General features: G+C 42.7%; 54 protein-coding genes (2 of these 54 cut by a window edge). 40 read left to right on the forward strand and 14 right to left on the reverse strand.

Going from position 1 to position 57,671, the window contains the following annotated elements; genetic code table 11:
- The 5 genes from ATB76_RS20105 to ATB76_RS20125 all read left to right on the forward strand — a co-directional run.
- A protein-coding gene (locus tag ATB76_RS20105) for a transporter substrate-binding domain-containing protein (protein WP_061036023.1) crosses the window boundary here: on the forward strand, positions 1 to 688 show its end. It extends 2,963 nt beyond the left edge of the window; 688 of the gene's 3,651 nt are visible here — the last part of the coding sequence; its start codon lies beyond the left edge, outside the window; it ends in the stop codon at positions 686 to 688.
- Positions 681 to 1,835 (forward strand): EAL domain-containing response regulator, encoded by a 1,155-nt coding sequence (locus tag ATB76_RS20110; protein WP_042601570.1) that lies wholly within the window; start codon positions 681 to 683, stop codon positions 1,833 to 1,835. The genes ATB76_RS20105 and ATB76_RS20110 overlap by 8 nt, the downstream gene beginning before the upstream one ends.
- Before the next feature lie 4 nt (positions 1,836 to 1,839).
- The gene (locus ATB76_RS20115) at positions 1,840 to 2,439 is read left to right on the forward strand and encodes a response regulator transcription factor (RefSeq protein WP_038867782.1); all 600 of its coding nucleotides are present in this window, start codon (positions 1,840 to 1,842) and stop codon (positions 2,437 to 2,439) included.
- 10 nt (positions 2,440 to 2,449) lie between these two features.
- Positions 2,450 to 3,829: a GGDEF domain-containing protein gene (locus tag ATB76_RS20120; RefSeq protein ID WP_061036024.1), complete on the forward strand. Its 1,380-nt coding sequence runs from the start codon at positions 2,450 to 2,452 to the stop codon at positions 3,827 to 3,829.
- A 190-nt stretch (positions 3,830 to 4,019) separates the two neighbouring features.
- Entirely contained in the window at positions 4,020 to 4,907 is an 888-nt protein-coding gene (locus tag ATB76_RS20125; RefSeq protein WP_061036025.1) for a LysR family transcriptional regulator, read from the forward strand.
- Here the strand turns inward: ATB76_RS20125 and ATB76_RS20130 are convergent.
- A complete protein-coding gene (locus tag ATB76_RS20130) occupies positions 4,904 to 5,512 on the reverse strand; it encodes a response regulator transcription factor (RefSeq protein WP_038867777.1) in 609 nt (202 codons plus the stop codon). The genes ATB76_RS20125 and ATB76_RS20130 overlap by 4 nt on opposite strands.
- A gap of 365 nt (positions 5,513 to 5,877) precedes the next feature.
- Between ATB76_RS20130 and ATB76_RS20135 the strand changes: the two genes are divergently transcribed.
- The 3 genes from ATB76_RS20135 (at position 5,878) to ATB76_RS20145 (ending at position 9,857) form a co-directional block, all read left to right on the forward strand.
- Positions 5,878 to 7,788, forward strand: a complete 1,911-nt coding sequence (locus tag ATB76_RS20135; RefSeq protein WP_042605950.1) for a methyl-accepting chemotaxis protein — start codon at positions 5,878 to 5,880, stop codon at positions 7,786 to 7,788.
- Positions 7,789 to 7,891: 103 nt separating this feature from the next.
- Complete coding sequence (locus ATB76_RS20140; RefSeq protein ID WP_061036026.1) at positions 7,892 to 8,614, forward strand: nitroreductase family protein; 723 nt, start codon at positions 7,892 to 7,894, stop codon at positions 8,612 to 8,614.
- A gap of 262 nt (positions 8,615 to 8,876) precedes the next feature.
- A complete protein-coding gene (locus ATB76_RS20145; RefSeq protein ID WP_038867771.1) occupies positions 8,877 to 9,857 on the forward strand; it encodes a chemotaxis protein in 981 nt (326 codons plus the stop codon).
- Positions 9,858 to 9,908: 51 nt separating this feature from the next.
- Here ATB76_RS20145 and ATB76_RS20150 read toward each other — a convergent pair whose 3' ends face one another.
- Positions 9,909 to 10,442, reverse strand: a complete 534-nt coding sequence (locus ATB76_RS20150; RefSeq protein ID WP_038878522.1) for a type II secretion system protein — start codon at positions 10,440 to 10,442, stop codon at positions 9,909 to 9,911.
- Between the two features lie 356 nt (positions 10,443 to 10,798).
- Here ATB76_RS20150 and ATB76_RS20155 point away from each other — a divergent pair, with 356 nt between their 5' ends.
- The 5 genes from ATB76_RS20155 (at position 10,799) to ATB76_RS20175 (ending at position 14,404) form a co-directional block, all read left to right on the forward strand.
- Complete coding sequence (locus ATB76_RS20155) at positions 10,799 to 11,521, forward strand: sulfite exporter TauE/SafE family protein (RefSeq protein WP_038867766.1); 723 nt, start codon at positions 10,799 to 10,801, stop codon at positions 11,519 to 11,521.
- 79 nt (positions 11,522 to 11,600) lie between these two features.
- Positions 11,601 to 12,506, forward strand: coding sequence for an EamA family transporter RarD (rarD, locus tag ATB76_RS20160; RefSeq protein WP_038878519.1), 906 nt, complete (start codon positions 11,601 to 11,603; stop codon positions 12,504 to 12,506).
- A gap of 82 nt (positions 12,507 to 12,588) precedes the next feature.
- On the forward strand, positions 12,589 to 12,975 hold the full coding sequence (locus ATB76_RS20165) for an MAPEG family protein (protein WP_038867763.1): 387 nt from the start codon (positions 12,589 to 12,591) through the stop codon (positions 12,973 to 12,975).
- On the forward strand, positions 12,969 to 13,502 hold the full coding sequence (locus ATB76_RS20170) for a hypothetical protein (protein WP_061036027.1): 534 nt from the start codon (positions 12,969 to 12,971) through the stop codon (positions 13,500 to 13,502). The genes ATB76_RS20165 and ATB76_RS20170 overlap by 7 nt, the downstream gene beginning before the upstream one ends.
- A gap of 362 nt (positions 13,503 to 13,864) precedes the next feature.
- Complete coding sequence (locus ATB76_RS20175; RefSeq protein ID WP_038878510.1) at positions 13,865 to 14,404, forward strand: phosphatase PAP2 family protein; 540 nt, start codon at positions 13,865 to 13,867, stop codon at positions 14,402 to 14,404.
- Between the two features lie 79 nt (positions 14,405 to 14,483).
- Here the strand turns inward: ATB76_RS20175 and ATB76_RS20180 are convergent, their stop codons facing one another.
- Positions 14,484 to 15,848, reverse strand: a complete 1,365-nt coding sequence (locus tag ATB76_RS20180) for an endonuclease/exonuclease/phosphatase family protein (RefSeq protein ID WP_038867757.1) — start codon at positions 15,846 to 15,848, stop codon at positions 14,484 to 14,486.
- Positions 15,849 to 16,215: 367 nt separating this feature from the next.
- Here ATB76_RS20180 and ATB76_RS20190 point away from each other — a divergent pair, with 367 nt between their 5' ends.
- The gene (locus tag ATB76_RS20190; RefSeq protein WP_038867756.1) at positions 16,216 to 16,530 is read left to right on the forward strand and encodes a multidrug efflux SMR transporter; all 315 of its coding nucleotides are present in this window, start codon (positions 16,216 to 16,218) and stop codon (positions 16,528 to 16,530) included.
- A gap of 74 nt (positions 16,531 to 16,604) precedes the next feature.
- Here the strand turns inward: ATB76_RS20190 and ATB76_RS20195 are convergent, their stop codons facing one another.
- Positions 16,605 to 17,504 (reverse strand): DMT family transporter, encoded by a 900-nt coding sequence (locus tag ATB76_RS20195; RefSeq protein ID WP_061036028.1) that lies wholly within the window; start codon positions 17,502 to 17,504, stop codon positions 16,605 to 16,607.
- 150 nt (positions 17,505 to 17,654) lie between these two features.
- On the opposite strand from ATB76_RS20195, the gene ATB76_RS20200 reads away from it, so the two are divergent.
- From ATB76_RS20200 to ATB76_RS20215, 4 genes are all read left to right on the forward strand, one after another.
- Positions 17,655 to 18,107 (forward strand): NUDIX domain-containing protein, encoded by a 453-nt coding sequence (locus ATB76_RS20200; protein WP_038878499.1) that lies wholly within the window; start codon positions 17,655 to 17,657, stop codon positions 18,105 to 18,107.
- A gap of 18 nt (positions 18,108 to 18,125) precedes the next feature.
- Positions 18,126 to 18,686: a GNAT family N-acetyltransferase gene (locus ATB76_RS20205; RefSeq protein WP_038878489.1), complete on the forward strand. Its 561-nt coding sequence runs from the start codon at positions 18,126 to 18,128 to the stop codon at positions 18,684 to 18,686.
- Positions 18,687 to 18,751: 65 nt separating this feature from the next.
- Positions 18,752 to 19,162: a GNAT family N-acetyltransferase gene (locus tag ATB76_RS20210; RefSeq protein ID WP_061036029.1), complete on the forward strand. Its 411-nt coding sequence runs from the start codon at positions 18,752 to 18,754 to the stop codon at positions 19,160 to 19,162.
- A gap of 127 nt (positions 19,163 to 19,289) precedes the next feature.
- Positions 19,290 to 20,702 (forward strand): coniferyl aldehyde dehydrogenase, encoded by a 1,413-nt coding sequence (locus ATB76_RS20215; protein WP_061036030.1) that lies wholly within the window; start codon positions 19,290 to 19,292, stop codon positions 20,700 to 20,702.
- 138 nt (positions 20,703 to 20,840) lie between these two features.
- Here ATB76_RS20215 and ATB76_RS20220 read toward each other — a convergent pair whose 3' ends face one another.
- Together ATB76_RS20220 and ATB76_RS20225 are read right to left on the reverse strand one after the other, a co-directional pair.
- A complete protein-coding gene (locus tag ATB76_RS20220; RefSeq protein ID WP_061036031.1) occupies positions 20,841 to 23,558 on the reverse strand; it encodes an SO2930 family diheme c-type cytochrome in 2,718 nt (905 codons plus the stop codon).
- Between the two features lie 45 nt (positions 23,559 to 23,603).
- On the reverse strand, positions 23,604 to 24,890 hold the full coding sequence (locus tag ATB76_RS20225) for an outer membrane protein transport protein (RefSeq protein WP_061036032.1): 1,287 nt from the start codon (positions 24,888 to 24,890) through the stop codon (positions 23,604 to 23,606).
- A 761-nt stretch (positions 24,891 to 25,651) separates the two neighbouring features.
- Here ATB76_RS20225 and ATB76_RS20230 point away from each other — a divergent pair.
- Together ATB76_RS20230 and ATB76_RS20235 are read left to right on the forward strand one after the other, a co-directional pair.
- Positions 25,652 to 26,104, forward strand: coding sequence for an antitoxin Xre/MbcA/ParS toxin-binding domain-containing protein (locus ATB76_RS20230; protein WP_038867740.1), 453 nt, complete (start codon positions 25,652 to 25,654; stop codon positions 26,102 to 26,104).
- Position 26,105: 1 nt separating this feature from the next.
- A complete protein-coding gene (locus ATB76_RS20235) occupies positions 26,106 to 26,576 on the forward strand; it encodes an RES family NAD+ phosphorylase (protein WP_038867737.1) in 471 nt (156 codons plus the stop codon).
- An 83-nt stretch (positions 26,577 to 26,659) separates the two neighbouring features.
- Here the strand turns inward: ATB76_RS20235 and ATB76_RS20240 are convergent, their stop codons facing one another.
- Positions 26,660 to 28,507: an acyltransferase family protein gene (locus ATB76_RS20240; protein WP_061036033.1), complete on the reverse strand. Its 1,848-nt coding sequence runs from the start codon at positions 28,505 to 28,507 to the stop codon at positions 26,660 to 26,662.
- A gap of 60 nt (positions 28,508 to 28,567) precedes the next feature.
- Entirely contained in the window at positions 28,568 to 29,713 is a 1,146-nt protein-coding gene (locus ATB76_RS20245; RefSeq protein WP_061036056.1) for a glycosyltransferase family 4 protein, read from the reverse strand.
- 286 nt (positions 29,714 to 29,999) lie between these two features.
- Between ATB76_RS20245 and ATB76_RS20250 the strand changes: the two genes are divergently transcribed.
- Positions 30,000 to 30,944 carry a glycosyltransferase family A protein gene (locus ATB76_RS20250; protein WP_039976613.1) on the forward strand — a complete coding sequence of 315 codons (945 nt, stop codon included), beginning with the start codon at positions 30,000 to 30,002 and terminating at the stop codon, positions 30,942 to 30,944.
- 119 nt (positions 30,945 to 31,063) lie between these two features.
- Positions 31,064 to 31,339, forward strand: a complete 276-nt coding sequence (locus ATB76_RS20255; protein WP_039976612.1) for a hypothetical protein — start codon at positions 31,064 to 31,066, stop codon at positions 31,337 to 31,339.
- 103 nt (positions 31,340 to 31,442) lie between these two features.
- Here the strand turns inward: ATB76_RS20255 and ATB76_RS20260 are convergent, their stop codons facing one another.
- The gene (locus ATB76_RS20260) at positions 31,443 to 32,543 is read right to left on the reverse strand and encodes an alkene reductase (RefSeq protein WP_061036034.1); all 1,101 of its coding nucleotides are present in this window, start codon (positions 32,541 to 32,543) and stop codon (positions 31,443 to 31,445) included.
- Positions 32,544 to 32,554: 11 nt separating this feature from the next.
- Positions 32,555 to 32,941, reverse strand: a complete 387-nt coding sequence (gene gloA / locus ATB76_RS20265) for a lactoylglutathione lyase (RefSeq protein WP_038878471.1) — start codon at positions 32,939 to 32,941, stop codon at positions 32,555 to 32,557.
- A gap of 291 nt (positions 32,942 to 33,232) precedes the next feature.
- Here gloA and ATB76_RS20270 point away from each other — a divergent pair, with 291 nt between their 5' ends.
- The 3 genes from ATB76_RS20270 (at position 33,233) to ATB76_RS20280 (ending at position 34,774) form a co-directional block, all read left to right on the forward strand.
- Entirely contained in the window at positions 33,233 to 33,721 is a 489-nt protein-coding gene (locus ATB76_RS20270) for a hypothetical protein (protein WP_038867725.1), read from the forward strand.
- Positions 33,722 to 33,731: 10 nt separating this feature from the next.
- Complete coding sequence (locus ATB76_RS20275) at positions 33,732 to 34,121, forward strand: MazG nucleotide pyrophosphohydrolase domain-containing protein (RefSeq protein ID WP_038878465.1); 390 nt, start codon at positions 33,732 to 33,734, stop codon at positions 34,119 to 34,121.
- A gap of 206 nt (positions 34,122 to 34,327) precedes the next feature.
- Complete coding sequence (locus ATB76_RS20280; protein ID WP_042601555.1) at positions 34,328 to 34,774, forward strand: GNAT family N-acetyltransferase; 447 nt, start codon at positions 34,328 to 34,330, stop codon at positions 34,772 to 34,774.
- A gap of 144 nt (positions 34,775 to 34,918) precedes the next feature.
- Here the strand turns inward: ATB76_RS20280 and ATB76_RS20285 are convergent, their stop codons facing one another.
- The 4 genes from ATB76_RS20285 to ATB76_RS20300 form a co-directional block, all read right to left on the reverse strand.
- Complete coding sequence (locus ATB76_RS20285; protein ID WP_038867720.1) at positions 34,919 to 35,107, reverse strand: hypothetical protein; 189 nt, start codon at positions 35,105 to 35,107, stop codon at positions 34,919 to 34,921.
- Positions 35,108 to 35,151: 44 nt separating this feature from the next.
- Complete coding sequence (locus ATB76_RS20290; RefSeq protein WP_038867718.1) at positions 35,152 to 35,487, reverse strand: Hpt domain-containing protein; 336 nt, start codon at positions 35,485 to 35,487, stop codon at positions 35,152 to 35,154.
- A 3-nt stretch (positions 35,488 to 35,490) separates the two neighbouring features.
- Complete coding sequence (locus tag ATB76_RS20295) at positions 35,491 to 37,035, reverse strand: response regulator (RefSeq protein WP_042606093.1); 1,545 nt, start codon at positions 37,033 to 37,035, stop codon at positions 35,491 to 35,493.
- A 121-nt stretch (positions 37,036 to 37,156) separates the two neighbouring features.
- Positions 37,157 to 39,301 (reverse strand): serine/threonine-protein kinase, encoded by a 2,145-nt coding sequence (locus ATB76_RS20300; protein ID WP_061036035.1) that lies wholly within the window; start codon positions 39,299 to 39,301, stop codon positions 37,157 to 37,159.
- A gap of 319 nt (positions 39,302 to 39,620) precedes the next feature.
- Here ATB76_RS20300 and tagH point away from each other — a divergent pair, with 319 nt between their 5' ends.
- The 15 genes in view from tagH to tssG are tightly spaced (at most 58 nt apart) and all read left to right on the forward strand, a layout consistent with a single transcriptional unit that may run on beyond the window.
- Positions 39,621 to 40,796, forward strand: a complete 1,176-nt coding sequence (gene tagH, locus ATB76_RS20305; RefSeq protein WP_061036036.1) for a type VI secretion system-associated FHA domain protein TagH — start codon at positions 39,621 to 39,623, stop codon at positions 40,794 to 40,796.
- Positions 40,797 to 40,805: 9 nt separating this feature from the next.
- The gene (tssJ, locus tag ATB76_RS20310) at positions 40,806 to 41,261 is read left to right on the forward strand and encodes a type VI secretion system lipoprotein TssJ (RefSeq protein ID WP_038867710.1); all 456 of its coding nucleotides are present in this window, start codon (positions 40,806 to 40,808) and stop codon (positions 41,259 to 41,261) included.
- Between the two features lie 16 nt (positions 41,262 to 41,277).
- Positions 41,278 to 42,603, forward strand: coding sequence for a type VI secretion system baseplate subunit TssK (gene tssK / locus ATB76_RS20315; RefSeq protein ID WP_081094946.1), 1,326 nt, complete (start codon positions 41,278 to 41,280; stop codon positions 42,601 to 42,603).
- Between the two features lie 14 nt (positions 42,604 to 42,617).
- Positions 42,618 to 43,907: a type VI secretion system protein TssL, long form gene (gene tssL, locus ATB76_RS20320; RefSeq protein WP_061036037.1), complete on the forward strand. Its 1,290-nt coding sequence runs from the start codon at positions 42,618 to 42,620 to the stop codon at positions 43,905 to 43,907.
- 14 nt (positions 43,908 to 43,921) lie between these two features.
- Positions 43,922 to 47,440 carry a type VI secretion system membrane subunit TssM gene (tssM, locus tag ATB76_RS20325; RefSeq protein WP_061036038.1) on the forward strand — a complete coding sequence of 1,173 codons (3,519 nt, stop codon included), beginning with the start codon at positions 43,922 to 43,924 and terminating at the stop codon, positions 47,438 to 47,440.
- Positions 47,422 to 48,117, forward strand: a complete 696-nt coding sequence (tagF, locus tag ATB76_RS20330) for a type VI secretion system-associated protein TagF (RefSeq protein WP_061036039.1) — start codon at positions 47,422 to 47,424, stop codon at positions 48,115 to 48,117. Before tssM ends, tagF begins: the two co-directional genes overlap by 19 nt.
- Positions 48,118 to 48,125: 8 nt before the next feature.
- Complete coding sequence (locus ATB76_RS20335) at positions 48,126 to 48,920, forward strand: protein phosphatase 2C domain-containing protein (protein WP_061036040.1); 795 nt, start codon at positions 48,126 to 48,128, stop codon at positions 48,918 to 48,920.
- Positions 48,913 to 50,025, forward strand: coding sequence for a type VI secretion system protein TssA (tssA, locus tag ATB76_RS20340; protein WP_038867699.1), 1,113 nt, complete (start codon positions 48,913 to 48,915; stop codon positions 50,023 to 50,025). The genes ATB76_RS20335 and tssA overlap by 8 nt, the downstream gene beginning before the upstream one ends.
- 15 nt (positions 50,026 to 50,040) lie before the next feature.
- Entirely contained in the window at positions 50,041 to 50,571 is a 531-nt protein-coding gene (gene tssB / locus ATB76_RS20345; RefSeq protein ID WP_038867697.1) for a type VI secretion system contractile sheath small subunit, read from the forward strand.
- Complete coding sequence (gene tssC, locus ATB76_RS20350) at positions 50,571 to 52,064, forward strand: type VI secretion system contractile sheath large subunit (protein WP_038867695.1); 1,494 nt, start codon at positions 50,571 to 50,573, stop codon at positions 52,062 to 52,064. Before tssB ends, tssC (ATB76_RS20350) begins: the two co-directional genes overlap by 1 nt.
- 58 nt (positions 52,065 to 52,122) lie before the next feature.
- Positions 52,123 to 53,634 carry a type VI secretion system contractile sheath large subunit gene (gene tssC / locus ATB76_RS20355; protein ID WP_061036041.1) on the forward strand — a complete coding sequence of 504 codons (1,512 nt, stop codon included), beginning with the start codon at positions 52,123 to 52,125 and terminating at the stop codon, positions 53,632 to 53,634.
- Positions 53,635 to 53,643: 9 nt separating this feature from the next.
- Positions 53,644 to 54,441, forward strand: a complete 798-nt coding sequence (locus ATB76_RS20360; protein ID WP_061036042.1) for a type VI secretion system accessory protein TagJ — start codon at positions 53,644 to 53,646, stop codon at positions 54,439 to 54,441.
- 8 nt (positions 54,442 to 54,449) lie between these two features.
- The gene (tssE, locus tag ATB76_RS20365) at positions 54,450 to 54,914 is read left to right on the forward strand and encodes a type VI secretion system baseplate subunit TssE (RefSeq protein ID WP_038867691.1); all 465 of its coding nucleotides are present in this window, start codon (positions 54,450 to 54,452) and stop codon (positions 54,912 to 54,914) included.
- Positions 54,911 to 56,734, forward strand: coding sequence for a type VI secretion system baseplate subunit TssF (tssF, locus tag ATB76_RS20370; RefSeq protein ID WP_061036043.1), 1,824 nt, complete (start codon positions 54,911 to 54,913; stop codon positions 56,732 to 56,734). The genes tssE and tssF overlap by 4 nt, the downstream gene beginning before the upstream one ends.
- A protein-coding gene (tssG, locus tag ATB76_RS20375) for a type VI secretion system baseplate subunit TssG (RefSeq protein WP_061036044.1) crosses the window boundary here: on the forward strand, positions 56,731 to 57,671 show its 5' portion. It continues 25 nt past the right edge of the window; only the first 941 of its 966 coding nucleotides appear in the window; the start codon lies at positions 56,731 to 56,733; the stop codon falls past the right edge of the window. Before tssF ends, tssG begins: the two co-directional genes overlap by 4 nt.

Below are 57,671 nucleotides of genomic sequence, written 5' to 3' on the forward strand. Positions count from 1 at the left end.
GAAGCACGGTACGGTCTTGGTCGCAGAGGACAACCCAATAAACCAAAGTGTCATAACCATGCAGCTACGAGAACTCGGCATAGAACCCGTAATTGTGAGCAATGGTTTTGAAGCATGGCAATACGTAAATCAGGACGAATTCGTTACCTTGGTATTAACCGATTTCCATATGCCGGAGATGGATGGTTTTGAATTGGTGAACAAGCTCAAAGCAAATGAGGAGCTGTCTAAAATCCCAGTTATTGGTGTGACTGCAGAGGATTCCCGTCTGGCAAACGAACGAGCGAAAACTATAGGGATCGACGACATTCTCTTTAAGCCATACGACCTTGAGCAGCTTAAGGTGAAATTGCTGCCTTACTTGAGTGAACAAAAAAACAATCTTTGGCCTGAATGGCTAGAGAAGTTTAGAGCGCAGGATGCAAAAGAGATCGCTAATGTCTTTAAAAGCTCGATGACGCAAGACGTAACTAATTTAAAAGCGGCAGAAAGTAAACAAGAGAAGAAACGAATTATTCACGGTATTAAAGGGGCGTTAGGGGCGATAGGCGTCACTATCTTAGCTGAGTTATGTGTTGAAGCCGAACAGGCAAGTGACGTGGATTTCGATTCGCACGTCACAGGACTTATTGACCGGATAGAACACGAAGTTAACCTCGCAGGACACTGGATTAAAGCTCATGAATAAACCACTGAACACGATGGTGATCGATGACCATCCTCTACAGATTACGTTGTTAAGGCAGATGTTATTACGTAACGGTGTTGATGTTGCTACTTATGATAAGGTCGACGATGCGATAGCACATGCGAAACATAACAATTTAGATGTCATCTTTTGTGATTTACAGATGCCAGAGAAAGATGGCATCGACATGATGGAGATGCTCAATCAGATTGGTTACAAAGGCAAAGTTGTTCTAGTCAGTGCGATGGAGCTGACGATCGTGACAGCCGTGCGTGCGATGTGTGAAAGCTTTAGTTTTGAAGTGCTTGGAAAGCTATTGAAACCTTACGAAGAGCAGCAAGTCATCGATATGCTGACTCGAGTTAACCTAGAACCAGTCAAAAGCACCAAATTTAACCAATGCGTAGACGTTCAAGACCAAGAGTTTTTGTTTGCGCTTGGCGAGGGACGCATCAAAAACTACTACCAACCGCTGGCGGATGCGAACAGTGGTGACATTATTGGATTTGAAGCTCTGGCTCGTTGGTTTCATCCCATCTATGGTGTTTTACCACCACATTGTTTTTTGCCGATTGTTGAACGTTGTCATTTGTCCGCCGAGTTGTTTGATGCCGTGTTTAGTAACGCGTTATACGACATTAAGCATCGTGGACTCACTCAAAAAGTCTCAATCAACGTTGACCACGATAATCTTGAAGATTGCGAGTTCGCAAGCCAGTTCATTCAGCGTTGTTACGAAAACGGCATCAGCCCAGACCAATTTACAATAGAAATTACCGAGCGTGATACTTTTCAGACCAGCGCCGCACTCTACAAAAACTTACTCAAATTCAGAATGAATGGCGTGACGGTGAGTATCGATGATTTTGGTACTGGCTCGTCATCGCTAGAAAAACTCGCTCAATTGCCTTTTAACGAACTGAAAATAGACCGCTCGTTTATACAGGGGTTAGTGAATGACCCGAAAAAGAAAAACATCGTGCTCGCAATATGTGCACTAGCAAAAAGCCTCAACATTAGCGTCGTCGCAGAGGGGGTGGAAGACGAGATTACGCTGCAAGCCATGCGCCAATACACGATCGATGTTTGCCAAGGCTATTACATCGATAAACCAATGCCTTTAGAAGCCATAACAATACTGAATTAAAAGAATGATGAACAAAATAAACTGCCTGATCTTTGATGATCACCCACTTGTCTGTATCGCCATTAAATCGCTTGTTGAAAGCCTAGGTATCGCCAATGAAGTGATGACGGCAACAAGCTCAAAAGACGCTTTAAAAATGCTTAAAGAAGGCGATATCGGGCTGCTTATCTTAGACGTGAACCTTGCTGATTGTGATGGTTACGACTTTTATAAACGTATTAAATCCCATGGTTTTAGCGGAAAAGTGATTTTCTTTTCTGCTGAGACTAGCCATATGTATAGCCAAATGGCATTCCGTTCAGGGGCCGATGGTTATGTCTGTAAATCCGAAAATCACGAGATCTTAAAAGACGCTATAGAGGCGGTTGCGAAAGGGTATTCATTCTTCAAGTTCAAACAAACAGTGGAAGAGCATCGAAATGTCCCAACGTTATCAAGCCGAGAAAGCGCGGTGATGAAGTTACTTCTACAAGGAAAAAGTAACCGAGATATTGCCGATGTTCTGTCGATCAGTGATAAAACCGTCAGTACATACAAGCGCAGAGTCATGGATAAGTTCAACGTGAAGAACATCGTGGAGCTTTCAAAAGTCGTTGATACTTAAAGGGTAAGGGATGAACCTGAAAAATATTTATTTGTCTTTTTTCTTTAGTGCGCTTTTGTTTACCACTTCAATGACCATGATCGGTGCGATGTTGATCTCCCATGAAGTGAAGCAGTTTAAGATTTACACTCAGGGGATATCCAAGACCAAGCAAAAAGTCACCTTACTTGGTCTATTGATGGAATCTGAATTGGCACGTTATGAAGGTTCCACAGCTCATGAGATTAATGAACTGACGGAATTCAGTTTTCAAGATGCGATCTACGCGTTAGAGCCGGGCAGCGAACTGGACTATGTCGAAACGATTGCGCGGAAAGTACTGCACGAGGCTGAAGGGTATTTAGCAAACGTTTATGAACGAATTGATGTCGTGCTTTACTTTCGTTCATATACGGCGAGCAAATTGATTCTCGAGAATCCGATTAAAGAGCTTGAGAACTTGTCTGAACCTTTTGATATTGATTGGTGTAAACAAACGTACTCTTGCGTACTCGCGGCATGGAAGGATCAGCTAACCGATCGCATTCTCATTTCTAAACCTTTTAAAACGACGTATTCGGAGAGTAGGGCATTTAGTGTGATTAGCCCTGTTTACTACCGAGGTGAGATTGTTGGTGAATTTGGAGAGCAAATTTTTCTCGATTCACTCAAGGTCGAAGGGAAAGCCCTAAAAGTGGATATCAACAACGGCAACAAACACATCGTTGTTTACTACCCACATTACCCGTGGTCAGACTTCGCATATACACAAAGTTACGTTGCGGATAACAACAACTTAATCGTTTATCAATTTCCATTCAGTAAAATACTGATTGATTTCGGATTCCTGTTCCTAATCATGTTTGTATCTATTTATGGATACTATTCAAAGGCGCAAGAGTCCAAAGAAAGCAAAATTCAATTAGCCAATGCAATCAGTGATGCAACCAAAGATGAATTGACTGGTTTGTTCAATCGTAAGGTGTTCAAGGAACAAGCGTTCAAGAATAAGATAAAAATGACTCCGTTTACTGTGGTTGCTATTGATGGCGATAGAGTGAAACGCATCAATGATAAATATGGTCATCATGTTGGTGACGAGGTGATCGTGATTATTGCGGATGCGATGAAGAAAGTGTTTAGAGTGTCTGACTACTTGATTCGCACGGGAGGGGATGAGTTTATTGCGATTCTACCAGGATGCAGCGAGAGTAAATCTCTGATGTTGGCCAAAAAGCTGCAAAATGCCGTGACAGAGAACCGTTTAAAAAGCTTAGATATTAATGTAAGTGTCAGTACCGGACTTGCCATGAGCAACGAACACGAGACGTTAAATGATGTGATCATGCGCGCGGATGAGGACCTTTATGAAACAAAACGGCATCGTAGTTACTCTGAAACTGTGTCTTAAACGGGAAAATCAGTGTAAATGACTATATTGTTATTAATTGAAAAGATAAGAGTTTGATAAACTTGACCAAAACGTGACTTTGGTCTTCTATAGTAAAGCAGCTCATTCAAAGGCTGCTTTCTTTGTATTTGGCCGAAACTAATTATAAAAAACACAACTTTAATCTTTGATTCTACTTGGTAACCACACTGTGAATAAAGATCTCGACCTAAATCTCCTCAAAATACTGGTGCTGTTAGAGCGTCATCGTCAACTTAAACCTGTTGCTAAGGCATTGGGTAAAAGTGAAGCCTCGATCAGTAAATACCTCACTCGTTTGCGGACACAATTAGAGGATGAGTTGTTTATCCGTCATGCACATCATTTTGAACCGACAGATTATTTAAAGCGTAAACTTCCTGAAATTACAGGGGCGCTTGATCAACTTGAATCGTGCTTAGTTCGACGTGAGTTTGACCCGCTTTCATACGAAAAGAGCATTACGATTTGTTTGCCTCAATCCGCTCAGTACTCATTTGGACACCTTTTGCTTGGGGATTTGATGTCTTTGTTCCCTAATGCTTACATCACTGTATCAAGCAGTACCGACCACACGATTGAAGATATCTTGGAAGATAAAGTAGACATACAATTGCACTACTTCAACGAAGAGTATCCTAAGTCAATCCATCAGCAATTTATTGGTTATGCGCCAGCTGTTGTTGTTGTTCCGGAAGAGCTCGGTATTAGCGATTTAGAGAAAGCGTGTGATCTTCCTTTCATTTTATTAGAAATGAATGGTTGGAAGGATCGAGAACAAGTGACGAAGCGCGCGTTGGAGAAAAGCGGAATAAACATTAACCGTGTGGCAACGATGGGAAATATCACAAGCTTATTGCAGGCGATTAAACACCAAGGTGCAGCGACAATTTTGCTTGAATACCAAAGACCCATTAACGGTTTCAATTTTATCTCTGTACCAGAGAGCTTTTACCCAGATGGTCGCCCTAAAGTGGTGGTACAGATGAAACAAACTCATCGCTACAATTCAATGCATCAGCTACTGACGGATGCCATCTCGAAGTATGTCAATGTCTAACAGCATAAGCTGCCGCACTCTTCTTGAGGAAGGGTGTTGAGCAGTTCAACAACGGATTCTGCGTGGTACTTTTTCAGAATGCGTGTTTTGTAAGTACTGATGGTTTTCGCACTTAATGACAGTTGCTCAGAAATCTTTTTATTTGAGTAACCTTGCGCTAAATAATGGAAAACCATCGCTTCTCGATTCGATAAAGTGACGTTACCTGAGGACTGGTTGTGCGTCGCTTTAAACATCGAATATCCGCGTGTTACGCTGAGAACCGCATCCATGATGGTTGCTTTCGCCTCATTCTTATTCAAAAATCCGTGTGCACCCATCTCAAAGGCCGCTTTAGATAAACTTGAATAATCACGGGATGAAATAAACAGGATCTTTCCTTGATAGCCAGTTGCAAGAATATTCTTAGCTAAACGCATACCATCTCTATCACCTAGCACAACATCCAGAATAACCAAATCAATTGGTTGGTTACGAATCAACTCCATTACCTCTGCGCTGTCTGTTGATTCAACGACATTCACGGATTTAAATGCGCTTTGAACGAGAGAAGCCAGAGCCTCACTATATAACGGTTGGTCGTCGATAATAAGAACGCTATTCATATTTATGCCTCACCTTATATTTCAATTTACTGGCCGCATCCCTTCAGCAGTCATTTAATGTGGAAGAATTGTAGGAAAAATCTGTGGCGAGCGGGTGAAAATGACAATTTCACTATTTGAAACTTGTCGTCTCAATTGTGAGATGGTGTCGCAGTAAAAATAATGAAATCAATTAGATGCAGGATGAAAGATTCGCAGTGTTGCATTGACGTCCGTCTCTTTCTTTGGGGTCGGAAAAAGCTTACAAAAACTTAAAATCCTATAAAATACAATGACATACCATTTCTTAATGAAAGGTGTTAATTTGCGGTAAAGAAACGTGTTTTTTACTATTTCTTCCTTGCTGTTCTTATGGAGTAGGCGGAATGCTAAATAGGATTAAAAAAATAAAACACAAATTTTACCTGATTTTAAGTACCGTTATTTTGGTGCTTTTTGCGATAACCGCAGTCGGTGTACTTACTACCAACCAAATCAATACAAACTTTATTCACTTTCAATCGATTAATAGCAGTGCATTTGAAGCAACTGAAATCGAAGCGAATCTTCTAACTGCAAGAATTAATGCATTAACCTATCGAACAAACCGAGATCGCCTATTTTTCAATCAAGCAATGGAGGCGTTAAATCTGGCTAAAGACGAGGCGCAAAAGCAAGCATTAAGTTCGGAGGATGATGAACGTAAGTTGCGCTTTGAAAAGGTTTCGTTTCAGCTTGAACAGTATATGGTGCACTTGGGAGAAGTTTCTCAATTAATGGCGAAAAGAAATACCGATGTGAATGCTTTAGTTTCTTATCAAAAAGAGATAGAAAACAAACTCATGCGCCGTTTGAACAAACACACAACTGAGCGAGGTTTGATAGCAGATGCGACTTTGGTGTTTAAGGCGCTTACGCAAGAAGCAACGGAATACTTGTTAACCAACAGCGAGCAAGACTATGAGCAATTTGAAGCGAAGCTGGATCACTGGAAGAGATTCATGATACAGCTTCATTTTGTTGATCAAGACAAACTCAACGAATTAACTGGACACCTTTCAACTGCGTTATCCAGTGTTGCAGAAACCATTCGAGCAAGGAATCAACGTTGGGATGCACTTAAAGATATTGGTTTTGAAATTGCGGACCAAATCAACGCAATAAAATTGGATGCAGTTAATGACCAGAATGTTTTAAAGGAAGAAATTCAACAAACGACAGAACAAGCGACGATGAATGTAGCCTTGGCATTGTTGATTGGTTTACCTGCAGTGACGTTTTTGTGTCTATTTATCTCTAAAGACATCACGAACAATGTCATCTTTGCAAAGCAAGTAGCGGAGAAATTGAGCCGAGGTGAAATTAGTGTAGAGCAGCAGCATGCAAAAGGCAGTGATGAGGTTTCTGAAATGCTTGTTGCGTTACACAACATGGAAGAGCAGCTGTATAAAACCGTTTCTGAAGTTATCTCTTGTAGCGATCTTCTTGCTTCGGCATCAGAGCAACTTTCTGCAGTAAATTCCGAAATCTTGAGCAATGCGCAGTCCCAGCAATTGGAAACTGACCAAGTAGCGACAGCGGTGAATGAAATGACGGTGGCGATTGCAGAGGTAGCACAAAGCGCAAACGGAGCGTCACGGGAAGCAGAAATTGCATCGGAGGTCTCCGACAGAGGGCAGAGTGTAATGAATAGTGCGATGCAACAAGTTGGTGGACTTGCTGAACAGATGGGAAGCATGAGTCAAGAAGTTGGTACGCTTTCTAATGGTACTGCGGAAGTGGCAGACATTACCGAAGTTATCCAAACCATAGCTGAACAAACGAACTTGTTGGCGTTAAACGCTGCGATTGAAGCTGCACGAGCGGGCGATCAAGGTCGGGGCTTTGCTGTTGTTGCTGATGAGGTTCGTCAATTAGCGCAGGAAACACAAAAAGCGGTCGAAAAGATTGGGAATCGTATTACTACGCTGCAACAAAATACCTCTCAAGTGGTTGAATCTATCGATGCAGGCCAGCACATGTTGGAACAAACTGTGCAGCAATCGGCTTCTGCCAATGATGCGTTTTTAAGTATTTCATCAAATATTGATCAAACGAATGCATTGAACACACAGATTGCAGCCGCGACAGAAGAGCAATCTGCGACCGCAGAAATGATCAACCAAAGTGTTGTCTCTGTTCGCGATCAAGTTGACCAGACGGTAAATATGATTCAAGACAGCAACCAAGCCGCCGATGAATTGGCGAAGATGTCGATAAACCTCTCTGATCAGATTCGTTTTTTTAAACTGCAATAAAATAAGAAGGGCAGACGCGATTTTGTGTCTGCCTTTGTATTTGCGCTTGCAGGAGGAAGATGATTACGTAAAGATCCCTTTTTTGTTCTATTTTGAGTCTGTTATGAGCCAACCTTCTTTTGAATCCATTGTTCACTCCCGTCGTTCTGTACGTAAGTACGATGCCAGTGCTGAATTTAACCACAGTGATGTCGCGGATGCCCTTGAGCTGACAACATTAAGCCCAAACAGCAGCAACATGCAGATGTGGGAATTTCATCGTGTTATTTCATCTGAAAAACGCGAACAACTTGCAGAATTTTGTATGGGGCAAAATGCAGCGAAAACGGCAAATGAACTGGTTGTGTTTGTTGCTACGACTCATAACTGGCAAGAGCGCGCCAAGCGCAACGCAGAGACTGTGCGTCAAGCTTTTGAAAACCGTGACGACGCTGCGGCTAAGCGCGCTCTTAAGTATTACGAAAAATTGATTCCAATGGTTTACAACAATGATGCATTTGGCCTTCGTGGCGTTGTACGCAAGTTATACAGTTGGTGGTTGGGGCGCAATAAGCCAATGGTTCGCGAAGTCAGTAAGTCGGATATTCGTGTTTGTTTGCACAAGAGTGTTTCTTTAGCCGCGATGACGTTTATGTATGCGATGCGTGAAAAGGGGTACGACACGTGCCCAATGGAAGGCTTTGATTCAAAACGAGTAAAGCAGCTTCTTGGGTTACGTGGTAGTGGCCAGATCACCATGATCATTAGCTGCGGTGTAAGAAGTGAAGAAGGCGTGTATGGAGAGCGTCATCGCGTTGCCAACGACAGCGTGATTAAATCACATTAATTAACACTAAACTTTTCTGTCGCTATGCCGTTAACAGTAGTGAGTAAACTGCGATATTGAGTCGTTGAATGTGTTTTGTTCAAAAATGAGACAAAATTTCAGCATTTGATAGAGAAGTGTGCAGTTCGCATCCTTTTGATTATTTACAAATTCTGTCTCAACGACTACAAAAGGACTCTTGGATTTTTCGCCTGTGAAGTGATTCTCTGTGGCATTGCATCAAGCCTATTTTTCTTGATGCGTATTTTGGATAATTGGGTTTATGAGTAACGTAACCAGCACCATTTTGACTGAAAGTGGCACCAATGAACTTGAAATCATTGAGTTCCATCTAGAAAAACAAATGCCAGATGGCAGCACAAAAACATGTTTTTACGGCATTAACGTCGCTAAGGTTCGCGAAGTGATTCGCGTCCCAGAGACGACTGATTATCCGAACGCCCAACCGCACATGATTGGTGTCTTTTCTTCTCGTGAAGTGCTTACGCCTCTTGTTGATCTTGCTGGTTGGTTAGGTGTCCCGACACGCCGTGATTTAGAACGTAAGTTTGTTATCGTTACTGACTTTAACAAGATGACTAATGGCTTCTTGATCGACAGTATTTCTCGTATTCATCGTATTTCTTGGAATGATGTTGAATCTCCAAGCCAGTTTCTAGAAGCTGGGGAGCAAGATTGTGTCGTTGCCGTTGTGCGTAAAGATGGCAACTTAATCATGATTCTCGATTTCGAAAAAATCATTGCTGACATCAACCCAGAACTGAGCATGGAAAAATACGATGTGACGGGCGATAAATCGGTTGATTTGAACCAGCGAATGGTTGGCAAACGTAATGCTAAAACTATTATGGTTGTGGATGACTCTGCATTTATTCGTTCTTTGATTCAAGATACCTTGGCTTCTGCGGGTTATAACGTGATCACTTGTAAAGATGGTGGTGAAGCGTATGAAAAGCTAATGAGCTTGATTGAAGTGGCGAAAGAAGAAAACTTACCAGTGCGTGAGTTGCTTGATGCTGTCGTCACTGACGTTGAGATGCCTCGTATGGACGGCATGCACTTAGTGAAACGACTGCGTGATACAGAAGCGTACAACCAAACTCCAATTGTGATGTTCTCTTCTTTGATGAGTGAAGACAACCGCGCGAAGGCATTATCTCTTGGTGCGAATGACACCATCACCAAGCCTGAGATAGGCCGTATGGTGAATATGATGGATAAACACGTGTTTAATTTTGCGTAGTCTATCCGACAGTGAACAAAAAGGCTGCCAATTTGGCAGCCTTTTGTTTTATTAAGGACAAGGAAGAATCTCTAGCGTGTAGCTCTCATTCTCTGATTCTGGCGGTCCATATAAAATGCCACATTGAGTAAGGCTAGCGCGGGGTTCATCTGCTGCAGCAATAACCATTTCACGTGTACTTGAACCCGATGGATGTCGGATAATCTTCCAATCTGAGTCCGAACCATCAATTCCCTGAACTAATAATGGAAGGCTATCATTGTCCGCATCTGGGTAGCCGTAAAGAAATACACAGTACTTCGAGCCATTTAGCTCACAACCATCGAAAGGCAGTGCTTGCATTGGTGTTTTGCCGTGTGTGTTTTTGTTTGAAACATAGGCAAGGTGCTCTTGCCCTGTAGTTGCTAGTTTTGCATACCCGACGCCTAGGCCAGAAGCTATCGCACCTTTCATCCCTTCCAAGCGAGCTTCACGAGCATCGTCTTGAATGTTTAAAAAGCGCGGAGCAGCGGTGACAGCCAAAATACCAAGGATAACGATAACAACAACAAGCTCAATTAAAGTAAAACCTGATTTTCTTTTCATAAATCATCTTTTAATTAGGTTGATACGATAGTCTAATGTTTTTAATTTATATGGTGCTATAGACTATTAATTTCCATAAATGGTGAATTTATATGGTACATCCACTCTAAAATGGAGTGTGATTATAGTTCCGTTTATTTGTGCTGGATAGTGTGGAAATCGTAAATCTAGCGTTGCAAATCTGTATGAATTGTAAAGTCGTAGAAACTGAGACTAAGAAGTTCAAATGTTGACACATTTTGATTGTGTTTTAGTGCGCTTTGATGAATCCTACGCAGGGCGAGAGTGGGGGAATTATTACTATCTGATATTCATTCTGCTTTCTAATCATAAAATCAAATATAAGAATGACATCGATGGAATTCGATTCTACAAACTTGCTTGCTATGGGGCTGATCTTCTTAGGCTCTTACGTTCAAACCGCGATTGGATTTGGCCTTGCTATTGTCGCCGCGCCACTACTCATTCTCTGGGCTCCAGAGTATGTGCCTGCACCTATCTGTTTGGTCGCATTGTTTATCTCGTTAATGAATGCGATGAAGCACAGAAGCAGCGTCGAAATTGGCGGTTTAAAGATGGCACTGATTGGACGTGTTCCCGGATCAATTGCTGGTGGCGTCTTACTGTTTTTCGTTTCGACAGAAGCATTAACTTTATGGATTGGCTTTTTGGTTCTGTTTGCCGTTTCCGTCAGCGTGTTGCCATTTCGTATTGAACCTACGCCAGGTCGTATGACTTTTGCTGGATTCTTTTCTGGTTTATTTGGTACGAGTTCTGCTATTGGTGGACCACCAATGGCGCTTTTATTGCAACATCAAGAAGCAAATCAGTTACGTGGTAACCTGTCAGCGTTTTTTGTGTTCAGTTCTATTATCTCTTTGATTGTTCAGATCCCTGTGGGTTTCTTTAACTTACATCATCTGGTGATTACTTTGCCCTTGCTACCAGCGGCAGCACTTGGTTACTGGTTAGCGGTAAAAACAACGCAGTCTTTACCAAAAGAAAAGATTCGTTTTGGCGCTCTCACACTGTGCTTTGTTAGTGGTATTACTGCGGTGATCCAAGGTCTCTCTTTGTAGTTATCCTAGAAGGTCAAATTCGCTTTACAAAACGCGTTCTCACTATAGAATCGCGTCACTTTTCTTTGTCGAGTTAGTTATGAACAACAGTCGTTACGGCAATTTCATGGCAGCGTTGTCCTTTGTAATCTGGGGATTACTGCCTATTTACTATCGTTTTTTACCTAATGCTTCAATGGATGAACTATTGGCACTGCGCATTATTGGTTCAGTTCCGGTTGGTTTTATTATGGTTTTGGCGATCACCCGCCATTGGCCTAAATGGACGGCAATTTGGCAAGATAAAAAATCACTATGGTATACGTTTGTTGCCAGTAGTTTGATGTGTATATCCTGGGTGGCGTTTACGTGGGCGTTAACGAATAACCGTGTTATTGATGCTAGCTTAGGCTTTTTTATAGGCCCGCTTGTCTCAGTGGCCCTTGGGGTGTTTGTCTTAGGAGATAAGCTTTCAAAAGGGCAGTTTATTGCGATATTACTGGCATCAATTGGTGTTATCTACCAGGTGATTCAATATGGTCAGTTACCTTTAGTTGCGTTGACGATGGGGTTGTTCTTTTCACTCTATGGCTTATTCAAGAAAAAGATCAATTATGATTGGAGTACAACGCTTTTTGTCGAAGCCATTGTGTTAACACCGTTTGCCTTAACGTATTTATTCATTAAACAGTGGAGCTTTGGTCAGCTAGCATCAACGGTTGATGTAACAACATTTATGCTCTATTTGGGGAGTGCTCCGGTTACGCTATTACCGTTAATTTTTTACTCCATTGCTATTCGTATTACTAACTTATCAACGGTTGGTTTAATGCAATACATCGAGCCGAGTTTACAGTTTGTTTTAGCCGTTGTATTTTTTGGAGAAGTATTCGATAGCGTAAAAGCCGTGACATTTGCATTTATTTGGGTAGGGCTGCTATTTACTATCTTTGAAGGGATCGCCAAACTTGCCAAGCGTAAAAAGCTTGCCGACCACTCACTTTAATTGATTCCTTCTTTAGATTCATAGGGCTAGCTTATATTTAATATATAGTTAACCCATAATGAACTCTAAAGAAGGAATTGTCATGATTACCGCTCTCTACGCTTCTGTCCTCACATTACTGCTCATCTGGCTTGCTTTTCAAGTCATCAAACAAAGACGAAGTAACAAAATTGCTTATGCTGACGGGGGCGTTGAAGCGCTTCAAATTGCTCGCAGTGCGCAAAGTAATGCAAGCGAATATATTCCCATCACCCTCATTCTCATGGCATTACTTGAATACAATGGCGCCCCAGTCTGGTGGATACATCTTGCTGGTATCACGTTCGTCATTGGCCGCGTCATTCATGCAAAAGGGATACTTGGAGAAGAGCTGAAAGGTCGTGTTACCGGGATGAAGTTAACCTTCTTGACTATGATTGGTTTAGTTGCACTTAACTTAATCTACTTGCCCTACGATCACTTATGGTAAAAAAATCAACGTATTTACCCCCAGCTTGGCTGCTTGTTCTGGTTGGCTTAGTACTGAACATAGCAGCAATTATCTTAACCAGTGTGGTGTTGGATAAACTTGGAAAAGAGACAAGCCTTCTTGCTGATCAAAAAGCTGATAATCTTTATTCGATTCAACTTGCTTGGAACAGGGTTGAAACGCTAGAGCGAAAACGGGAAGTGCTGTTATTGCATTTACATTTAGCTCAAAGCCAGAGTGTCTCCGAAGAAATGAACAAGGTACTCAGAGCGCATTTGTCTGCTTGGACTGGTGAAAAGGTCAGCCCAATCGAAATCACTCAACTTCCAACTCTGATGGCAGAAATTAATCACGCTCAAGGTAACGATCGAAATAGAATTGATGGCTATTACCTTGAAAACTTGGAGATCAGTAAAGTGATGTCAGAGTTGGAGGAAAACATGGCTTGGTATAAAAGTATTGGCTTGTTTCTTCAAGTGTTTGGTTTAGCGTTAATTTTAGCGAGAGATTTGGCTCGTAACCCCTGAATTTTTCCTTATTGGTTGCTATTTGCGAAAATACGTTCGCATATTGCATTCTCAGTAATGCTCAATGGATTATTATTCATGGTGATTAATTGATATTAGTTGAATATCAATTGGTTAAGTTGTAACTGAAAATTGGCACATCTAATGCTTGAGTTAGAGTGACCCTTTAAGCCGAGGGTCACCTAGCCAACTGACGTTGTTAGTGAACTAGATTGTTCACAAGTATATATAGCCAATCACATCTTTTGTGGTTGGCTTTTTTTTCACAATCAATTCACGGATGAATTGTTACAGTTTCGGGTCGAAGAGTCGCGATAGCTGTGATAGTTTTCGCCCGAGTTGAATCATAATTGGTTGTATTAATGAAGAAAATTGTACGTTTGGTTGGTGTGGCCTCCATAATGGGGTCTCAGTCTGTGTATGCAATGAGTGAAAAAGATTGGGATATTCTGACTGACATTGGTGCGTATGGCCTGGTTGCTACCGCAGCGGCCGTCCCTGCTTACAAAGGGGATTGGGAAGGCTTTTGGCAAGCGGGGTTCAGCATTGGTGCTGCTTCAGGCATCGGTTTGATCGGTAAAACCACTATAGATGCAGAACGTCCGGATAAAAGTGGTAACGACAGTTTCCCATCCAACCATACGGCTAACGCTTTTGCTTCGGCAACAAACCTTTATTTACGTTATGGTTGGGAAGCTGGTTTACCTGCATATGGTGTTGCAGCACTGGTGGGTGTAGGGCGTGTGGAGGCCAAAAAACATTATTGGCGTGATGTTCTTGCTGGTGCAGCTTTAGGTACGTTGAGCGCGTATGTCTTCACTGATGCTTATGATGAAAATGTGCAGCTTGTCCCATGGGTGACGAGTGAAGACGTTGGTGTATCGCTGACTTATCATTGGTAATTTTGTACGAGCACGATCAAAAGAGCCTCGGCATACCCGAGGCTCCTGTATTATGACTTTTCGTTTCTAAGTGCAGTTTTTAGAACTGGGCCTTAATCCAAATCATACGGTGGTCTGAAGAGACATCTTTGCCATTGCCGTACTTACCGATACGGTCGTCGTTAAACAGCTTGCGACCTTCTTCATATGATGCTGCCCAGTAAACACCAGAATCAGCCACATTTAGGTTCGCTGATGGCATCGCATAGTCAACACCAAGACCGAATGTAGACGTAATGCGGTTTGGAATTGGGTGTGTTGAGTTTTTGTCTACCGCGTGCTCGGCTGCACCATAGCTTGTTGGGTAAAGCTCGCCATTCATCACATCTTGGTTTACCAACGGATCATTGTGGAAGTCTTGCATGATTTCACTAAAGCCATCGCCATCCAATGGGTCAAGGTTTTGGTCACCCATCATCACAAACTTCGCACCTTCAGCTAAGCCACCTTTGTTGCCTGCATCATCGTAGAAGTATTCTTTACCTTGTACATAGTGATGCCAGAACTCAACTTCTGCACCGTTTTGAACTTTGTTTTTACCTGGATCGAATACCGGTGGAGTAGGGTGAGACATCAAAAGATGTACAACTTCGTCGCCTTTTTCTGTTGGGATAATAATCGGTGCATCTACGTGGTTTTTAGAGGACAGACGAACAACATCCCACTCTTCTGCTGTGTACCAATCGTCACCACAGGCCATGCCATCAGGGATCGTTTGTGAACCGTCACAGATAGTGATGGTTGGGATTTCTGCCCCTTCCATGTCTTTCCACTTGAACTCTTGGAAAGTTCGTGTGTTTTCTGTGTCAATTTTGTATTTAGACATCAGTGCAAATGCGTATTGACCATGATAGAAACCAAAGCCCCATGCATCGCCAGGAAGTTGGCCTGCAGTGCCATTGTTATCTAGGTCAAGGTCACTGTTTAAGCCTGTGTTGGTTGAGTAAGATTCCGCATAAGGATACTCAATAGGCTCAAGGTTAGCTTCGCCACCGGCGCCTTCAAGGCTTTGTGCGATAGATAGGTAGTTTTTCTGGAAACCTTCCAGTGCGACTTTATCTTCTCCAGTTCCATCATTATTGAATTCCGCCATCATCAGAACATCAGGTCGGTTTTTTTGAATGATGGCTGCGACGTTACGAATTTGAATGACTTTCTCAGCCATTGTTTTATCTTCGTCGGCGATTGTGCCGTCAAGGTAAGCCGTTACCAGCTCAGTTTGCTTTGCTGGTTCAACTTGCATTTCTGCAACGAGGTCTTCAAAAGTACTACGATCAAAAGAGAGGTTATAAGTGGCGATCTTTACTTCTTTAGGTTGAACATCTACGTATTCAGTGTCGTCGTTGCAGCCAGTAAGTAACGCAGCGCCGATTAGGAGAGCTAAAGGGGTTTTGATGTATTTCATTAGTATGCAATACCTTATAATTGGGTTCGCGCAAATACTAAAGTTATCAGTAGCTTTTGTAAGCGATCTTCGTCACACAAACGATTGCGTAGTTGCACTAATGATCAGGTTTTGTGTGATTAATGCAATAAGTGCATCATTTTCAACAGTAGAAGGTTATATACAATCTGTTAAATAACGATGTCTATTTTATTTAATTGGAATGGATTTATAGCGTTAATTGATTGAATGAAGTGGATTTTGTGCGCATACAAACTGAGTTTAGGTGAGAGACGTTTTTCTTTATACTACGCACGTACCAGAAGTGAGGACGACCTCACCGCTCTCATCACTATCGGGGACGGCCCCATTTGTTAGGGATCTCTCAATGGCTTGGGCAATTCTTTTTCTTGCGGGTCTATGCGAAGTCGCATGGGCTGTTGGGCTTAAATATTCTGAAGGCTTCAGCAAACTTGGCGCATCAGTATTCACCATCGGTTTTATGGCGTTAAGCTTTTGGTTGCTTGGTATTGCGCTTAGAACGTTACCACTTGGTGTTGCTTATGGTGTTTGGGTGGGCATTGGTGCGATAGGAACGGCGATTGCCAGTATCTATTTATTTAATGAGCCAGCGACATTGGTCAAGCTCATAAGCTTACTGTTGATTGTTGCTGGTATTGCAGGCTTAAAGTTTGCGGCTTAAGTTCTCAATCATTGATAAGTAAAAGCCAGAGTCAGACTCTGGCTTTTCGCATTTTAAAGCAGGTTCTTGCCTTGTTAGCGTTTCATAAATGGCAACGTTAAGTGTTGTCCAAATACGTTGATAAGCGCGCCCGTAACAATCAGTGCTCCTCCTAAGTAAGTCCAAGCGGACGGTAACTCACCAAAGAACACGATCCCCAGCAGTACTGAGAATATGATTTGGACATAAGAGTAGGCGGAGGCTTTACCGGCTTCCTGAGTTTGCATGGCTTTGGTTAAACCAAGTTGGCCAATTTGGGTAAATACACCAACGAGAACGAGCATCAAGGTCAAGTGCAAATCCGGCATCACGAACTGATCTCCGATGAGCAGGATAGATGCTGGAAGTGCAACCAATGGAAAATAGAAAATAATAACGGAGCTGTCTTCTGTCTGACTGAGTTTCCGAACAATCACGTACGCAATCGAACTACCAAATGCACCTAATATCGCGATCATAACACTAAACATCGGAAGGGCATGTTCAGCATTAGGGCCCGTTTCCGAACTGACCATGACATAGACACCCAATAAACACAGCACAATACAAATTAGAGTCGAAAACTGAATGCGCTCCTTAAGGAAGAAGACCGCGAGCAGTGCAGTAAATACAGGATGAATGTACTGAAAAATGGTCGCTTCTGCTAAGGGTAGCGTAGTAACGGAATAGTACACACACATGAGCGCCATCGTGCCAACCGCGCCTCGCGCAAACAACAAGGGTTTGTTATTGCCCCAAACTGATATGCCTTTGCGTTTTACATCTAGGTAACTGATCACGAGTGAAACTAAAGCCCTCGCTGCGACAATTTCAAATACAGGTATGCCATGTAAGCTGACATGCTTAACAGTGGCTGACATGAGAGCGAAACCAAAGGCAGAGAGCACCATAAAGCGCACACCAATGGGAATCATCGAATTGATTGAATTAGGCATCTTACGGCTCGTTTATTGAGGGAGATCGCACTTTAGCATACTAGACTGACAAAAAGATCAGCACCTTGTGATTAAGGCTCCGGATCTTATTGAAGCAAGGTAGACTGTCTCGTTCAGATATAGAAACAATAAATACATAAGGAGAAAGGGATGATTCCTATTCAAGCAACGCATGTATCTGGTGTTGTGATTTCCGAATTCGACGGCATCAAGAAAATGTTGTTATTAGAGCGAGTCAAAGGTGGTTATTGGTGTCATGTAGCTGGTGGGATCGAAGAAGAGGAAACTGGTTGGCAAACGATCGTTCGAGAGCTCAAGGAAGAAACACAAATTGAAGACGTCGAGCTTCACAGTGCGGATTTTCTTGAGCAGTTTTATGAAGCCCACAAGAACCGAATCATGGTCATCCCTTGCTTTGTTATGTTTTGTAAACCCAACCAAGAAGTGGTATTGAACCACGAACATACCGATTATCGTTGGTGTTCGTTAGAAGAGGCAAAACAACTTGCTCCTTTTGCTAACCAGCATCAACTCTATGATCATGTGTGGCAAAATTATGTAGATAAAGCACCAACACCATTTACTCTTATTAAACAGAGCTAGATTCAAACAGGAATAACGATGTACGAAGGGTATGAAACGAGCCAACCGCTGCAGATTTCTGAACGTATTACGATAGAGCCATTAATGACCAAGCACGCCAATACGTTACTTGAAGTTGTCAATAAAAGCCGCGACAGCCTGTCTCGTTATCTGCCATGGACAGAGTTCGTAAAGAATCGACGCGAAGCCGTGCGTTATATTTCTCAACGTATCAACAGTCGTGTAAGCGAAGCACACTGGTTTGCGCTTTTACTGGATAATCAATTTGTCGGCGTTCTCGGTATTAAAGGTGTGAACGAAGAGACACGCGTAACCGAGGTGGGGTATTGGCTTGCAGAAAGTGGGCGTGGTCATCGTGTCGTCAATCAAGTGCTCTCTGTCATCATTCCGTTAGTGAAGGGAAGAGGGCACGCGAGCTTGATTCAGTTTCACTGTATGGAAGATAACATCGCGAGTATTAAAGTAGCGGAACGAGCGGGAGCCTCTTTGAAAGAATACGTTGATCATGATTTTGAAACGTTGGATCCGTCTCAACGATTAGGCATTTATGAACTGAAACTAGCTGAAATTAATGCTTGATAAACATAGCCTAAAAGTAAATGTGGCGATATAAAAGAAAGAACAAATAGCAAAGGAATAGAGCGATGGAAATAAGCATTCGTCCCATTACTTGGCAAGAAGCAATGCCTATTCGCCATAAGGTATTGTGGCCCCAGAAGGCTATCGAGCATTGCATAGTAGAGGGTGATGAAGACGCTGAACACTTTGGGGCGTTTGTGAATGATGTTTTGGTTGGGATTGCCTCAATCTATCTTGATGACAACAAAGCAAGACTGCGCAAATTTGCGGTGTTACCGGAGTTTCAAAGATTAAGCATTGGCTCTTCCCTGATTCGATATATTTTAGCGAATTTACAGTTGTCACCCGTTGAATATTTTTGGTGTGATTCGAGGGAATCTGCTCTGGTTTTCTATGGAAAGTTTGGGATGCAAGTTGAGGGTGAACGCTTCTACAAATCTGAAATTCCTTACTACAAAATGAAGCTTGCGCTTTAAGCAAAATAATCTGAGTTTGAACTCTAACTTCCTTATTGCGTTAATAGTCAGAATGTTGCCCTTGTGTTAACGTTGAACTGTACATAAGTGCGACATTGCCCGTTATCGGGTGCACAAGGAGATAAACATGAACGCGATCGTCGACGTCGAAGTGGGTCAATTACTACAGCAGAAGTTGGATAAAGTCAGAGCGGCGTATAACGCAGAACCATTCCCGGGCTTAGACGCCAGAAAGCAAAAGCTTAATCTTCTCAAGCAGACTATCTTGGATAACCAACAAGATTTAGTTGAAGCGTTGAGTGAAGATTTTGGCTACCGCTCTGAGTTTGATACGGCAATGACAGATGTACTACCGACCGTTGCTCAAATCAACTACACCCTAAAGCGCCTCAACAAATGGTGTAAACCAAGCCGTCGTCATGCTGGTTTATTGCTTGCTCCCTCAAAAATTACGGTGGAGTACCAACCTGTTGGTGTTGTTGGCATTATTTCTCCTTGGAATTTCCCGGTCATTCTTAGCTTGTCCCCTTTGGTAACGGCTCTTGCAGCCGGAAACCGAGTCATGATTAAGCTGAGTGAATTTACGCCACTGACAAATAAAGTGATCACTGAGATATGTCGAGCATTGCCCGATGATGTCATTGTTGTCGAAGGGGAAGCAGAGGTTGCTCAAGCATTCAGCAAGTTACCGTTTGATCACTTGCTGTTTACTGGATCAACTAATGTTGGTCGTGCAGTGGCTCGTGCCGCCGCAGAGAACTTAACACCAATTACATTGGAGCTTGGCGGAAAGTCTCCGGTTATCGTGGCGGAAGACGCGAACTTAAATAAAGCGGTCGATGCTATTTTGTTCGGTAAGTGTATTAATGCGGGGCAAATTTGTGTTGCTCCAGATTATGCTTTTGTACCGGAGGGAAGAGTCAATGAGTTTGTTGCGCTCTTCTTGCAACGTTTTGATGCGCTTTACTTAAAAGGTCAAAACGAGCAAGGCTTTACTCATATCATCAACCAACGCCAGTACGACCGTTTAAAGGCTGTGTTGGAAGATGCTAAAGCCAAGGGGGCAGAAGTACATACCGTGCCCGAGACGAGTTCAGAAGGGCGACAATTATACCCGCACCTAGTCACCAATGTTTCAGAAGAGATGACTATTATGCAGGAGGAGATTTTTGGTCCCCTTATGCCAATTAAGCCTTACCGTGATATGCAAGATGTCATCAGCTATATCAACCAGAATCAACGCCCACTTGCGCTCTACATCATGTCGGATGACAAACGCACGATTGAACATATTACCCGTAATACCCACAGTGGTGGTGTCGGGGTGAATGACACCATCTTGCACGTTGGCGCAGAAGACGCGCCATTTGGTGGTATTGGTGAATCTGGTATCGGTCACTACCATGGCGAGGAAGGCTTTAGAACTTTTAGTCATGCCAAAACGATCTTAACTACGCCAACTTGGCTTCCTCGTGTCGCTATGCTGATGGAGCGACGCGCTACGGCAATCAAAGCACTACAAAAGTTCTTTATGCGTTAACGTTGTTGATGTTTGAACGCTTAGGAATAAGAAAACCGCCCAGTGAGGCGGTTTTTGTTTGGGGTTAGAATATACAGTCGTGCAGCTTAAACTATGTAACTTAATGGCTACCTAAACATTCGGTAGCCATTGATAGTTCTACTCTACACAGCTCCAGCCTGTTGTATCAATCGAGTTAATCCAATCGGCAATCAACTGAACTCCTTCATCATGGACAACGTGTCTACCTAGCTCTGGCATCATGTTTCCGTTGTCGACATTGATACGGTAGTGCAATACGGAGTTTTCTGGATCGCCCGGCACAATTACATATGGCGATGGGCCTTTATGGAAGGTGATGCCGCGAGCACAAATGCCCATCTCACCAATACCTTCACGCCAGTATTCAAACTTGAATGGGTTGCTTGCAGCTTTACCTTCGGTACGGTGGCAGTGTGCACAGTTCACATCTAAGTATGCTTTGGCATAATCCAGTAGTTCTGTATTCGTCAGGTTACTTGCACCAGTCTCCGTATTAAAAACAGGGGTCTTAGGTAAGTTCTCAGGTGTATCTGGCAAGGCTTCTGTGAATAGTCCTAATGTCTCCCAATGTACTAACTGGTTAACTGGGGAGCTATCAGAAACGTCCTGTACGCTGTTGAGGTTACGAGCCTTCGGACCAATTGGAGAGAACCCCTTAGGTTGCGTATTGCCAGTGGGGTCGGACACGTCGGCTTCAACCTTGTGACATAGGGTACACTCGTTTCGGCTTGGCACTTCATAAGTGAAATTAAGCGTTTCACCGTTATGCTCCACACTTCGTTCAAACGGAACTGAGACTGCAGTCAGGTAAGCATCTGTTTTGTCTTCATTCCATACGTAAGGTAGGGCAATCCAACCACTGTCACGACGAATCAACAGGCGAGTCTCGATCATCTCCTCGTTTTCACCACGCGCATTATTGGTGCTTGAAGGAAGAGCAAAGGTTTTGATCAATACTGTGCCAACTGGGAAGTCGAATACCTCTTGCTCACGATAGCTTGCGGAGACTTCGTTTGGCATCACAACAAAACGGTATTTGCGTGCATAGTCGGTAAAGAGCTCAACGTTCATCTCATACAGCGTACCTTTGGCTGATGCAGCCAAGTTCAGGTTTTGCGTTGGATCTTTGGCATCTTCAAACAGATTGTATTGAGAAAGACTCACACAGTTTTCACCGTAGGTCGCGCTTTCTCGCGTAATGGCATCCCAGTTTATGCCAGACACATTTTCTACAGTACAACTCGCGTTGCCTACGATACCGTTTGGTGTATCTGGATTATCAGGGTCAGTAGCCCCGTCTTCTGTTTGATTGTAACCATAAATAACACCATTAATCGTGACGGTATTGATGTCTAATGGCGTTTTAGAATCACAGCCAGCGGTTAGTAGCGTCGATTGCTCATTCTCGTACAAGAAATCGGCATTCGCTGGATCTTCGGCGTAGCGAGCAATGGCAGTAGGGTCCATATTATCAACCAATACACCTACGCTCGCTCCATTGTTGACTAAGCAATTACTTTCTGCGTCATTAAACTCCGTGAGGTAGTTCCAGTTTGTTGTTCCTGTCATGCCGTTTAAAGCATCGCGTAAAGGGGCAAACATTTGGGAGCGAATTAGTGATTCACCCGCGCCATCGTAGAACAACGCAGGGAAGGCTTGATGATTTAAGGTATAAGCTAAAATCATATCTTCAATGAGTGAGCCGTTAGGGTTTGCGCCTGTATTAGTAATGGTGTTGTCGTGGAAATACATATTGGTCGGAACCGGATTCCAACCCTGCATTACCGCATTACCCTCGGATGTGCCATTCAGCGGACTGTAGGCATTAGGGTCACCATTGACCAATAGATAGCTGGTCATGGCCAGCGCCATCGAATCATGGTTGGAGATGGTATTATTATAAAACTCACTGCTACGGCCAGATAGGATCACAACGCCAGTACCTGGCGGGACAATACCAACTACGCCACATCCACCAAGTCCGCTTTGACAAGTGGTATCAACGTAGTTCTCTAGATTGTTGTCACGAATCACGTTATCGAAGATACGAACATCATCAATTAAACGACCGATCGTAGTTGCTCCCGGTAAGTCAAATAGCAAGACACCGCCCGTATTGCCTAAAGCGAGGTTGTCATAGACATCAACGTTCGAACTATTTTCAATTTCGATACCTGCGATGTTCTTTTCCGCTACGTTGTCACGTATTACTGCACCAATGGTTTGACCCACATAGATACCAGCATCGGCACTACCGTAACTCCAAGTGTCTTCAATCAATACGTTTTGGGATTTTACTGGGTAGATACCATAAGTACCACGTAGGTTACCATCTTCATCACGGGCACGTGGCACTTCGAGCCAGACCGCGGCAACATCGCGAATAATGATACCTTCAACACCATCGGCTTTTATGCCATTTTTTGACGCTTCTGATACTTGCAAATCAGAGACAGTGATATTAGAACCGCCACTGATTGCGATGCCGTCTTTACCATCAACATTACTAAAGTCGAGGTAAGTTTGATCAATACCTGCACCGCGTAAAATGAGGTTGTTTTTTGAATCGACCGTTAACTGGTTATTCATTTTAAAACAGCCAGCAGGTAAGGTCACAACACTGTTGTCCTCGGCCAGTTCAACAAGGTTTTCAATCGCAGTGACTTCTGCTGCGCTTGCCCATTCTTGTCCATTTCCACACAACTCAGGTGTGCCGTATTCAGACAGTTCATACCCGCTTGAGGATTGCGGTTCGTCATAATCATCACTGTTACAACCAATTAAAAGCGTGGAGCTTATTAGCGTAGCGACAACCGTTTTGTTTATTCCATGCATGATTTGCTTCCCTGTAATTAGTTTTATTGACTCAGTCAGGAATAATTAGAAAGAGTGGTTGTATTGGATGCCGTAGATGTAGGCATCGCCCTCTGAACGATAGGCAATATCAACACCCGGCAGAGCGTGTGGTTCAAGTGGCTCGGTAAACGTGACTTCTTCAGCATCGATAAAGGTAAAGCCAAAGTCGATTCGGCTGTTTTGATTGAAAGCGTAGGTTGCACCAAAGCTATAATTGATTCGGTCGGAATCTGGTAAGCTGATGCTCTTATCGTTCACGTTAGGTGTCTCGTCGTAGGCAATACCTGCGCGAAGAGTGAAAGAAGGGTTGAGCTGATAAGTTGCCCCTAACGCATACTTGAAGGCGTTTTCAAAGTTCTCATCTTTTTGCAGAACTTCTTGTCCATCGACGGTTGCGCGAATTTCCTCAAATACATTCCAACCCGTCATCATCACACTGTAGTGAATAGCAAGTGGCTCTGTAATCTGATGGAAACCAGAGAACTCAGTGATGCTTGGTAAATTTAAGGTTAAGTCACCAGTCACTGTTTGACCTGGCATCGAAATCGAGCTTGGAATATCTGAGTAATAATCACCTTCAAAATCTACATCAACTTTGGAGCGGTAACTTAAGCCAAAGCGATGTTTTTCGTTTATCTCCCACAGCGCGCCTAAATTAAAGCCATAACCCCAACCATCACCATCAAGTGATTTCGCGACGTCGCTGCGAGTAAAATTAGCGCCGGTATCGGCATTGATGGCATCAGCAAGGATTCCAAGGGTGCGAGTAAGCTTGGCTTTACCATAGACAAGGCTTGCTCCAGCACCAACACTGAATTCATCGTTGATGCGGTAGGCGATAGTTGGATTAAAATTGACGGTTTCCAAACTGGTTTCTCCGCCAATTGGGCCCGCTAGATAATCATCAGGATATTCAGTGGCAAGGCCAAAGTCGGTAAATATACCAAGTCCCCAAGACCATGAATCGTTGATAGGGGCGGCAATATAAAACGATGGAACGATCACATTATCAACAACGTCATTGTTGGTTAGCTGATTATTAAAAGCGTCTGACGCACCATTACCGGTGACTCGAACCTCTGGCATGATGTAAGCGGCGCCGATAGAAAGCTCGTATGAGTCAAACATCGTAATCGCAGCAGGGTTGTGGGCGACAACTGATGCGCCATCGGCAATGGCTGCCTCTCCTGCATTGGCTCGTCCTAGACCCGCAGCAGAATGCTCAGATAACTGAAACCCCGCAGCGTATAACTTAGGGGAGCTGAGCGCTATCGCTATAGCAAGCGCGAGTTTTGCATTCCTTGTATTCATATCACTCTGAAACTCCATGTGTTTTTAGGATGCGTTTTAAATAAAAGTGCTTATGTACCCATAAATAGGGTGAGTAGGTTATTCACGAAACACTCATCTCAAGCATAAAAAACAATTAACATACTTGTAACATTGAATTTCAAGATCTGTTATTTCCATCTCATATAACTAGCGGGTTATGAATGTGCTTATAACTATCTGTAAATGTTATAGTTAAGTTCAATTTGTATCGTAGAGAAGCTTCACGAAAGCACTTGATTGCGTTTGATGTCCACGTTAAAAATGTGGCTTAAGTATCAGCAAATAGCGGGTTGTAACAAATTGTTTTTTAGTACGATTGTTTTAAACGGTTGTTTAATTGATATTTAAGGCTTAAAAGTCGAATTTGCGGAAATGATGTAATTTATCACTGAATCGGATGCTAAACTTTATGAACGATTAGAGCTTTTACTTAAGGAATAGAAAGCAATATGGTGCTGAATTCTTAGGTGCGCTTTCGGGTGTTCCTACTAAATCACACTTTGTTTCTGCGATCTCTTTGCCGAAGAGAAAGAAAAAGGGTGGTTGCTTGTCGATGTATCGATTGAGCAAAGGGCGCACGATCTTGCCCACTGTAGAGTTGAACGGGATGGAAAAGTGATCGAGATACAGCGTAATTCAAATCTATACGAGTAAGCCTACTTTGAACGCATTTTATACGATTGCTAAGTTGGCTCATTTGGACCATAATAATAAGACCATTTGGTCTGTAGGAGCTCAAGATGGCAACAGCAACATTAAAAAGCTTTAAACCTAAGCTGCCATCTAAGGCAAATTTTTGGTTTATGCTGGGCATCGAAGATGCCGAAACCGGTCGTACAGATGCGGTTCATAAAGGTTTTGAGCCAAAGGTTTATCGGAATATCGTTGAGCGCGTAAAGCTCTCTCAAAGCGAATTTCAGCACGTGACGCTTATCCCTGTCAGCACAATCAAACGACGTTTAAAAAATGAAGAACGTTTTAATACGCAAGAGAGCGACGCAATCTACCGTTTAGCAATGCTGCTCAAACTTGCAACGGAGTTGTTTGATGATGAAGAGCGCGCTTTGGGCTGGATGCGAGAAAACGTCTATGGTTTAGGAGGAAAACGCCCACTCGACATGGTCTCTACCACGGTCGATTTCGAGATAGTTAAAGACTTGATAGGGCGATTAGAGCACGGGGTATTCTCGTAGTATGAAGCTCTATCGACTGACGCAAAAGAAGTTTTCCGAATCTCCATTTAGTCCGATTGGCGCAAAGCTTTACGGAGGGCGATGGAACTCAAAAGGAACCGAGGCCCTTTATTTTTCGGAGTCTGAGTCACTTTGTTCTTTAGAAGTATTTGTCCATGTTAATAACGATCCTGCTATTACGAGACTTTATGACTTGTATCGTATCGAGATGCCCGAATATCTGATTGCTGCTTTGGATGAAGAAGACTTGCCGGTAGCTTGGCGATCTATACCCGCCAGTGAATCCACTCAGTACATTGGTGACCAATTTCTAAATGATCCGCATCCAGAGTTCGCGGCATTACAAGTACCCTCGACCATTTCTCCCCGCGATAACAACTATGTTGTGAATCCAAACCATCCCAAGATGAAAGAGATCATCAGGAAAGCAGAAAAGCTCGAATTTGCTTTTGATCCACGAATATTTAAATAAGATGCTCAACGCTTAATAGGGTAAACGTTGAGCTTTCGTTTTTTATTGGTCTTTACCCCGAATTTGAGTGAGCGGCGTATGCGTTAGTTTTTGGCGGCCAGCTGTTGACCATCGCTCGTGTCGTTTTGGTAGCTGCTTAATACCACTTCAGCTCCTTTATAGGACAAATGACTTGCGTCGGTATACATCGCGTTATTAGCGTCGATCTTCATGACACAATTGCCTCTCTGGCATATGTAATCAGTTAGGTCGACAAACTCAACGTGTTCGAACTGCTCAAAGTACTGAGCAAGAATCGCAATATTCTTCGGATGGGTTTGTTTTGGGGCAAAGTCGCACTCTGTGCCTTTTTCACCTCCGAATAAGCGGATTTTCCATAAGCACTCGCCAATAGCAAAAGGCGCAGAAGGTGTTGGCCCAAATACCACTATCTCTTTGTCTTCCAATCCCTTCAATAATTGCGTTAGCGAAGCTTGATAGTTTTTACTGGAAAGCTCTTTTCCGAAGTTAGAGGAAATGACGACCTGTCGAATAGAAGGCGTGTTTTGAATGGTTTTGACCGCGTTGGTGAAGAAATCGTGACAAGATTGCCCACTAACGCCAGGAATCACGTCGATATAGCCAATCGCACAAGAATCTTGAGTAAGTTGGACCACTCCTGCTGGCGTTTCACGTGCTAGTTGTTGAACAAATACCATACTATGACTATTTCCTAAAACCGCGACTGTCGGCTGCGATGAAGAAGAGCAGGCGTCGTTTACATTTGTATTACCGTTGCACGCTAATCCGTAGCCATTATTGACACGCATGGCCTCAAAAAATGCATTTCGGTCAGGGAACCCACCGCTTGTATGCCCAATAAAGCCAAATGTAAGCAGGGGCATCGTCACCAATACAAGTGAAGCGGTGAGTGTTTTCATGCCGATTTTTCTTCTGCTGCGAAATGGTTTCTCGACAAATCGCCAAGTCATGTACGACATTATTGATAGCATGCCGACATAAAGAAGGAAGCTGAATTCTTGTCCGGCCGTTAGTACATAACGATAAAATACCAACAGTGGGATATGCCATAGATATAGGCTGTAACTGATTAAACCGATAAAGACGATCCATTTTAAGCTAAGTACCTTACCGCACGTATTTTGGTTAGCTGAAAACAGAATGATCAGCGATGTACCAATGACAGGAATTATTAACATAAGGCCCGCACCATCTTTGGACTTATCGAATAACAAGGCTGAAGCCATGACTAAAACCACACCGATGACTGCGAGCGTATTGTTTGGTGTTACGTTGGTTTTTCTCATGATGAGGGCAATCATTGATCCTGCGGCCAGTTCCCATGCTCGCGAAAAAATCATATAGAACGCGAAATCGGGGTCGCCACTCGCATACCAAATCGTCATTAAACTCAATAAAAAGACACCAATAAAGAAGGCAAGGTACGATATGATTTTATTTCGGGCGAGCAACATCAATAGTAATGGAATGACGATGTAATATTGCTCTTCAACGCCTAGACTCCAAGTGTGGAAGAGTGGGTTGGCCTGCTCCTCTAAACCAAAGTAATTGTGACCCTTCAAATAAAGTAAAACATTAGAAGCGGACAAAATGGATGAAACAGAAAATTCACTGACTTCTTTGTGCGCTTGAGGGAGAAATAACCACCAAGACAATACATAACTCACTGCGATAACCAGTAACAACAGCGGTAAGATACGGCGGATACGTCGCTCATAAAAATCGGCAAGGCTGAATTGATTTTTGTCTAAATCATTGATGACTATGGTAGTAATGAGATAACCACTGATCACGAAAAAAACATCAACACCAACAAAACCACCAGCAAAAGCTTCGATGTCTGCGTGGAATAAGATAACGAGTATGACCGCTAATGCTCTCAATCCATCTATTTCTGCTCGGTAAGTCATGATCTTCTCCATTTATGTAGCCAACGTTTGTTGTTCATCCTTGGGTGGGATGACTTGATCTTAATTAGGTTGTTCTATCCATTGGGATAGCCTTTGAGCTTGTCGATAAGCATTAAAGTATTTGAGGACTCGTTGTCGTCCGCGTTTGCCCATTTCTTTACGCTTCTCCAGAGATAGCTCCGCAAACTCATTAATGCACTGAGTGATGTCGTCAACACTGTGTTGTTTTACAAAAAATCCAGTCTCATCGGTGACGATTTCTTTGCATCCCATGACGTTTGAGGTGATCACTGGTGTGCCAACTGCCATTGCCTCTTTGAGTACAAGAGGCCCGGTATCGACGCAGCCAGTACGCGAGTAGCAAAACGGAGCCACGAGACAATCGTATTTTGGTAAATTGTCCTTTACCCAGCTGTGTGGTTTTGCGCCCAAAAAGGAGACGTAATGAGTCAAACCAAGTTCACTAGTCATCGAAACGAACTCTTTTTTCATAGGGCCCGTGCCGATGACATCAAGATGGACATTGAGCTTATTGGCGATAGGGACCAGCGCCTCAAGTAAATATTGCAGACCTTTTTGCTCAACGAATCGCCCTAAAAAAACCAATCGTAATTGTTCTGAGTCTGTCTTTTTTTCGGGGGTGAATTGCTCAGGTTTTACACCACAGTGGAGCAATTTTACGTTTCCGTTGGTCATATTTTGAAAGTCGTTATACATGTCATCGCAAACAGCGACTGCGAAGTCGCTGGCGTTGATCTTCTCTTTTACATCAAACGGAGACTCATAAACGTCATGCCCGTGAGCAACAAAAGAACAAGAAATATTGAGCAGTTTAGCGGCGACAATGGCATGTGCTGCTGTGTGCTGACAAAAGTGAGCGTGAACGTGACCAATGCCTTGCTCAGCGAGTTGGAATGCTAATTTAAGCCCTGTACCCATTAACGACTTCTTCGGAATACCAGATTGTTTGAATGCAAAGTGACATGCTTTGAACAGCCCCTGAACGCGAAGGTGCTGTAGGCCCTCTGTCTTAATATTCTTACCAATTTCGATAACATCGTAAGTAAAAAAAGATTCGCAAGGTTCGATTTCAAACGTAAAAACTGTCACGTCGTGGCCACATGCCTGAATAGCGTCCACTTCAGTTTGAATGAAGGTTTCACTCAAAACTGGGTAGCTAGGTGTAATAAACGCGATTTTTTTCATTTTATGGCTCGCTTCTTTTCGTTCACGGTCGAGAAGGGAATTGCAAAAAACAAACCAAACAATCATCGACATAAAATCAATAAATTAGGGATAAATTTCTATTTTGAGAATAAAAATGACGGTGAAGTTTAAGGCGTTCTCAATTTGAAGTCTTTAATTGAGAAAAACCGTTCATGCTTGGGTATAACCGTTCTTTTATGAGGATTTAATCCGAAGTTAGAATGGTCTAGATATTGCTACTTTTAATCGGTCAGAATTGTTCTGACAGGTGAAGAGGCATCATGGCATGGATAAAGTCAGTGTGATTATTCCAACCTATCAATGTTTGGAATATCTCCCCAAAGCGCTTGGAAGCGTGTTCAATCAAACGCACCGTAATTTTGAGGTTATCGTGATTAATGACGGCGGTGACCTTCGAACTCAGCGTTACCTTGAGTCGCTGCTTGATCACAGGCTTAGGTTCCTTAACACCGATGGGGTTGGCGTGGCTGAGGCGAGAAACTTGGGAGTAAAAGAAGCATCGGGTGAGTACATTGCCTTTCTCGACGCTGATGATTTTTGGCTACCTAACAAGTTAAAAATGCAGGTCGCCTTACATCAAAGCAATCCTGAGTTAGCTCTGAGTTTTAGTAACTATGTTCATGTCTCGGAGCGTTATGAACCCTTTAGTGATTGTTTTGGGTTTTGGAACCAACTCCAAGACGAGACTGATGACGTACTACTGCTTAGCAAACCATTGGATATGATCATTGCCAATAATATTATCGGTACGTCCACCGTTATGTTGGATGCAAAGATGGTGGAGGCATTTCCTCTGTTCAAAGCAGAACTGCCTTACGCGGAGGACTGGGAGTTGTGGCTAAGAATTTGTGAAAAATACCAAGTGGGAGTGGTGAATTCAATTCAAGCTGGCTATCTGGTTCGCCAAGGTTCCATCACGAATACCAAAAATCGTAAATTACAGCAACTGGCTTGTGTGAATGGCATTCTAGAAACGTATCGAGAAAGTGCGTCATTCTATGATATTTCTCCTTTAGCCTTTAAAAAAGCGAACGCTAGAATCTTAGAAGGATATGCCGATTATTATCGAGAAGCTAAGTCTTACTCTAAGGCGATAGCACTTAATGTGCGCTCCTTGATTCAAGACCCTCAGTCTCGACGTTTGCGACGCATAATGGCGGATGGGCGAGAATTGGTACTATCGAATGTAAAGTCTACCCCTCAGCAATAATACAGCCTATTAAGCAGCAGAGATAAGGGTAGACACTGTATGAAATCAAAGATTGAAATTGAAAAGCGCACTACACTCAGTGTTCAGTTATTAGCAAAAGATTTAGAATTAATAAGTCAATGAGTGAAAGCGATATTCAGGCAAAAATTGCTAGCTTTACCTGTATAGAAGAAGCGCTAGAGTACTTTGATATTGGTTTTGATAGTCGCTTCATAGACAAACACCGTATCGAACTTGTAAAGCGGTCTAATGGTTATTTAATTATGAGCAAGCCGGACGATTGGTTTTCTGCCCGTCGTGCGTTTAAAAATGCTTACTGCAAAGTACAGCGCAGTTTATTAGATAAAACGACACGCTCAGCATGTCGTGGTTGTACGACATGCCAAAGAAGATAAACAATGTGGCAGTCTTAGCTTCTTTTTCGACGTCACGCTGATCCGACTTACAAAAGAACCCCGTCTAAAGAGCGGGGTTCTTTTATTTTTATGAACGGAAACGCTAACTTGCTTGATATTCTGGGTAGTCAAGTAAGCCTTTCTCGGCACCACCAAACAAGGTTGCAGAATCGTGTGCAGCTAACGGGTAGTCGTATTTAATTCGGTTCGGTAAGTCAGGGTTTGCGATGAATGGACGGCCGAACCCCACCATATCTGCAAGACCACTTTTTAGTGCTGCTGCCGCTTTTTCAGTGTTGTAACGACCAGCGTAAATAATGGTGCCTTTGTAAGCTTCACGAACTGCAGTTTTAAATTCAGCAGGTGTATCTGGCGCGTCGTCCCAGTCTACTTCTGCAATGTGGATGTACACAACGTTAAGCGCATTAAGTAAGGCAGCGGCAGCGGTGTACGTTTGTACAGGGGTTTTATCTACCGTACCGTTGAGTGAAGTAAATGGAGCAAGTCGAACGCCCACACGTTCAGCGCCGATAGCTTGTATCATCGCTTCGACAACGTCACCAAGGAAACGAAGACGATTTTCAATGGAACCACCATATTCGTCTGTGCGGTTATTGGCTTCTGAATCGATGAACTGGTTAACAAGGTAACCATTAGCAGCGTGCAGTTCTATGCCATCAAAACCTGCTTCAATCGCATTAAGCGCAGCTTGACGATATTCTTCTACAACGGCTTTGATATCTGCTTTGGTCATTTCACGTGGCTCGACAACATCTACAAAACCTGGTTCGTCGCTACCATTGTCGATGAATACTTTCACATTTTCTGCTTTCAATGCGGAAGAAGAAATTGGTTGTTCACCACCGATGTTGTCAGGGTGGGTTACGCGACCAACGTGCCAAAGTTGGGCAAAGATAGCGCCGCCTTTTGCGTGAACGGCATTCGTTACTTTTTTCCAACCAGCAATTTGTTCTTGGCTATAAATACCAGGAGTCCAAGCGTAACCTTGACCCATTGGTGAGATTTGAGTGCCTTCCGCGACAATCAAACCAGCAGATGCGCGCTGAGCGTAATACTCTGCCATGATCTCATTTGCAGCATTACCCGGTTGACTAGCACGTGAACGCGTCATTGGCGGCATAACGATGCGGTTTTGAAGTGTTAGAGCACCAAGTTGAACAGGTTGGAACAGTACATCTTTCATAATAAGCCTCGTTATTTGCTCGTTTGAATCAATTCGATTTGGTAACCATCTGGATCTTTGATGAAAGCGATATGCGTTTCGCCGCCTTTCATCGGACCTGGCTCACGTGTGATATTGCCGCCAAGTGCTTTGATTTTGTCGCATGCCGAATAGATATCTTCACAACCTAAAGCCATATGACCAAACGCGTTTCCGAGATCATAGCTGTCTGTATCCCAGTTATAAGTCAGTTCGATCGTTGCACCGTCTGGTTGGTTTGCGTTACCCACAAAAACTAATGTGTAACGGTATTCAGTGTTCTCGAAGCGGTTCAGTTCAGCCATACCAAGCACTTTGGTATAGAACTCAATGGATTTATCAAGATCAGCAACACGGATCATAGTGTGAAGAAATTTCATATATAGCCTTCTTTTGTTTTCGCTTGGCGCTTAACTTTTCTGTTCTTGCTAAGTACCTAATGGCGACGTTATGAGCCTAAATATATAAGGTTTCCTTTGAAACATAAAATTATCATTTATTATTGTTTTTATAATTTATTGTTATTGAACTGCTTTTTAACGTAAATGATTTATTGATTGCATTTTATCTATGTATTTAACTGATAGGTTTGGCTTTTCTTTTCAAATCAGATTACTTAGAGTGCTAATAGCTTCATACAGACGTATTGGGAATAGATTTTAGGAGGGAAAATGAATCAATCCGTGTTAAAGGCCATGACGTGGCTAAAAGGGATATTAGATTCTAACCAGATTACTTATCAAATCGTCGGCGGTTTTGCTGCCCATTTGCACGGTGGATCACGACCTATTGCGGATATCGATCTGTACATCCAGAAACAAGATTCTGAAAAATTGCTTCCCCATATTGCGCCTTATATCAGTAAGCCACTTAAGCACTATCAGGAAGAAGGCTGGGATCTTGAGTACTTACAGCTTATTTATGGCCAACAAAAAATTGAAATCGGCCTTAGCCCAGGAACGCGAATATTTAGCTCAAAAAACAAAGAGTGGGCGACGCTGGAAATTGACTACGCAGCAAATGTTATTTGTGATTTTAATGGAATGAAGCTTTCAGTGATCGATATTACAAGGTTAATCGATTACAAGCGTGTTCTCTCAAGAGAAGTGGATCTCATCGACATTCGAGAGCTTGAACGAATTCAACAGCAAGCTCAATAGGGGAGAGATAATGGACAAATTTACCGCCTTGTTTGAGATTGCTCAGCGTAAGTCAAACTACGATGAAAACAATACTTGGTATCAGGGCTCCGTCACTTACTTCGAAGCGATATACTCGGAGTTGGAAGAAGTGAGAGATGAGGAAGTCAAAGGGAGAACATGCTTTTTAGAGGACGAACTGGGAGACGTGTTGTGGAATTATCTTAATCTTCTGATGGCCTTAGAAAAAGAACAGGGCATTGACGCTCGGTCTGTGATTGAACGCGCCGTTGAAAAATACCAAGCACGTGTGACTGCCATTGAAAATGGGAAGAGTTGGGCAGAAGTAAAGGCTGAACAAAAGTCAAAATTGAAGAATGAATTCGACTCGAAACGAGGCAACAACAATGAAACTGACTAAATACTTATTTTACTGCTAAAAGCGCTTAGTCAAGAATTCAAAAGTACAAAAACTATGGTGTCCCTTTTGAACAACTGGATGATCTTTACATCAAATCATAAAAGGTGAACCACCGGGAATGGGTTATTTGGATTGGTTAGGCTACATGTAAGAAATATCCAAGTTGCTCAAATATCACACTAGTAAAGGATCAGGGAAGGTGTTTGATGGAGGTATCTCTACGCGAGATAACAAAGGAAAACTATGAGTCCGTCAGTGAACTCGATGTTACTAAAGAGCAAGAGTCTTATGTCGCTTGTAACATGTGGTCGCTGGTGGAATCATTCTATAATGATACGCACGTAACTCGTGCCATTTACCAAGATGAACAAGTTGTCGGCTTTTTTATGTGGGTTCGGGAAACAAAAGAAAAAATCTCTATTTGGCGTTTTATGATTGATGCCAAATATCAAGCGAAAGGCATAGGGCGTATAGCTCTTCATAAGGCGCTAGAGGAAATCAAACAGACTGAAAGCCTCCGTCAGATTGAAATTTGTTACAACCCAAACAACCCCATAGCAAAAACGTTTTACTCTCAGTTTGGTTTTATGGAAGTTGGTATGGACGAAGATGGCGAAGATATGTTCGCTATTATCAGCCTTGAACCAATATGACAAGGCATGTGAAAAGGGCAAGCATCGTAGTTGGTGCTTGCCCTTTAGCGTTTTACTCTGTCGATAGTTTAGCGATGAAAATCAGACTCTCATTCATTGGTCTGTTGATGTGCAAATCTTACTATCTCACTAACTTAATCGCATTTATTTAGTATTTGTCGTTGGCATAGGAGCAAGTAGCGCTTCCAGTTCCTCAGGAGTGAGTAGATCTTTCTTTTGTAAAATATCACTCTGTTCCAAAGATAACCGTGTCTTACTTATCAAGTATTTTTTTTGAGTTGGTGTGAGATCCTTTAAGGAGTCAATCAAATCTTTGAAGTGGTTTGTGTTCATAGCCTAGCTTTTCCCCGTTGACGTTTTATAATTTTCTAATGGTCTTAGTCCATATTGACTAAATAATCGTTAATTTGTTTATTAATGGTGACAAGCTCTTTATTAATTATAGCGATATCTGCGTTATCGGGAGCGATATTGTCACGTGTGTGTTCTTCAACTTTACCAAGAGCGGAGACTGCCGCTTCTTCTCCAAAGCTTGAAAGTATGCCTTTCAAACTATGAGAAAGAAGGAATAGTTCCGACCAGTTTTGTTCTGCATTGAGTTTATTAATTCTGTCTAAACCATCTTCGTAGTCTTCCATGTAGGTTGAGAAAACAGCAAAGATAATATCGACATCGTTATCCATGTAGGTGTTAAGTACTTCGAAGTTAATCATCTCTCATCTCCACTGTGGTATGTGTAAGTTAAAAGGCAAAGGTAATTGAGTTGAGTAGGAGCCGGAAAGGTAATCCTTCAACCAGTTCGACCAGTTTGGGGGGAGTGGTCGTTGCGATAGAAATTCGATACTTTCATCCAAGATGATATTAGGTGCTGATATGTTGTTGTCGGAAAGGTCTTTTAGTCTCAGCTCAGTTGAAAAGGGATACTTTTGTCGAAACTTTGGTTCTTTCGAATTGTGCTGGGGGTGGCCTTTTAAAGGAATGCCAGACTTAGCCGCCACCAAGGTAAGTAAGCTCTGCTTTATTGCAAATTCACCAAAAAAGTCCATCAATGGTATCGCTTGCTTTAACAGCAATAAGGGGGTTTTACTTGGCACAGAGTAGTAATAGCTCAGAGATTGCATCAATTTTTTGTGCGCGTGTTCTGGTCGTGATTCCAGCAAAAGTAACTTACATTGCATCATTTGTTTGAATGCGGCGAGATCAATCTGCTGGTTTCGATTCAATTGCTTTTCGGCCAGCAAGCAAAAATCATTAAGTTTCAAAAGAACACGTTTCTTCTCATTCGGCGAGCGGAGTGTTTTAAAGTGCTCGCTGATGATGTCGACATAGGCGTTCATCGCTGATAGCCATTGTGAATCTGTAGAAGAAACATTTGAAGCGTACATATAACCTACATCGTACAGCCGATCAATTTGGCCTAGTTTGGCAAGGATTCTCGATACGGTTACTAATCTGATACTACTACTTGGTGTGAGCTCAAAAGCGCGATTAGCCAATATAGACGCATTATTTTGTTGGCCGAGACTTTCATAAAGGCCCACGAGGTTATCTATGGCACGCAAGCAAAGTGGGTTTCGTGTGACATAATCAGCAAGGATAGTGACTGCTTCACGAATATTTCCTTTCTTATGCTGTACGAAAGCTTCTGCACAGATACGACTCGCGTGTTCCTTTTCTGTACAAAAAGGTAGAAAGTTTTCGAGTACATCAAATTGCTTCGTTTCTATGAGTGTATCGATAAGTAAAGACTCCACGCACACGCTTTGTGTATGCTTTTTATGCAGTAGAGCGATATCTGCGAGGGTAGGTCTTTCAATCTTACTTAGTTGATTTCCCACGTCTGCCAGTTGATGTTGTTCTTGCAGCGCTGCTAGCATTTTGTTCTTTAACGCTTTGGTTTGCAGTGGCTTGGTGAGTAAGTGACGAACTCGGCCAGACAAAGCCGTCAAAACAGTCTCTTGAGTAGCGTCGCCAGATATCATCAATACCGCTGTCGTCTCTGAAATGAGTTTTGCGCGGCTCATTAAATTGATCAGATCTAAGCCAGTCAGTTTCGTCGATAGGTGGTAATCCATCACAATGAAAGAATAGAAGCGAGTTTTGACCGCGGCGAGTGCTTCTTGTGCGCTGTTTACACAAGTGATGTTGGCGATTTTTGCGCCAAGCGCAACAAGTTGATGCCTGATCAACGTCGATGAGGTTGAGCAGTCATCTATCACCAAAATACCAATGTTCTCGACTTCAATCTTCCCTGCGGTCAAACTTATTCCTATTTTACAGATTAGTACACTCTAAAATAAAATTAGTCATCGGATTGCATAAAGGCAAGCTGTTTCTAAGATTAAAAAGGGGCAACATGCCCCCCATCAACATTTGCGTGAATTAACTCTGCACAGAGTCCGTTTCTATTCTTCTTAGCAGCTCGTTCGCTTTTTTCATCGCTCTTCTTGCACTTGTCGACTTCCGTTTGTTCAAGAGGATGTCTGAGAATTGCAGGTACTTATCCGCCGTTTGAAATCTTAAGTCGTTAATATCTTGAAATCCCGTCGGAAAGTTTTCAGAAAATAGGTCAATATCTTTAACCAATTTGTCGAGATTGACGGTTGTTCTCGCTTGCTTCAAACGGTAGTAGAGCCCTTCAAATTCTTCTTGATAGAGTAAGCGAGCAGCATCGGCCGGGAATGGCAATGGATTTTGACTGTCTTTTGCTGTCTCAAAGAGTTTCATTTCTAAAACTGCATCTTTCATCGCATTACTGATTGCGATGTTTTGGCGGTGCTCATCAGAATCGGCAAAAAAGGTATTTCCAACTTTGATTAAAGTAACAAGTGCGGCTGCATCTCTTAGCTGTAACGCTTCATTTAAGTGCTGGCCAAAGACCTCGCTTGCAAGTGAACTTGGTACAAACGGGTACTCTTGATGAATTTGATGTAATTCTTGTTTGAGGTCATAAATTGACTTGGAGCCTTCAATTTGGGTGTAGCTTGATTTCTCTAACTGGCTGTTAATTTGCCTCGCGATAGAAAGTAACGTTGAATGCTTACTCGATTGAATATCCAGTGCAAGCACTTCAATTTTATGGGAGTCAGGATAGTAGACTTTAGCTTGTTGAAGAATTTCCTCAATCTGGTCGTAATTGGGATAAGTACTAACATCAGAGTTAAGTACATCATCAATCTTTGATTCGTAAGCACCAAGTAGGTAGGGCTTATACAGCCTTAAAAAGCCCGCTTTGATCACCGGATGCAGATCATGTTGTGAATCGATAAGAGATTTCGTGTTTTCTGGCGCGGTATCGAGTAGTGCTTGTGCTGAACTAATATGCTTTGTTTGCTGGTTTAATGCAGCCTCAAGTTGAGTGAGCTGGTCTTGTTGATCTTGATATACCAATCCTAAAAGCGTTGCGACGACAAGCGATGCTGCGACACTCGTGTAAACTGGCCATCTCGTTTTGTTTATGTGCTGTTTAAGGAGTTCTGCACTAAGGTCCGCTGGTGCGAGTCCTTTATTTAGCACTTTCGAGAATAAAGACCATTTCGTGAGCGGGAAATGAGCGGGCTTAGTGACGCGAACATTTTTCTTTAGTGCTTCGTCAACCGGTGTGCGTGCGTAAGGGTGTTTACAACTCAATAATTCATAGGTAATGCAACAAAGAGCAAAAATATCATCTCTAAACTGAGGATCGTTTCCTGAGAGAATATCAAGTGAAGCGTAGTTTGGCGTAAACCCCAGAGTATCACTTTCTTGGGTTTTACGTTTAGCGGCATATTGGTCGTGCTTTAACTGTTGAGTTTTGGATACACCAAAGTCTAGAAGTTTAACTTTTCCTTCTGAGGTAAGAATGATATTCGCAGGCTTAAGATCGGCATGAACCACGCCTAGAGAGTGGGCATACGCGAGAGCATCCAGAGTCTCATTTAAAATAGACAGCGCGGCCTTAAATTTAAGACCATCAGGGCGAGAGCGCTGAATCAGAGTTTCTAAAGTTTCACCATCCACATACTCCATGACGAGAAAATACACGTCGCCATCAACGCCAAAGTCGTAAACACGAATTATGTTAGGATGGCTGAGTTTTTGAGTTTGCTGTGCTTCTCGAATCAACATTCGTGCGGTTTCAGGTTGGGAAGAGAACTCCTCCTGAAGAATTTTTAATGCGACGTAAGGTTTATCAGTCCCTGATGACTCAAGGATTTTATCTTTTGCCAAGTAAACATCGCACAACCCGCCGTGCCCAATAAGCGATTCAATTTCGTAGCGACTCTTGATGGTTTCACCAACTAAAGACTGCGACGTTGAAGGTTCTCTTTGATTACATGAAGTATTGTCTATTTTATTATCTAGAGAATAAGTGTTCTGATTTTGAGACATTTTTGTATTTGTCTCATTATTGAATTGGGCGGAGCCTTCATAATTTGAGTCAACAATCTTATCAACTGTATTTTCTCTTTTTTGAGTCTTTACAATTTTTGTTTTATCACCGCTCGTATCTTTATTTATAGAATTGTTTTTACTTTGGTCTTCCATCACAGAGGCTCCGTATAAATGATGGTGAAAATATATAGTCTAATAACTCATGAAAAATGATGACTTTTTGATTTCTCGGTCAAGCTAACATCGGTTTTTTGACGCGTGTAAATTGAAGTGTCAAAAATTTGAACCTCGTTGTATATTTTGTTCTGAGTAAAAATACCTGATTGCTTTGCTAGAAAATTAATTCATTATTCCGTTCTTGAAATATAAATATTATTTTATGGGTCGATAATAACTTAATTGTTAATAAATAAACGATCTAAACATAAAGAATGAAACACAAATATTAAGCAGTCCCTTTGGCGAGGTTTACATGACGTTGGTTTTAACCATAACGAGTTTTCATAAGTTCACTCCTGAGATAGAAGGCGAGTTCATCTTTGACGCAAGCGGCGAACACGAAAAAATTTCCTTTGGCCGCTCTGAACAATGTGACTGGACACTCCCCGATCCAGAAAGAGTCATTTCAGGTAAGCATGGTGAAATTATCAAGTTTGGTGTCAAGTATTTGATCAAAGACTTATCGACCAACGGCACATTCGTGAACAACTCAGTCAGTCCAATCGGACAGGGCAATGAAATCGCTCTAGCTCATGATGATGTGGTGACCCTCGGCGATTATCAAATTCAGGTTAGCGTTCAGGAGAAGTGTTTAGAACAGGTGCCAGTTCAAAGTGTTGAATCAAATGAATCCTTTAATGAAGGCGCTAGCAGTAATTTCAATCATAGTGACTTTGGCATAAGCGCTTCTGAACTCTTAGAGGACTGTGTTTCTAATGAGTATCAGTTAGATATTGGCTTAATGGATGACTTTATTGAGCCCTCGATTCCTCCTCAGCAAGAACAAGATATATCACGTCTCGTCACAGAAGAACCGAACAGAACTCCCCAAAAACTGAGTGCCGGTAATGAGGCTGACGCGTTCATTCGCGGATTAGGTATTAGTCCGAATATGGTACCTGACGAGCAGAGAGAGATGTGGTTTCAGCAGCTAGGAGAGTCTTTTTCTTTAATGCTTACAGGATTAATGGAGACTTTACACAATCGAGCTGAATTCAAACAGACTAATCGCTTAAATCATACCGCATTTAGAAAATCTGAGAATAATCCACTCAAATTCTCGGCCAATTTAGAAGACGCTATGCATAATCTTTATAACCGGAAAACAGCGAGTTTTATGCCGCCTGATTCGGCAATAAAAGAGGCATTTAAGGATATTGAAAACCATGAACAAGCATTAATGCAAGGTGTGAATGGGACGGTAATAAGTGTTATGTCATTAGTTGATCCATCTTTAATATATTCTGAGTCACTTTCTAATGATAGTTTGTTTAATAAAGTGATTCCGACAAGAAAGTATTATAAAAGTTGGAAAAGGTTCGAGGTTATTTATAACCAACTAACCAACGATGTTGTTAATAAAGAGAATCTTTTTTATTTAGATGACTTTGCCAAGCATTATGAAAACGCTCTAAGACGTGATAGTTAAGGTCTAATTATGAAATTAGTTAAAAGAATAGTATTACTGATATTAACAGTGACTCTCATTGGGTGTTCAGCGGCAAACTTAGTGGTCGACCCTTATGCAGATTTAGAAATAACGGCGAGCCATAATATCAATCCAGATTCCAATGGCAGACCGTCACCAGTTGTTATATATATTTTCGAACTTACCTCACCAACGGTGTTTGAAAGTCAGGACTTTTTCTCAATATACGAAAGCTATGACAAAGTTCTGGGCCCCGATTTAGTCAACAAATTTGAGATATCCCTAACGCCAGGTCAAAAGGAGGTTTACCAAGCCAGTATGTCTCCCCAGACAGAGTATCTCGGCTTAGTGGCTGCGTTTCGAGACATCGAAAACTCGAATTGGAGGCAAGTGATCGAAGTTGAAAAGACAGGTTACAACACCTATCAAATCCACTTAGAAGACCTGTCTTTGTTCGTGAAATAATCTTGGTGACTATTCAATGACACACTTTTCCCATACCGCTTGGTGTGAGGGGATGTTTTTGCGTCCTCAACATTTCCAGCAAAGTGAACGAGCAACCGCTCACGAATACAAGGGGCTAGTTCACTTACAACACGCATACAATTGGGGCGTATCATCGAGCCTAATCAATCCGACCGCTTTAAAAGAAGGGGTTATTGAGATAGAAAAGATCGATGCGATCCTGCCAGACATGACTCTCGTTCAATGGAAAAAAGGTGATGCGAGCATAACGCCGTTATTCGTAAAAAAAGGCACCCATCAAACGTTGGTCAAAATCGTTGTTCCGGCATTTAGCTTAAAACAACGATTGGTCTCTGATAAAAGTGAGGAATTGGTTTCACGTTATCTTCTAAAAGATTTGGATGTTGTAGATGTTTTAACTGGGGAAGATGAAGAGTGCATTCAAGTAACCGCGATTAATTTAGAGCTAGCAGCAAGTAATGAGAAACAGTCTGGCTTTATTGAATTGCCGATTTTCAAAATCAAAGAAGTATCCGATGAAGGGGCAGTCATTCTTGATGAAGAATACATCCCACCACACATAAATATTCTGAATAGTGCTGTTATAACCACATGTTTACGTAACGTACTTGCAATGACAAAGATCCGTGCAGACGTTGTGTCTCAGCGTTTGGTTCAGGGTAAGGCGGCTTCCGCTTCTGCGGTCGATTTTATTATGCTGCAGATGTTGAACCGCTATGAAGTTGTTTTACGTCACTTTTCCGAACTAGAACAGGTACATCCTTTAGATTTAGTAGCACTACTGCATGGTTATATCGGTGAGTTATCGACGTTTTCGAGTAAGAACAAACGTGTTCCGGAACTAAAAAAATACGATCACTTCGATCTTTCCAGTGTGTTTCATGAGATTAATCAGATACTCAGCCAGTACTTAAGTGTCGTTTTAGACCAAACGGCGAATAAGTTACCACTTGAAATACGTCAATATGGCATCCAAGTGACACCTCTGCCAGATAAACGCTTACTGGAGTCTTGCCAGTTTGTACTCGCGGTTAAGGCTGATACAACCACCGATGAAATACGACGCTTAGTGCCCGCTCAGCTTAAGTTAGGGCCTGCAGAGCAAATACGCGATCTCATTAACAATCAAATCAACGGTATCAGTGTTGCGCCTTTGAGTGTTGTTCCAAGACAAATACCTTATCAAACGGGCTATGTGTACTTCGAGGTTGTGAAAAAGGGACCGTTTTGGATGAGGCTGCGAGAAAGTGGCGGCATCGCGCTACAACTTTCTGGTCACTTCCCGAATGCTGACATTGAACTTTGGAGCATTAGCCAATAAAAGGCTTCGTCATTATGGAACAAACGATAATCAAACCTACACCGGGTGGGCGACCAAATTTAAAACAACCAGACGTAAAGCCAGTAGATAGCACGGTTGTGATCTCTAAAAGCCCTGAGATCGTTAATAACGACTCAGTCGTTGCTTTTGGACTCAACCCCATTTTGGCTGAAGCCAACGGTATCTTATCAATGGTAGGGCAAATTCGATCAACGGCCTCACATTCGGATGTGTTGTTTCTAAAGGAAACACTCGCACAGAAACTGAGAGACTACGAAAACCGATTGCGCCAACACAACGTTGAATTAGAAACCATTGATACAGCACGGTACTGTTTATGTTGCTCAATTGATGAGGCGGTATTGAATACCCATTGGGGAAGCCAATCTACATGGAGTCATGATTCTTTACTGAGTTCATTTTATTCGAGCAGTCAGGGTGGAGAAGCCTTTTTCAAACATCTTGATAATGCAGTGTCTCAGCCAGAGTCGCAGCTCGATTTGTTAGAGTTGATGTATGTTTGCTTGTCGCTTGGTTTTGTCGGGCAATACCGTTTAGAGAAAAATGGCTTAGAAGATCATCGACGTCTTAGAAAGCAAATCATGAGCATTCTTAAGTCCTATGGGCGTGGTACTGCAAAAGAAATGAGTGCCAATATTGATAAGCGCACGCTTACAGGTTCCCAAATGTCAGAACGAGCACCATTGTGGGTTGTATGCTCGGTTACCTCGGCAATTTTGGTGTGCGTTTTTATGTACCTTAGCTATGACTTGAATAGTGCTTCCAATCGAACGTTTTCGAATTTGGTTAATTTGATCCAGCCGGACAGGCAAGTCGCGTCAGCGGAGCTTGAATCGAAGGTTCAACCTGTGGCGGATCGTATCTCTATGTATCTTGCGACGGAAATGAATAAAGGATTGGTTACGGTAGAAGCGTTACCCGATCGCGTAAGAATATCGTTGAAAGCGCAAGACTTATTTGAGTCAGGAAGTGCAGATGTTGTTGCTTACATACAACCCGTTGTTTCCAAAATAGCACGTACTCTTGAAGCGACAGAAGGCAAAATTCTTGTTACCGGCCATACGGATGATAACCCTATCTTCACCAGTAAATATCCTTCTAATTGGCATCTATCTTTGGCAAGAGCCACTGCCATGTCAGACCAGTTGATTGCAAATAGTGGGCTGGAAGGAAGAGTGCTACCTGAAGGGTTAGGTGATGCGAGACCTTTGGTGGAAAACACCAGTTCTGACAATAGAGCGTTGAACCGTCGTATCGAAATTGACTTGATTGTCGCAAACTAGGAAAAGTGAGAGATATGAGTATCCGAGAAGTAGGTAGAGTCTTCACTCAGCGCTGGTTTATCGGCCTTATTGGCGTTGCGGCGTGTTCCATTTTTATTTGGGCGGTCGGTCCTTTAATTATTGTCGCTGGCTATGAGCCACTAAAGACAGATTTCCAACGCTTAGTCACAATTCTTACCTTGGTGTTTGTTTGGGGAGTATTCAACCTGACCAAGCAGCATAAACAGAAAGTGAAAGAGGATGAAAGTATCCAGACTTTGCTTGAACTTGATAGTCAATCAGACAAAGAAGCTGCCACCGAAGTTGATTTAATGCGTGATCGTATAGAGCAAGCGATCAAGATTGTCACTAAAACCCATAAAGGTAAACGTAGCCTATATGACTTACCGTGGTATGTACTAATCGGTCCTCCGGGTACTGGAAAAACCACGATTTTGAAGCAGTCTGGGCTGGAATTCCCGTTAGCTAACTCTACAGGGTCAGATTCGGTCGCGGGTGTGGGGGGAACACGACATTGTGATTGGTGGTTTGCGAACAAAGCCGTATTGATTGATACCGCTGGTCGTTACACTACTCAAGATAGCCAAGAGAAAGTGGACTCAAAAGCATGGCATGGCTTTCTGGGGTTATTGAAAAAATACCGTACACAAAGACCAATCAACGGCGCAATTGTCACGGTCAGTTTGGCAAGTGTCATGTCTCAAACTCGTACTGAACGAAGTCTTCATGCCAGAGCCATTAAATCTCGTTTACAAGAGCTTAAAAACCAACTTGGTATGCAATTCCCAATTTATGTCTTGTTGACGAAAATGGATCTCGTTGCTGGCTTTAATGAGTATTTCTCGGATTTGAGTAAAGAAGAGCGTGACGATTTGTTTGGTTTTATGTTCCCTCAAGAATGCGATGATGAACGCGGAGTGATTTCTCTGTTTAACCGAGAGTTCCATCATCTGCTGGAACGTCTAGATGCACGGATGTTACGCATTCTCGAAACAGAAGACGATCTCGATAAGCGAGCGCTAATATTTGAGTTTCCGAAACAGTTACGAGTATTACAGGCCAACTTAGACGAATTTCTAGCCGAGATCTTTTCACAAAACACCTTTGAGGAGCCCGCCTTAATTCGAGGTGTTTTCATGGTTAGCTCGGTTCAAGAGGGGGCGCCTATGAATCGATTGATGAGTGAATCTACAAATGGGCTGGGATTGGGCAATTTGCCATTAACCTCACACAGTACCGGCTCACATAGTTTTTTTGTTAAGAGTCTATTTGACCGTGTGATTTTCAAAGAACAATTGTTAGGGACGGTGAATCGTCATTACCAAAGAAAGTCCGGTTGGCTCCATAAAGGGGTATACATCGGCTGTACGATTACGCTCGTGGGAGCCACTGTTGCTTGGGCCACAAGTTATCAATGGAATAAAGAACTTATTAAAGAGACTAATCGTCAGACTGGTCATGTTAACGCCATGATTGGAGCCGACAGTCTGGATTTCGAATCAGATATTATCAGTGCTGTGGAAACGCTAGATCGTATTATGACATTACCTCTTGGAAAGCAGAGCCAGTACGGAGAGAGCGACACCATTAAAAAATTTGGTCTTTATCAGGGGGACAAAGTTTCTCAAGCCGCGAATAGCGCTTACATTGCAGCCTTGGCCCAACATTTTTCCCCAATGGTTACTCGCAGCTTAGTCAATGAGATGGAGAGCAACCAGGCACATCGACAATATCTCTATGAAACTCTAAAAACCTACCTAATGTTGTTTAACCCTGATAAATATCAGCAAGAAGAAGTGCTAGCGTGGTTTCGTTTTTATTTTGAACGCCAATATCCAGGAGTGCTTAATGAGGCGTTAAGAGGGCGCCTTATGGTTCATACACAACATCTGCTGGAGAGTAATGAACGCGGTCTTGTTTTTCAAGATGATGTTGTTGCTAGTGCAAGGGACATATTAACTGAGATGTCATTGCCAGAACGTGCATACCAAAGAATGAAAATTCAGTTTTCAAAGAGCCATGTACCGTCATTTCGTTTAACTGATGTCCTCGGTCCGAAGGGACTGGAGCAATTCGAGCGTGTCAGCGGAAAACCTTTGTCTCAGGGTATTTCAGGCTTTTATACCTACAACGGCTTTCATAGTATTTTTCAAATTCAAATCAACCGAACGGTGAAAGGGTTGATGGAAGAAAATTGGGTCTATGGTGATGACTTACAAGCTCACGAGATAGATCATGCGAGCGCTATTGAAGGTGTACAAAACAGGTATTACCAAGATTATGTCAATGAATGGAAGGATTTGATTCAAGACATTCAATTAAAGCAAGCGCCCAACTTAGAGTTTGCCTCTGAACAAGCAAGAGTCTTAGCTGGCGTAGAAAGGCCTATTGAATCTTTATTGCGTGCGATTCAGAAGGAAGTTGGACTGACGAAGGTTGTATTGTCTGACAATCAAAAAGCCGCTTCTGAGGTCGCTGGTAAAGTAGCAAAAGTTAAGTTCTCTAATACCGCAGATAAGCTAGATATGTATTTACCTGAAGAAAACACCTTTAATGTCGCTTTACCGGGTAAACAAGTAGAACAGCATTTTACAGCTGTGCTCCGTTTGGGTGAGCAGGATTATGCTGATATTCAGCAGGCCATGATTAATTTAAGGTCGTACTTGTCAGATTTATCGAGCTCTGGAAACAATCAAAAAATAGCGTACAAGAGCATTTTGGATGGCACAGTAACACAGGATGTGGCGTCGTCATTTGAACGAGCACAAGAGTTATTGCCTAAACCGTTTAATCAATGGCTAGGAGAATTGTCTCAGGAATCGGTTAAGTTTGCAGAAAGCGGATCTAAGGATCACCTTAATCAATTGTGGTTAACGCAAGTCATTAAACCTTATCGTAGTTCAATCGCTGGTCGTTATCCATTTGTTCCAAATGCGGAAAAAGAAGTGAGGTTAAAAGACTTTAAGCGTTTCTTTGGGTATGGCGGGACACTGGACTCATTCTTCAACGAGTATTTAGAACCTTTCGTTGATACTTCCTCAAGACGTTGGACATTTGAGAAAGAGATTGGCGTTCGACAGGAAACATTGGTGGTATTTCAACGGGCTAAGCGAATCAGGCAAACGTTTTTTGAATCCGATAATTCATTACGTGTCGATTTTGGAATGAAGCCAGTCTATCTCGACCAGCATATTACGCGTTTTGTGCTGGAGTTAGGAACTCAAGATCTCGTCTATAAACACGGGCCAGCAAGAGCGAAAGCGCTAAGTTGGCCAGCAGGTCAAGATCAAACTCGAATCGTGTTTACACCTCCTGAATCCAATCGCGAAATTGCGCATACCTATGAAGGTGAATGGGGAATCTTTAAGCTTTTAGATCAGTCGCTTAAAGCAAGGCCTGAATCAAGAAAAGACAATATCGTGATGATTGACCTAAAAGGGAACAAGGTACAGTTAGAGCTTATCCCGACAAGTGCTATTAATCCGTTTTGGTCGAATGAGATGGAGAGATTCCGATGTCCGCAAACCTTATAAGTCCAAGCTGGGGTTATGTTGGCAAAATGCCAGTGAAAGGTGATTTTGTTAAGCATGGATTGCCACAATCTTTTACCAATCGTTGGCATGATTGGCAGCAAGCGATTATTGCGGTCAGTCGAGAGCAGCTTGGTGAACAGTGGGACGAGTGTTTTCTTACGTCACCAGTGTGGAACTTTGCTCTAGATGTCAGCTATATGGAAGAGGCGACTTACATCGGTAGCATGATACCAAGTGTTGACGCTTCTGGACGCTACTTCTTTTTTACTGTTGCTCGCGCGGTAAAAGGAGATGCGACACAGTATTGGTCAAATAATGGTTGGGGGAAAGATAGTCAAGATCTAGCACTCGCTGTTCTTGACGACGCTTTCGTTTTTGATGCATGGACACAAAATTTGAATCAGCCCAGCGACACGCTTTCTAAAATTGACATTGAAGTCTCACCGATATCCGAAATGTATCGAAGTGAGCTCTCAACGGTGTTTTCCCAAAACGAAGCTTTGACATCAACTGCATTACTTAGTGCGTTAATAAAACAGCAAAACAAAGCGCCTTGTTTTTGGTGGACAGAAGGATCGTCCAAGGTTGAACCGTGTATGTTTGTAAGTTCAGGGCTCCCTTCTATAGGGCAGTTCTCGGCAATGTTAGACGGCCAATGGCACAAGTGGAATTGGTAGGAATGATAATGAATTGGAACTATTTTACCTTTGCCAAAACACATCCTGGAAAGGTAAGGCCGCACAACGAAGATGCTTTGCTTGATATGTCTGATCATGGTGTTTGGGTCGTCGCTGACGGGATGGGTGGACACAGTGCTGGCGATATCGCAAGTCAGATGTTGGTCGATCGTATCGCGCGTTATGTAAAAGATTCAGGCTCGTTTGGAATCGATGAACTAAGACATGTGGTCCAGCAAGCAAACCGAGAAATTTACCATTATGCACGAGCCCAGTTAGAAGGGAAAACAATGGGAACCACACTCGTTTTGCTGTTAGTGCAAGACGGTTATTACCATTGTTTATGGGTTGGTGATAGTCGTATTTATCAATTAAGAGCGAGTACTTTCTCACAAAGAACACGTGATCACAGCCAAGTGATGGATTTGGTTGAGCAGGGGCTACTCGCATTTGAAGACGCAGAGTCTCATCCGCTTGCAAATGTGATAACTCGTGCGGTGGGAGTAGATGAAGAAGTGACCATAGATCAAATCTCTGGACAGCTCGCGGACGGTGACCAGTTCCTGTTATGTAGTGACGGCTTATCTAAAGAACTGACCAACGAAGAAATGCACAAAACCTTGTATGCAGATTCTGTCAATCAAGCTGGATTAGCCCTCATGCATTCAGCCTTAGTCCGTGGTGCGAGTGACAATGTCACGTGTACGTTGGTGAAAGTGTGTAAAGCAGAGAATGAAATTGAATTGCCACGACACGAAGACGCGACGATTCCAGTCTTCTTAAGAGGAAGGTCGCATGAGTGATATGTTTGATTGGTACGATGTAGCTCTTGAGCCTATCTCTGAGGAAAATCCAACTGGTATCGATCCTCGCGAAGATGTCTCCCCCCAGTCGGCTTACTATCGTTTAAAAGATCATAGAATGGCGGCACGTAATGCAGAGCGAAATGCCATCATCGAAGAGGAAAGCATCCTTACTCATACCAACTTATGGCGTGTATTTGTTGATGAGGTTCCTGACATTCTCGCTTCACAATCTAAAGACTTGGAATTCGTAGCTTGGCTTATTGAAGCGTTAACTCGAATTCATGGCTTTCGTGGATTAGGCCTTGGATACCAATTGGCAACGACTTACATCGAAAAGTACTGGGATCAATTGTACCCAATGCCGGATGAAGATGGCATGGAAACCCGAACTTCCTCGATCATCGGACTAAATGGCATTGATAATGAAGGTACATTGATTTTTCCAATTGCCTCGGTGCCGCTAACAGATGTGGGTATAGAACAAGCATATGCATTCTGGGAGTACCAACAAGCTGTTGAGCTAGAACGGTTAGATGAAGACAAGCGTCGTTCAAAAGTTGACCAGGGTGCAGTGGAGATGTCGAAAATTGCAGAAACCGTAAAAGCCACGTCGGATGAATTTTACCAGCAACTGATTGGTGATTTGGAATTTGCAATGATTGCTTTCAGTCAGTTCAGCGAAAAACTTGATGAAGCGGTTGGTGACGTCACCCCAAGTTCTTACATATCAAAAAAATTAGATTCAATACACTCGGCACTTAAGCATTTGTTAGGCAGCCGATTTAAGACGCCTAAAGTAGTTGCAGAACTAAATGAATATGACGGTGAAATCGAAGTGCAAGAACAGTCGTCACCTCTCCAACCACAAGCACTACTAACAACTAATATGCAGTCTCGTGAGCAAGCCATTGAACAATTGCAACAGGTCGCTGACTTCTTTAGAGAGAGTGAGCCACATTCACCAGTTTCTTACTCCATCGAACAGATTATTCGTTGGTGTGGAATGCCTCTGCCTGAATTACTGGCGGAATTGATATCCGACGGGGATGCAAAGAAAAGCTATTTCCGTTTAGTTGGCATAGCAGAACAAAATGAAAATTAAGAAAGGGAGAACGGTATGACGAGTATCCACTCGAAACTGTCACGAGTGAGGAAGCCTCGTGTTCACATTACTTATGATGTTGAAACCGAAGGGACAACGCTAAAAAAAGAGCTTCCTTTTGTTGTCGGTGTAATGGGTGATTTTGCAGGCCAAAATACAGAAGCCTTGAAACCACTTAAAGACCGTCGTTTTATTCAGATCGATCGTGACAACTTTGATGATGTACTTAAAAAGATGAGCCCATCAGTAAAGTTTAAAGTCGCGAACAAATTAGCAAACGATGATTCTCAATTCGAGGTCGATTTAAGTTTCAAATCGATGCAAGATTTTGAACCTGCGGCGATTGTGAATCAAGTGGATCCGTTGCGTCAGTTAATGGAAACGCGCAACAAACTCCGTGATTTAATGACGAAAGTCGACCGTTCTGAGGAGCTAGAAAACATTCTAGAGGATGTTCTGAACAACACTGAGAACCTTACTAAACTAGCGGGTGAACTCAAACTTAGTGAGCCTGCTCCTTCAGATAATCCAGAAGGAGCTCAGTAATGACTACACAAGTTGAAAAGCAACTAGATCCAACAGTTAGCCAGCAAGCGTCTTCATTTTTGGAACAAGCGATCGGAGCGACGAAGCAGACAGAATCCTCTCGAGCGCAAGAGCTGATAAAAACGCTGGCAGAAGAAGCGATGAAAGGCACTGTAACTTGGAATAAGAACTTAACAGTGACATTCCGTGAAGCCATTAATTTGCTAGACCAGCAAATCTCAGAGCAATTGTCTGAAGTTATGCATCACCCTGAGTTACAAAAACTAGAGGGCTCTTGGCGTGGTCTCAATTACTTAGTGATGAACTCTGATACGAGCTCTACCTTAAAGGTTCGTATGATCAGTATTACTAAGAAAGAGCTTCATAAAGACTTGAGTAAAGCGGTAGAGTTCGACCAAAGCCAAATCTTTAAGAAGGTCTATGAGTCTGAGTTCGGTAGTGCCGGCGGTGAACCATACGGCGCTTTGATTGGTGACTATGAATTTACTAACCATCCAGAAGACATTGAATCACTTCGTTTAATGTCGAATGTGGCCGCTTCAGGTTTCTCTCCATTCTTGTCCGCAGCTTCACCAGCTTTGTTTGGTTTTGATGAGTGGACAGAGCTTTCGAAGCCACGTGATTTAGATAAAGTTTTTGAATCTCTTGAATACGCACAATGGCGTTCATTCCGAGAGAGTGCGGACTCACGCTTTGTAAGCTTAACCATGCCCAAAGTATTAGCTCGTTTACCTTATGGTCAAGCGACTTCTCCGGTGGAAGAGTTTGGTTTCGAGGAGTTTGAAGTCGACTCAGTTTCAGGTATCGCGACTAATGCTGAGCATAATGATTACTGTTGGATGAATTCTTCTTACGTGTTGGGGGCAAAGCTTACAGACGCGTTTTCTAAATATGGTTTCTGTACTGCCATTCGTGGTGCTGAAGGGGGAGGTCGAGTGGATAACTTACCGACACACTTCTTCATGAGTGATGATGGCGATCCTGATATGAAATGCCCAACTGAAATTGGCATTACAGACCGACGTGAAGCGGAACTAGGTAAACTTGGTTTCCTACCATTGTGTCACTACAAAAACACCAATTATGCGGTGTTCTTCGGTGCTCAAACTTGCCAAAAAGCAGCCAACCATGATTCGCCGGATGCCACTGCTAATGCGGCTATTTCGGCTCGCCTACCTTATATGATGGCAACTTCCCGTTTCGCGCATTATTTGAAAGTCATGGCCCGTGACAAAATTGGCAGCTTCATGGAGGCTGAGGACGTGGAATCGTGGCTAAACCGCTGGATCCTAAGTTACGTCAATGCTTCTGAGGGCGGTGGTCAAGAGATCAGAGCAAAATATCCGTTGGCAGATGCTCGTGTTCAAGTCAAAGAGATTCCGGGTGCACCAGGTTCATACAATGCTGTGGCTTGGTTGAAACCTTGGCTACAAATGGAAGAGCTCACCACATCACTTCGCTTGGTGGCAAAAATCCCGCAATCGGGTGGTTAAGCACGTTGTGGTTGGCTGTCTTGGCCAACCACACTTTCTAGCGGAATAGGCTTGATACATGCGCAAACATACGTCATTAAATTTCTTAGACCCAAGTGAATTGAAGCACGAGTTTAGTCCCCTTGGGTGTGCGGAACTTGATAGCCATTGGATGAATAAATTTATCGACTCAATGGATTCACTACATTCGGCAAAAGTATGGTTGGAAGGTACTAAAAGTCCAAACATTGAGAGTTTTCGACATAGTCTGATGAGTGCTATAGACGAGATTGATGAGCTACTCGAAAAACAACTCAATGAGATAATCCATCATTGTGCTTTCCAGAAGTTAGAGCGCAGTTGGATCGGCCTTCGCTATTTATGTGCTCAGGTCGATGGGCAATCATCAGAAGAAGTTAAGGTAAAGCTCCTTTCAGTAACATGGGACGAAATCAGTAAAGACGCATTAAAAGCGATCGAATTTGATCAGTCTGCATTGTTTAAACTTCTGTATCAAAACGAATATGGAGCACCAGGTGGAGAGCCTTTTGGGTTAGTCATTGGTGATTACGAGCTTCGTCACGACCCTGTTACTAACCATTTTGATCGTGATTTATCTGTATTGAGTAAGGTATCTCAATCAGCGGCTGCAGCATTTAGCCCTTTTATATTGTCAGCGACACCGGGTGTTTTTGGGGTGAATCGTTTTTCTGAGCTTTCAGCGATTGGTGATATTTCGACTCAATTTGAACAAGTGGAATATGGGAAGTGGCGAAGGCTACGAGAATCAGAAGAGTCGAAATTTATCGGCATCACTGCACCAAATGTCTTGTTTCGCCAGCCGCATGGCAGCGATGGAACACGAGCGGAAAGTTTTCAGTTTGAAGAGAGAATTGACGACTCAGAAACACAACTTTTATGGGGAAGCGCAGCATATAGCTTCGGTGCCATTGCAATAAGAACGTATCAGGAACACGGTTGGTTTACTCACATGAGAGGAATAAAAAAAGGCGACTATACTCAAGGCCTTGTCCTCGCTCCAACGCGTAGTCAGATTCAGTTTAATGTGAAAAATTCACGTGATAGAAGCCCTTTAAACGTAAAGCTTTCTGAGTCACGAGAGCAGGTTTTAGCAGATAACGGTTTCATGTCACTTACCCCTGTACCGGAAACAGACATGATTGGGATGACATCGAATGTTTCTCTACATGAACCACCGCGATACCAAGAAGCGCACATCAGCGTAAACGCGAAATTATCATCGATGTTGCAGTATACCCTCTGTGTATCTCGAATTGCTCATTACATCAAAGTGATGGGACGGGACAAGATTGGTAGTTACCAAGATTCGTCTGCAATACAACGAGATTTTCAGCATTGGTTACACCAATACACGACTGCTTCTGATGAGGCGTCCGATGAGCTTAGGGCTAAGTACCCCCTGAACGAGGCAAGTATCGCGGTGAAAGAAAAGCGTGATGCGCCGGGGCATTATTATTCGGTGATTCATTTACGTCCTCATTTTCAACTCGATCAAATGGTATCGGCGATCAAATTAATAACGGAGTTATCACCAGAAAAGGTGGTGTAAGGAATCAAAATGACACAATGGAAAAGCGCGTTAGCAGAAGGCAATTTAACAGAAGCACTAGAAGTACTCATTGAGAATATAAAAGTTTCTCCTAAAGATGCAACTCTTCGGAGTTCTTTCATCGAGCTTCTTTGTATTGACGGTAATTTTGAACGGGCGGACGAACAGTTGATGCAAGCGATTAAACTGTTCCCAGAATATCTTTCTGGAGCCAGTCAACTACGTCACCTCGTTAAAGCAGCTCAAGCCCGTAAGGATTTTTTTCATGGAGCAGCAACGGCTCAGTTTGTCAGTGACCATGAAGGGCTGAATAGGTTATTGATTGAATTCAACTTAGCACTAAAAAATAATGACCAACGTAATGCCTACAACTTAGCGTCTGAGATAGAACAACAACGCGTCAAAAAATCATTTAGTCAGGGCGGTAATATTTATGATGACGTTCGAGACATAGATGATCAATTGGGTGGATACATAGAGCTCTTTTCGACTGCAGGCAATTACTTCCTTGTGCCTATCGCCAATGTGAAACAGCTTGAACTAAAAACACCATCTTCACTATTAGAGACGATTTGGCGTCCCGTTGAATTCGATATAGAAGGTCTAGGTGAAGGCGAGGGTCATACGCCTTTGACTTACATTGGTTCTCAAACCGATGCCCAAAAACTAGGTAGAGAAACGGATTGGCAACAAGTTGCAGAGCAAGAGTTATTCGTTGGGTTGGGTCAAAAGTGCTGGTTAGTGGGTGAAACTGCACTTCCTCTCTTTGATTTGAAATTACTTGAAGAAACCGTATTAACAGCTTAGAGGTCGCGATGGCTTTAGAGGCGTCATTACTGGACAAACTAATCGACTCAGATCCGAATGTTCGTGAAGAGAAAGACTTTCCAGCAAGTTCTCAGTCCTTACTTAATAACTTATTAAGGGATGTTGAAGCCATGCTGAATAGTCGAATTGGTTGGCGTGAACTTCCTGATGATCTTTTAGAAGTTCGAGACTCCATTTTAAACTACGGTCTGCCAGACTTTTCTTCAATGCCATACAGCAGCCAAGAAGGGCAAAATCAGCTTTGTGAAATTGTCTGCGATGCAATAAAGGAGTTTGAACCGCGTCTAGAGTCTCCTTTGGTGAGTATTTTAGGTGAGAAAAGCGCCACAGATCGAACGCTGAGGTTAAAAATCACCGCAACCTGCCTAATTGGAAGCAATACCCACGAAGTCACATTTAACTCAGAAGTTGAACCGGTGAGCCTTGGTATGAAATTGAGTAGAACAAAATGAGTGAAGAGTTCCTAAAGTACTACAATCGAGAGTTGGCTTACTTACGCCATAAAGGACAGGAGTTCGGTGAGCAGTACCCTAAGATCGCATCTCGTTTGAGAATAAGTGAAGAACAAGTCGAGGATCCTCATGTAGAGCGACTTCTTGAGGGGTGCGCATTTTTAACTGCGAGAATTCGCCAAAGTTTAGACAACAGCTACCCTCAATTCACAGAATCACTGCTGGGGCAACTCTACCCAGATTTTCACGCGCCAATTCCTTCCATGTCGATTGTGAAAATGACGTGCTCGGAATCCACCAATGCCTATTTTGATGTTGTCTCTGGTGAACGTGTTGTCATCGGCGCTCCAAGATTTAAAGAATGTGAATTTAGAACATGCTATGAAACGCGAATGTACCCATTACGCGTAAATGATTGCTCATTTGAAAATGCGCCTGTGAAACCTATGGGGTCTCGATGGGAGCAAGTGGCAAACTCGATGCTTAACGTTCAACTTCATGCCAATGATAGTGAAAGTGCAATTAACCTGATGGGCATCGACACCTTGAGGTTTTACCTCAATGGCCAACCTCAACTTACACAGAAGTTGTATCAAATGTTATTCCAAAATCTTGTTGGATTGTCGGTATCCGTTCAAGGGAAAGAAGTCGCATCGTATACGAAAAGGCATCTGAAATCTGTGGGGTTCTCGGATTCGGATAAAGTTGTGCCCTATGGCAAAAGAAGCTTCTCAGCGTCAAGAATGTTGGTTGAATACTTACACTTCCCAGAAAAATTTATGTTCTTTGACCTGATTGATTTAGAACTCAATAAACTTGATTTAGGCGAATCGATAAGCCTCTATTTTTTCTTTGACTCCACAGACGACTGGTTACCGAAACAAGTCGACAACGAAAGCCTAATGCTCGGCTGTACTCCAGTCATTAACCTCTTTCAAAGTACCATGGAACCTAAACGTTTACTGCCATCTGAGTACGATTACCATTTGTCGCCTCAATACCAAGAAGCAGAGAGTAATGAAGTTGTTTCGATTACCAATGTGACGTTGAGAAACTGGAATAAGACTTATGAAAATTTGCCTTGCTATTATGCCGGTGAACATACGCACTACATGGGTAATAGTGACATTTATTGGTTAATGAGGCGAGAGGACAAAAACTGGGCTGGTGGATACGACGAACCCGGGCGAGAAACGTATCTGTCTTTTGTGGATAAAAAACATCAACTCTTTAGCCCAGAGAGCCGTGAAAATTGGCTTATGTACGTACAAGCGGAGTGTTGCAATCGGAACCTGCCGCAAAAACTTCCGTTTGGTGGTGGTTTACCAGAAGTATCATTACCTGACGTTAACGATAACTTTGAGTCAGTACGTTGTTTGGTGTCTTTATCTGAAACAGTGAGGCCTGAAATGGATGAAAGTACGCGGTGGCAACTGACCAAGCTACTCACACTGAATCATTTCACACAAGACGATGGACTGGCAGTGCTCAAACAGACCCTGAACCTATATGCTTTTTCTGGTACGGCAGAAACAAAGGCTCTGATTGATGCGCTTGTGAAACTCGAGTTTGAAAAAGTGGCCGGGAGAGTGAGCGAGCAAGGGAAAATGGGGTTTGCCCATGGTGTTAAATTGATTCTAACTGTATCAGACCAAATCCTCCTTAAAGAGCAAATATTCTTTTTAGGCTGTGTGTTATCAGTCTATCTCTCTCAGTACGCTGAAGTGAATATTTTTACTCAACTAGAAGTTAAGTTGAAGTCGACAGGTAAACGCTTTTATCAATGGCCATCGCTTACCGGCGATAAGGTTCTGCTATGAAGACTGAAGACTTTTATCGTCAATTGAAACAGCGTTCGTTGTTTGAAGCGTTACACTTGATTGAACAAGAAGTACTTCGAGTTGAGGCACAGTTAGGTTCCGATGCGCTACCTAGAGACGAAAAGATATCGATTAAGGTCAATCCTGCGTTAGGTTATGAGAATTCTCAGTTGTGTGCTGTGAAAGCGATCAGCCAGAGCAAATTAAGGTTAGAGACAAACTTAATCGGATTAACGGGTGAGCAAGGTGTTTTGCCACAGCATTACAGCGAACTTGCATTGAATCGTCAAAAAGAAGGAGACAACGCAATGGTCGATTTCTATGACATTTTTAATCATCGGTTACTGTCTCTTTACTACCGTAGTTGGCAACTGACTCAACTTACTTCACAGGTTACTGCTCATTCGGTAGGACGACGATCGCCTCTTTGTAGCATGTTAGAGTCGGTGACAGGGCAAACCCAGCATCTTGCTAATCATTTTGCAGGGGTGTTTGCTTCATCGAATCGTAGTAAAAGTGCACTTAAAGGAATGCTCGAAAGCCTCTCAGGATGTGATGTCCGCTTACATGAATTTCAGGGGCAATGGTTGCACCTCACGGGAGAAGACCAAACTCGACTGGTTTCTCAAAGCATGCCGGAAGGTCAATTCGCTCAATTAGGCAGTGGTGCTTCAGTAGGATCTAAAGCTTGGAACATCAATGCGGGCGTGACAATTGAATTCTTCCCAAACACGACGAAACAAGTGAAGCAACTCTTACCTAATACATCTTGTGTGCATACGATGAAATCTATAACACATGATTTTCTTGGTAAGCATAAGCGCGTTAAATGGAAGTTAACGACTCAACATAAATACCTTCCTCAGGTTTGTATCTCAAAACAAGTCGGTCAATTGGGCATTGGTTCTGTATTGACGAAGCATAAGCGTACAAAAGA

Origin of the sequence: Vibrio sp. MOR3 (genome assembly GCF_001557775.1) — a bacterium.
GTDB classification, from domain to species: domain Bacteria; phylum Pseudomonadota; class Gammaproteobacteria; order Enterobacterales; family Vibrionaceae; genus Vibrio; species Vibrio jasicida.

Coding starts and splice junctions, on each gene's coding strand:
- ATB76_RS20110 (WP_042601570.1), top strand. CDS start 681: ATGAATAAACCACTGAACACGATGGTGATCGATGACCATCCTCTACAG.
- ATB76_RS20115 (WP_038867782.1), top strand. CDS start 1,840: ATGATGAACAAAATAAACTGCCTGATCTTTGATGATCACCCACTTGTC.
- ATB76_RS20120 (WP_061036024.1), top strand. CDS start 2,450: ATGAACCTGAAAAATATTTATTTGTCTTTTTTCTTTAGTGCGCTTTTG.
- ATB76_RS20130 (WP_038867777.1), bottom strand. CDS start 5,512: ATGAATAGCGTTCTTATTATCGACGACCAACCGTTATATAGTGAGGCT.
- ATB76_RS20135 (WP_042605950.1), top strand. CDS start 5,878: ATGCTAAATAGGATTAAAAAAATAAAACACAAATTTTACCTGATTTTA.
- ATB76_RS20140 (WP_061036026.1), top strand. CDS start 7,892: ATGAGCCAACCTTCTTTTGAATCCATTGTTCACTCCCGTCGTTCTGTA.
- ATB76_RS20145 (WP_038867771.1), top strand. CDS start 8,877: ATGAGTAACGTAACCAGCACCATTTTGACTGAAAGTGGCACCAATGAA.
- ATB76_RS20150 (WP_038878522.1), bottom strand. CDS start 10,442: ATGAAAAGAAAATCAGGTTTTACTTTAATTGAGCTTGTTGTTGTTATC.
- ATB76_RS20155 (WP_038867766.1), top strand. CDS start 10,799: ATGGAATTCGATTCTACAAACTTGCTTGCTATGGGGCTGATCTTCTTA.
- rarD (WP_038878519.1), top strand. CDS start 11,601: ATGAACAACAGTCGTTACGGCAATTTCATGGCAGCGTTGTCCTTTGTA.
- ATB76_RS20165 (WP_038867763.1), top strand. CDS start 12,589: ATGATTACCGCTCTCTACGCTTCTGTCCTCACATTACTGCTCATCTGG.
- ATB76_RS20170 (WP_061036027.1), top strand. CDS start 12,969: ATGGTAAAAAAATCAACGTATTTACCCCCAGCTTGGCTGCTTGTTCTG.
- ATB76_RS20175 (WP_038878510.1), top strand. CDS start 13,865: ATGAAGAAAATTGTACGTTTGGTTGGTGTGGCCTCCATAATGGGGTCT.
- ATB76_RS20180 (WP_038867757.1), bottom strand. CDS start 15,848: ATGAAATACATCAAAACCCCTTTAGCTCTCCTAATCGGCGCTGCGTTA.
- ATB76_RS20190 (WP_038867756.1), top strand. CDS start 16,216: ATGGCTTGGGCAATTCTTTTTCTTGCGGGTCTATGCGAAGTCGCATGG.
- ATB76_RS20195 (WP_061036028.1), bottom strand. CDS start 17,504: ATGCCTAATTCAATCAATTCGATGATTCCCATTGGTGTGCGCTTTATG.
- ATB76_RS20200 (WP_038878499.1), top strand. CDS start 17,655: ATGATTCCTATTCAAGCAACGCATGTATCTGGTGTTGTGATTTCCGAA.
- ATB76_RS20205 (WP_038878489.1), top strand. CDS start 18,126: ATGTACGAAGGGTATGAAACGAGCCAACCGCTGCAGATTTCTGAACGT.
- ATB76_RS20210 (WP_061036029.1), top strand. CDS start 18,752: ATGGAAATAAGCATTCGTCCCATTACTTGGCAAGAAGCAATGCCTATT.
- ATB76_RS20215 (WP_061036030.1), top strand. CDS start 19,290: ATGAACGCGATCGTCGACGTCGAAGTGGGTCAATTACTACAGCAGAAG.
- ATB76_RS20220 (WP_061036031.1), bottom strand. CDS start 23,558: ATGCATGGAATAAACAAAACGGTTGTCGCTACGCTAATAAGCTCCACG.
- ATB76_RS20225 (WP_061036032.1), bottom strand. CDS start 24,890: ATGAATACAAGGAATGCAAAACTCGCGCTTGCTATAGCGATAGCGCTC.
- ATB76_RS20230 (WP_038867740.1), top strand. CDS start 25,652: ATGGCAACAGCAACATTAAAAAGCTTTAAACCTAAGCTGCCATCTAAG.
- ATB76_RS20235 (WP_038867737.1), top strand. CDS start 26,106: ATGAAGCTCTATCGACTGACGCAAAAGAAGTTTTCCGAATCTCCATTT.
- ATB76_RS20240 (WP_061036033.1), bottom strand. CDS start 28,507: ATGACTTACCGAGCAGAAATAGATGGATTGAGAGCATTAGCGGTCATA.
- ATB76_RS20245 (WP_061036056.1), bottom strand. CDS start 29,713: ATGAAAAAAATCGCGTTTATTACACCTAGCTACCCAGTTTTGAGTGAA.
- ATB76_RS20250 (WP_039976613.1), top strand. CDS start 30,000: ATGGATAAAGTCAGTGTGATTATTCCAACCTATCAATGTTTGGAATAT.
- ATB76_RS20255 (WP_039976612.1), top strand. CDS start 31,064: ATGAGTGAAAGCGATATTCAGGCAAAAATTGCTAGCTTTACCTGTATA.
- ATB76_RS20260 (WP_061036034.1), bottom strand. CDS start 32,543: ATGAAAGATGTACTGTTCCAACCTGTTCAACTTGGTGCTCTAACACTT.
- gloA (WP_038878471.1), bottom strand. CDS start 32,941: ATGAAATTTCTTCACACTATGATCCGTGTTGCTGATCTTGATAAATCC.
- ATB76_RS20270 (WP_038867725.1), top strand. CDS start 33,233: ATGAATCAATCCGTGTTAAAGGCCATGACGTGGCTAAAAGGGATATTA.
- ATB76_RS20275 (WP_038878465.1), top strand. CDS start 33,732: ATGGACAAATTTACCGCCTTGTTTGAGATTGCTCAGCGTAAGTCAAAC.
- ATB76_RS20280 (WP_042601555.1), top strand. CDS start 34,328: ATGGAGGTATCTCTACGCGAGATAACAAAGGAAAACTATGAGTCCGTC.
- ATB76_RS20285 (WP_038867720.1), bottom strand. CDS start 35,107: ATGAACACAAACCACTTCAAAGATTTGATTGACTCCTTAAAGGATCTC.
- ATB76_RS20290 (WP_038867718.1), bottom strand. CDS start 35,487: ATGATTAACTTCGAAGTACTTAACACCTACATGGATAACGATGTCGAT.
- ATB76_RS20300 (WP_061036035.1), bottom strand. CDS start 39,301: ATGGAAGACCAAAGTAAAAACAATTCTATAAATAAAGATACGAGCGGT.
- tagH (WP_061036036.1), top strand. CDS start 39,621: ATGACGTTGGTTTTAACCATAACGAGTTTTCATAAGTTCACTCCTGAG.
- tssJ (WP_038867710.1), top strand. CDS start 40,806: ATGAAATTAGTTAAAAGAATAGTATTACTGATATTAACAGTGACTCTC.
- tssK (WP_081094946.1), top strand. CDS start 41,278: ATGACACACTTTTCCCATACCGCTTGGTGTGAGGGGATGTTTTTGCGT.
- tssL (WP_061036037.1), top strand. CDS start 42,618: ATGGAACAAACGATAATCAAACCTACACCGGGTGGGCGACCAAATTTA.
- tssM (WP_061036038.1), top strand. CDS start 43,922: ATGAGTATCCGAGAAGTAGGTAGAGTCTTCACTCAGCGCTGGTTTATC.
- tagF (WP_061036039.1), top strand. CDS start 47,422: ATGTCCGCAAACCTTATAAGTCCAAGCTGGGGTTATGTTGGCAAAATG.
- ATB76_RS20335 (WP_061036040.1), top strand. CDS start 48,126: ATGAATTGGAACTATTTTACCTTTGCCAAAACACATCCTGGAAAGGTA.
- tssA (WP_038867699.1), top strand. CDS start 48,913: ATGAGTGATATGTTTGATTGGTACGATGTAGCTCTTGAGCCTATCTCT.
- tssB (WP_038867697.1), top strand. CDS start 50,041: ATGACGAGTATCCACTCGAAACTGTCACGAGTGAGGAAGCCTCGTGTT.
- tssC (WP_038867695.1), top strand. CDS start 50,571: ATGACTACACAAGTTGAAAAGCAACTAGATCCAACAGTTAGCCAGCAA.
- tssC (WP_061036041.1), top strand. CDS start 52,123: ATGCGCAAACATACGTCATTAAATTTCTTAGACCCAAGTGAATTGAAG.
- ATB76_RS20360 (WP_061036042.1), top strand. CDS start 53,644: ATGACACAATGGAAAAGCGCGTTAGCAGAAGGCAATTTAACAGAAGCA.
- tssE (WP_038867691.1), top strand. CDS start 54,450: ATGGCTTTAGAGGCGTCATTACTGGACAAACTAATCGACTCAGATCCG.
- tssF (WP_061036043.1), top strand. CDS start 54,911: ATGAGTGAAGAGTTCCTAAAGTACTACAATCGAGAGTTGGCTTACTTA.